This window comes from Frankia sp. AiPa1, assembly GCF_023243075.1.
Classification (GTDB): Bacteria; Actinomycetota; Actinomycetes; order Frankiales; family Frankiaceae; genus Frankia.
In genome coordinates this window covers 1-51242 of the sequence record NZ_JALKFZ020000168.1, presented here as the reverse complement: position 1 = coordinate 51242, position 51242 = coordinate 1, and the positions used below count along the sequence as shown (strand labels likewise).

Annotated in this window: 29 protein-coding genes, 1 pseudogene and 1 riboswitch; of the genes and pseudogenes, 12 read left to right on the top strand and 18 right to left on the bottom strand. The window is 72.9% G+C overall.

All coding sequences use genetic code 11. The features are described 5' to 3' along the window. Nucleotides 1–260: 260 nt before the first annotated feature. The 4 genes from MXD95_RS28635 to MXD95_RS20030 form a co-directional block, all read right to left on the bottom strand. A complete protein-coding gene (locus MXD95_RS28635; protein ID WP_250642206.1) occupies nucleotides 261–1463 on the bottom strand; it encodes an LmeA family phospholipid-binding protein in 1203 nt (400 codons plus the stop codon). Nucleotides 1464–2125: 662 nt separating this feature from the next. After that, nucleotides 2126–3004: an SDR family NAD(P)-dependent oxidoreductase gene (locus MXD95_RS20040; RefSeq protein ID WP_250642205.1), complete on the bottom strand. Its 879-nt coding sequence runs from the start codon at nucleotides 3002–3004 to the stop codon at nucleotides 2126–2128. A 115-nt stretch (nucleotides 3005–3119) separates the two neighbouring features. Continuing rightward, a complete protein-coding gene (locus MXD95_RS20035) occupies nucleotides 3120–3278 on the bottom strand; it encodes a hypothetical protein (protein WP_250642204.1) in 159 nt (52 codons plus the stop codon). Nucleotides 3279–3363: 85 nt separating this feature from the next. After that, nucleotides 3364–5004, bottom strand: coding sequence for an FAD-binding oxidoreductase (locus MXD95_RS20030; protein ID WP_250642210.1), 1641 nt, complete (start codon nucleotides 5002–5004; stop codon nucleotides 3364–3366). A 711-nt stretch (nucleotides 5005–5715) separates the two neighbouring features. Here MXD95_RS20030 and MXD95_RS20025 point away from each other — a divergent pair. Both MXD95_RS20025 and MXD95_RS20020 read left to right on the top strand, forming a co-directional pair. Beyond that, on the top strand, nucleotides 5716–6624 hold the full coding sequence (locus MXD95_RS20025) for a TetR/AcrR family transcriptional regulator (protein WP_250642203.1): 909 nt from the start codon (nucleotides 5716–5718) through the stop codon (nucleotides 6622–6624). Nucleotides 6625–6635: 11 nt separating this feature from the next. Next, the gene (locus MXD95_RS20020) at nucleotides 6636–8423 is read left to right on the top strand and encodes a glycerol-3-phosphate dehydrogenase/oxidase (RefSeq protein ID WP_374122085.1); all 1788 of its coding nucleotides are present in this window, start codon (nucleotides 6636–6638) and stop codon (nucleotides 8421–8423) included. A gap of 5 nt (nucleotides 8424–8428) precedes the next feature. Here the strand turns inward: MXD95_RS20020 and MXD95_RS20015 are convergent, their stop codons facing one another. The 3 genes from MXD95_RS20015 to MXD95_RS20005 all read right to left on the bottom strand — a co-directional run bounded on the left by MXD95_RS20015 (nucleotide 8429) and on the right by MXD95_RS20005 (nucleotide 13796). Continuing rightward, complete coding sequence (locus MXD95_RS20015; RefSeq protein ID WP_250642202.1) at nucleotides 8429–11071, bottom strand: sensor histidine kinase; 2643 nt, start codon at nucleotides 11069–11071, stop codon at nucleotides 8429–8431. A gap of 181 nt (nucleotides 11072–11252) precedes the next feature. Continuing rightward, complete coding sequence (locus MXD95_RS20010; RefSeq protein WP_250642201.1) at nucleotides 11253–12524, bottom strand: acyl-CoA dehydrogenase family protein; 1272 nt, start codon at nucleotides 12522–12524, stop codon at nucleotides 11253–11255. A gap of 93 nt (nucleotides 12525–12617) precedes the next feature. Beyond that, entirely contained in the window at nucleotides 12618–13796 is a 1179-nt protein-coding gene (locus tag MXD95_RS20005; RefSeq protein WP_250642200.1) for an acyl-CoA dehydrogenase family protein, read from the bottom strand. A gap of 395 nt (nucleotides 13797–14191) precedes the next feature. Between MXD95_RS20005 and MXD95_RS20000 the strand changes: the two genes are divergently transcribed. Beyond that, a complete protein-coding gene (locus MXD95_RS20000; RefSeq protein ID WP_250642199.1) occupies nucleotides 14192–15982 on the top strand; it encodes a glycerol-3-phosphate dehydrogenase/oxidase in 1791 nt (596 codons plus the stop codon). A gap of 127 nt (nucleotides 15983–16109) precedes the next feature. Then, nucleotides 16110–16253, top strand: coding sequence for a GPGG-motif small membrane protein (locus tag MXD95_RS19995; RefSeq protein ID WP_250642198.1), 144 nt, complete (start codon nucleotides 16110–16112; stop codon nucleotides 16251–16253). Nucleotides 16254–17347: 1094 nt separating this feature from the next. On the opposite strand, the gene MXD95_RS19990 is transcribed toward MXD95_RS19995, so the two are convergent. Further along, nucleotides 17348–18811, bottom strand: coding sequence for a dihydrolipoyl dehydrogenase family protein (locus tag MXD95_RS19990; RefSeq protein WP_250642197.1), 1464 nt, complete (start codon nucleotides 18809–18811; stop codon nucleotides 17348–17350). A 602-nt stretch (nucleotides 18812–19413) separates the two neighbouring features. Between MXD95_RS19990 and gnd the strand changes: the two genes are divergently transcribed. Further along, nucleotides 19414–20430: a phosphogluconate dehydrogenase (NAD(+)-dependent, decarboxylating) gene (gene gnd / locus MXD95_RS19985; protein WP_250642196.1), complete on the top strand. Its 1017-nt coding sequence runs from the start codon at nucleotides 19414–19416 to the stop codon at nucleotides 20428–20430. Between the two features lie 670 nt (nucleotides 20431–21100). On the opposite strand, the gene MXD95_RS19980 is transcribed toward gnd, so the two are convergent. From MXD95_RS19980 to MXD95_RS19965, 4 genes and pseudogenes are all read right to left on the bottom strand, one after another. Beyond that, on the bottom strand, nucleotides 21101–23512 hold the full coding sequence (locus tag MXD95_RS19980) for an ATP-binding cassette domain-containing protein (RefSeq protein ID WP_250642195.1): 2412 nt from the start codon (nucleotides 23510–23512) through the stop codon (nucleotides 21101–21103). Between the two features lie 139 nt (nucleotides 23513–23651). Next, nucleotides 23652–24065, bottom strand: a complete 414-nt coding sequence (locus MXD95_RS19975) for a VOC family protein (protein WP_250642194.1) — start codon at nucleotides 24063–24065, stop codon at nucleotides 23652–23654. A 223-nt stretch (nucleotides 24066–24288) separates the two neighbouring features. Continuing rightward, nucleotides 24289–24699: pseudogene (locus MXD95_RS19970) on the bottom strand (helix-turn-helix transcriptional regulator); the annotation flags it as partial. A 121-nt stretch (nucleotides 24700–24820) separates the two neighbouring features. Then, nucleotides 24821–25783, bottom strand: a complete 963-nt coding sequence (locus tag MXD95_RS19965; protein WP_250642193.1) for a hypothetical protein — start codon at nucleotides 25781–25783, stop codon at nucleotides 24821–24823. Nucleotides 25784–26219: 436 nt separating this feature from the next. On the opposite strand from MXD95_RS19965, the gene MXD95_RS19960 reads away from it, so the two are divergent. The 7 genes from MXD95_RS19960 to MXD95_RS19930 all read left to right on the top strand — a co-directional run bounded on the left by MXD95_RS19960 (nucleotide 26220) and on the right by MXD95_RS19930 (nucleotide 38620). Continuing rightward, nucleotides 26220–29762, top strand: a complete 3543-nt coding sequence (locus MXD95_RS19960) for an ATP-binding protein (protein WP_250642192.1) — start codon at nucleotides 26220–26222, stop codon at nucleotides 29760–29762. Between the two features lie 202 nt (nucleotides 29763–29964). After that, nucleotides 29965–32835: a hypothetical protein gene (locus MXD95_RS19955; protein WP_250642211.1), complete on the top strand. Its 2871-nt coding sequence runs from the start codon at nucleotides 29965–29967 to the stop codon at nucleotides 32833–32835. Between the two features lie 620 nt (nucleotides 32836–33455). Beyond that, entirely contained in the window at nucleotides 33456–34379 is a 924-nt protein-coding gene (locus tag MXD95_RS19950; protein WP_250642191.1) for a type IV toxin-antitoxin system AbiEi family antitoxin domain-containing protein, read from the top strand. 243 nt (nucleotides 34380–34622) lie between these two features. Then, nucleotides 34623–34745, top strand: a riboswitch (TPP riboswitch). Nucleotides 34746–34900: 155 nt separating this feature from the next. Then, nucleotides 34901–35797 carry an ABC transporter ATP-binding protein gene (locus MXD95_RS19945; protein WP_250642190.1) on the top strand — a complete coding sequence of 299 codons (897 nt, stop codon included), beginning with the start codon at nucleotides 34901–34903 and terminating at the stop codon, nucleotides 35795–35797. Then, a complete protein-coding gene (locus MXD95_RS19940; RefSeq protein WP_250642189.1) occupies nucleotides 35794–36684 on the top strand; it encodes an ABC transporter permease in 891 nt (296 codons plus the stop codon). Before MXD95_RS19945 ends, MXD95_RS19940 begins: the two co-directional genes overlap by 4 nt. Continuing rightward, the gene (locus MXD95_RS19935) at nucleotides 36681–37706 is read left to right on the top strand and encodes an ABC transporter substrate-binding protein (RefSeq protein WP_250642188.1); all 1026 of its coding nucleotides are present in this window, start codon (nucleotides 36681–36683) and stop codon (nucleotides 37704–37706) included. The genes MXD95_RS19940 and MXD95_RS19935 overlap by 4 nt, the downstream gene beginning before the upstream one ends. 5 nt (nucleotides 37707–37711) lie before the next feature. Next, complete coding sequence (locus MXD95_RS19930) at nucleotides 37712–38620, top strand: TenA family protein (RefSeq protein ID WP_250642187.1); 909 nt, start codon at nucleotides 37712–37714, stop codon at nucleotides 38618–38620. A gap of 167 nt (nucleotides 38621–38787) precedes the next feature. On the opposite strand, the gene MXD95_RS19925 is transcribed toward MXD95_RS19930, so the two are convergent. The 6 genes from MXD95_RS19925 to MXD95_RS19900 form a co-directional block, all read right to left on the bottom strand. Further along, nucleotides 38788–40650, bottom strand: a complete 1863-nt coding sequence (locus tag MXD95_RS19925) for a class I SAM-dependent methyltransferase (RefSeq protein ID WP_250642208.1) — start codon at nucleotides 40648–40650, stop codon at nucleotides 38788–38790. Between the two features lie 10 nt (nucleotides 40651–40660). Further along, nucleotides 40661–41866 (bottom strand): glycosyltransferase, encoded by a 1206-nt coding sequence (locus tag MXD95_RS19920; RefSeq protein ID WP_250642186.1) that lies wholly within the window; start codon nucleotides 41864–41866, stop codon nucleotides 40661–40663. Continuing rightward, complete coding sequence (locus MXD95_RS19915) at nucleotides 41863–42774, bottom strand: alpha/beta fold hydrolase (protein ID WP_250642185.1); 912 nt, start codon at nucleotides 42772–42774, stop codon at nucleotides 41863–41865. Before MXD95_RS19915 ends, MXD95_RS19920 begins: the two co-directional genes overlap by 4 nt. 149 nt (nucleotides 42775–42923) lie before the next feature. Beyond that, the gene (locus MXD95_RS19910; RefSeq protein ID WP_250642184.1) at nucleotides 42924–43235 is read right to left on the bottom strand and encodes an acyl carrier protein; all 312 of its coding nucleotides are present in this window, start codon (nucleotides 43233–43235) and stop codon (nucleotides 42924–42926) included. Nucleotides 43236–43315: 80 nt separating this feature from the next. Beyond that, the gene (locus MXD95_RS19905; protein WP_285223692.1) at nucleotides 43316–48859 is read right to left on the bottom strand and encodes a type I polyketide synthase; all 5544 of its coding nucleotides are present in this window, start codon (nucleotides 48857–48859) and stop codon (nucleotides 43316–43318) included. Beyond that, nucleotides 48852–51242 (bottom strand): SDR family NAD(P)-dependent oxidoreductase (locus MXD95_RS19900; protein WP_250642183.1); only part of this gene is annotated, 2391 nt, incomplete at its 5' end. The genes MXD95_RS19905 and MXD95_RS19900, both read right to left, overlap by 8 nt.

The following is a 51242-nucleotide window of genomic DNA, read 5'->3' as shown; positions in this document are numbered from 1 at the left end:
CCCCCCCCCCCCCCCCCCCCCCCCCCCCCCCCCCCCCCCCCCCCCCCCCCCCCCCCCCCCCCCCCCCCCCCCCGGACCAGGCCCTCCGTCCGCGGACGGCCACGCCCCGCCCGCGGCGGCACTCGCGGACGCAGGACGCGGTGGCCTCCGTCGCAGCCCAGGCCACCTCAGCGAGCATCATCACGGAAAGTAATGTGACATACATCATGCCCGTCCGGTGCGGATGGCTCCGTCGACCGGGCCGGACCTCACGTCAGACGTCAGGACGCCGGGAGCACGACATCCTTGGCCGTCGCCGTGAGCGACAGGCCGGTCGCGCTCGTCGAGGCGTCGACGATGTTCAGGTGGAAGGGCAGCCCGGAGATCGGGATCGGGATCGATCCCAGCGCGGACTGCAGCCCGGGCACCGGGATGCTGAAGTTCAGGCCGCTGCCCTGGATCGACAGCTCCGACGGGATCAGCGTGAGCCGGTTGTTCGCAACCCCGAAGGTGACGACGCCGCCGACCTGCTGGGACCCGAATCCCAGGATGTCCACGGTGCTGGTGACCTTGACCTTCTTGCCGCCGTCGACCGGAGTCACCTGCATCGCGGGCTTCTGCGTGGCCAGATAGGCGTTCAGATCGGTGTAGGTGATGCCGACCGTGGCCCGCACGTTGTCGACCGGTACCGTGCCGACGTTGTCGGTCAGAGCGTCCCCAAGCGGCACATGCACGCCCTTGAGGTGCGCCTTCACCGAGGAGATCTTCGGGCCCGGGGTCGGAATGCCGTCGAGCCCCACCCCGATGTCGGTGAACTTGCCGAACAGCACCTGGGTGAGGAACGGGAACCCGCCGATGCTCACACTGGTGACCTTCGGCACCGGGTCGCCCGGCTTGATGTTCTCGGCGACGGCCGCCTTGATCTGCGAGCGCATCTGCCCCTTGGCGATGACCACACCGACCCGGTCGCCCACGACGAACAGAACGATCAGTGCCACGAGAACGATGGGCACGATGCGCCGCCGACGCCGATGCGGCCGCGGCCCGGCCGGCGGCACACCCTGCCCTGCCGCGGCGCCCGGTCCCGCCGGACCGCCCGGTCCCGCCGGACCGGCCGCGGCGTACTCGCCTGGACGGCTCGGTGGGTAGTCGCCAGCATGGCCCGGGGGGTACTCGCCGGCACGGGACGCGGCAAGAGCGTCACCGCGGGAGGCCGCGTCAGTGGTCGGCCTGGTGAGCGGCGCCGCGGGAATGCCCGCGGTCCACGGCCGGTCCGAGTTTGGCCAGTCGGAGTTCGGCCGATCGGAGTTCGACCAGTCGGTGCCCGGACGATCAGGATCAGGGATGAGAGTCCTCCCGCCGTCCCGACTGATGACCAGCGTGCCGTCGGCGGAGTCGCCGGGCTCGGACCAGTCCGGCCGTGGCCCGCCGCCACGGCGGGGCACCTGCGCCGTGCGGTCGGTCGGCGCGGTCCCACCCGCCACGGGCCCCGCCTGCGGCGACCCGGCGATGGGCGGCCCAGCGGGACCCCCTGCCAGCGGGCTCGCGGCGCGCCCGGCAACAGGTCCCACGGGCGAGGCCGCGGCAGGTGGTGGCATCCGGGGGTCGGCGCCTGCGACCGGGCGCCCCGGCTGGAAGGACTCCGCGGGCGGCGGGGGGCCGCTCGGCCGGAAGGACTCCGCGGGCGGCGGTGGCCCGATCGGGGCCCCCCGGCGCGTCGAGGCGCCGCCGCCGGCTCCAGGCCGCCCGGCGGCGTCTGGGCCGGCAGCGCGCGGATCTCCGAGCCGGGTGGCTTCCTCGTCGGCCGATGCCGCGCGGGTGCCATCCCCCGCGGGCGCACCGCCGTCGCGCCTGTCGCCGTCGCGTGCGTCGTTCACCGAACCATCTCCTGCCGTACCCCGTCGGCGCCCGCCGTCACTGCCTGTCCACCGTCACTGCCTGTCCACCGTCATTGTCCGCTGGACGCCGTTTGCCGGGCGATCATCTTGACCGCTGGCAGACGCCGTTTGCTGTCGGAACGTCGTACTGCCGGATCGTCGCATGTTTCGCACATCTCGCGGCCGTTCGGGTGCGATCATTCGTAGCCGGACATGTCGGATCGACGACCCGGGGCACCGGTGCCGTTCGGCCGGCCCCGAACGACAGCTCACACCTCCAGCGGGAGCTGTGCCACCGAGGCGCCCCTTCTGACGGGTGCGAGGCGAAAGATGTCGCCGCGCGGCGCCGCGTAGGCCTGCCAGTAGTGCTCGGCCACGTCCTGCGGACGTAGCGGCCCGCCGGGCGCGACCCGGCCGTCGAGCAGGACCGTACGCAGCCGCACTCCCCGCACCGCCAGCACCGGGCGCAGCGCCTCGGCGAGCGCCGTGAGCCCCGACTTGCCGACCGCGAGCGCGAACCGGCCAGCCACCGGTGCGGTCCGAGGGCTCGTGGAGGTGAGCAGAATGGTCGCGCCGGGTCGGTCCTCGAGCGATCCGATGCCGGCCTGGATCGTCGCGAGCGCCCCGGTGACGTTGACCGCGAAGGTCTCGTTGAGCGTGGCCGGTGGCACCGTGAGTGCGGCACCCCGGATGCTGATCTTGGCGTTGTACACGAGGGCCGTCAACCCGCCGATACCCGCGACGACACGTTCGATCGCGGCGGCCAGCCCTGCGGAGTCGGTCACATCCGCCACCGCCCCAGCAAGGGTGAGACCGTGCCCGGATACCTCACCCCCGGCTGCGCTGTCCCCGGCCGCACCGTTTGTGGCGGTGCCGTCAGTGGTGCCGTCTGTGGCGGTGCCGGCCGCGGCCGGGCTCTCCGCGGCCAGCTCGTCCCGGATGCGGGCCAGGGTGTCAGCGGACCGGGTCACCACGCCCAGGGCGAACCCCTCCCGGCCGAAGCGGCGCAACAGCTCGACCCCGAAGCTCGCCCCGGGGCCGACGACGAGGAGACCACGGCTGGCCAGCCCGTCGCCGTCGGTGAGATCACCGCCCCCGCCGACGCCGGTCCCGACGTCCGCTCCGAGGTGCGCTCCAGCGCTGCTCATGCCTCTTATCCTGGCCGAGTCCACCGTCGGACATGTCGGGGATGGTCGGATCGGCGCGTCGGGCCCGACCACTGGGCCCAGCACACCGGGCCCGACCACATGGCCGATCCGCCGGTCAGCGCGGGCCGTGCCGCTTCTCCCGCTCCGCCTCGGCCTCGGCGGCGACCCGTAGCGGACCGCTGCGCACATAGGCCCAGGCGAGTGGCGGCAGGACGATGAAGGCCGGGATGGCGAGGAGGACCAGTACGACCAGCACGGCACCGAAGGTCTGCATGCACGAGGATGTACCCGGGCACGTCCGCCCACACGTCCGAGCGCACCGTGAGCTGGCGGCGCCCAGCCGGCTGGGCCGGCACGGGTCAGCCGATCAGGACGCCGGGGTTGAGGATGCCGACGGGGTCGAGGGTGCGTTTCACCGCACGCAGCACGTCCAGGCCGAGGCTGCCGATCTCGTCACCGAGCCAGGGTCGATGCTCGGTGCCGACGGCGTGATGGTGGGTGATCGTGCCCCCCGCGGCGACGATCGCCTCGCCGGCCGCCGCCTTCGCCGCCTGCCAGCTCCTGATCGGATCGTCACCCTGGCCACAGACGACCGTGAAGTACAGGGACGCGCCCGTCGCGTACAGATGGGACACGTGGCACATCACCACCGGTGCGAGGCCCGCCTCGCCGAGCGTGTCGACCAGCGCCGCGCGCACCCCGCCATACAGGGCCGGCAACGTCGACCAGAATCCGGCCGTCTCCAGCGTCTCGGCGAACACACCGAGGTCGAGCAGGGCGTCCCGCAGGTAGGGAGCGCGGAAGCGACCGGCCTCCCAGGCTGCGCCGACGTCCGGTCCCAGCGGACGTGACCCGCCGGCCCGCAGCACCACCGCCACCTGCCTCGCATGCTCCGCCACCGCCGCGCCAGAGCCCTCGAACCCGGTGATCAACCGGCACCCACCGGCGACGCCGCCCTCCGTGCCGGCGACGGTGTCGGTCGGCAGCTCGCCGGCGGTCTCCGTCTCGTCGGAGAGCCGGCAGATGGTGGGACGCAGATCGCGCGCCGACAGGTCGCGCACCAGCTGCAAACCAGTGCCGAAATCGGGCACGGACCAGCCCTCATAGATCCGTCGGGCCGGTAGGGGACGCACCCGCACCGTCACCCGAGTGATCACTCCGAAGGTGCCCTCGGAACCGAGCACCAGCTCGCGCAGATCGGGGCCGGCCGCCGAGGCGGGCGCCCGGCCAAGGTCCCAGCCGCCGGCGGGCGTGGCCACCCTCAGCGCCACCACCAGGTCGTCGAACCGGCCATAACCGCCCGATGCCTGTCCGCTGGAGCGGGTCGCGGCGAACCCGCCGACCGTGGCGTACTCCCACGACTGCGGAATATGGCCGAGAGTGAGGCCGTGCGGGGCGAGCAGCTCCTCGACCTGCGGTCCGCGCAGCCCGGCGTCGAGCTCCGCGGTGCCGGATTCGCGGTCGATCCGGCCCAGCCGGTCCAGCCGGCGCAGGTCCAACGCGATCACGGGACGCCCGTCCAGGCCGGAGGGAACCAGGCCGCCAACCACGGACGTCCCGCCGCCGAACGGCACGACGACAACCCGTTCCCGGGTGGCGACCCGCAGCACGGCCAACACCTCGTCGTGGTCGACGGGCAGCACAACCGCGTCGGGGGCGGCGCTCGCATCCCCGGAACGCAGCAACAGCAGGTCGGTGGTGGACCGCCCCCGGCAATGGCGGATGCGCTCCTCGGCACCGGTACGCACGTGCGCCTCGCCGACGACGGCCTCCAGCGCGCGCCGGGCCGCCGCCGGCAGCCGCATCGGGGGCAGGCGCACCTCGCCGGGCCCAACCGGCCGCGTCGCTCGCACCGGAATACCGAGCTGGCCCAGCAGCGCGGAAAAGCTCGCAGGCAGAGGCTGGTGGGCCAACGCCGACCCCCAGCCCCACCAAACCGGCTCGGCGGAGGTGGAGGCGGCCCCGCGGCCCACCTCGGGGCGGATCTCGGCGCTGGTCATCGTTACCTCGGTTCGGCTGGTCACCCGACTCGATAGGCTGCGACTGTGACAGTGTGACAGTGTGACAGATGATGTCACACTGTCACAGGACTGCACCTCACGATGCCACACCCCCCGCCCGGACACACCCCCGGCACGACGGCCCCAGCACACGACCCAGCCCGCACATGGCACAGCCCGCACACGGCACACGGCAACGACACGGGGCACGAGGCATGAGGCACGAGGCGCAGCCCTCTGGCACGTCCACGCGCCCTGACCCGACACAACCGTCTGCCCCGACACCCCTGCCCCGACAGTCCGGCACGCGACTCACCCCGAGGCCAGGCCTGGCCAGGGCGCAGGACGGTCAGGACTGTCGCTCGGCCAGGACGCCCGAAAGAAGGACTGCGGTGACCATCAGCATCAATTCCCCGCCGGCCGCCGACCAGAACACCGCACCTGTGGTGACCGGCCGGCCGAGCCGGCCGCCGTCTGAGCTGGCCGAGCTGGGCGAGTCCGATGACCGGCTGCCAATCACGGTCGGTGATCGGCAGCCGGTCGCTGCGAGGGGACAAGATCCTAACAGGTCGCCGTGGGGGTGTTCGTGTCCGATTTGCCCCCCACAACGACCTACCTAGGTGGATCTTGCCGGTCGGGTGGTCGCCGAGGGTATTGATCACGGGATGCCGGTTCTCCAGGTAATCGAATGGTGATGGAAGGCGAGCGGGAGTGTTGCGACAGAGTGCTGGCCGGCAGAGTCTCGGCGGAGGGAACACCGACGAGTCGAGTGTCGGCGGACAGAACGTCGCCGCGCGGTACGTGGCAGCGCCGGACATGGCAGCGCCGGACATGGCAGCGCCGGACGTTGCCGCCGTCCCCGACTCGGCGGTGCCGGACACGACGTCGCGGGACGCGGCAGTCCCGGACGTTTCAGGGCCGGACGTTTCAGGGCCGGACTCGACGTCTCGGGACGCGGCAGTGCTCGAGGCGGCGAAGGCGTCGCTGCTGGCGGTCGGCGTGCGGCGAACCACGCTGTCCGAGATCGCCCGGCGTGCTGGGGCGAGCCGGATGACGCTCTACCGCCGCTGGCCCGACCTGAGCAGCCTGGTCGGCGACGTGATGACCCGCGAGTGGGGCTCGATCGTCACCACGGCGGCCAGATCGGCCGAGCGCGACCCACACGGCGGCGACCTCGACCACATCGTCGACACCATCGTCGCGACCGTCGACGCGTTCCGGGCAAACCCGGTCTATCGGCGGATCCTCGAGACCGATCCGGAGCTGCTGCTCCCCTACCTGACCGAGCGGCGCGGCACCACCCAGCAGATGATCGTCGAGCTGTTGGCCGGGCAGTTGGGCGCCGCCGCCCGGGCCGGCACCGTGCGCGCCGCCGAGCCTGAGGCCTTGGCCGTGATGGTGCTGCTGGTCGTGCAGTCCTATGTGCTGTCCGCGGACGCGCTGGGCGGCCGGGTGCCGACCGCGACCCGCGACAGTGAGCTACGCCGCCTGCTCCAGGCCTACCTCGCCCCGCCCACCGGCCCTCCCGCCCCGCGCGATGGCCACAGGGGAGGCGGCTACGGCGACGGCGGCCGAAACAGCGGTGGCGGTGGCGGCACGTCATCGCGGAGCATGTCGTGACGAACGGCGACATCCCGGGCAGCGCCGGCAGCACAGGTACTGTCGGCGGGCGGGACGGGACGTCTCTGTACGGCCGCCGGCGTGACCGTGAGCTCGCGGAACTGGCCGACGGTCGGCAGGTCGACCTGCTCGTCATCGGCGGTGGGGTGACGGGCGTGGGCGTCGCACTGGACGCGGCCGCGCGCGGGCTGAGCGTCGCGCTCGCGGAGGCGCAGGATCTCGCTTTCGGCACCAGCCGGTGGAGCTCGAAACTCGTCCACGGCGGCCTGCGTTATCTCAGCCACGGTGATGTTCCGGTGGCGTGGGAAAGCGCCGTGGAACGCGACATCCTGATGCGGCACACCGCGCCGCATCTCGTCCGGGCGCTGCCGATCGTCACCCCGCTGACCCGGGACGTCTCGGGCCCGGCGGCGGCCATGGTGCGCACCGGCCTCGGCGTCGGCGATGTGCTGCGCCGCGCGGCGGGCACCCCGCGTGACGTGCTTCCCGGGCCCCGCCGGCTGACCGCGGTGGAGACGCTCGGGCTTGCCCCGGCGCTGCGTCGCGCCGGGCTGCGTGGCGGGCTGGTGTACTGGGACGGCCAGCTGGTCGATGATGCCCGGCTCGTCGTCGCCCTCGCCCGGACGGCGGCCGGTCGTGGCGCGCGGGTCCTCACCCGGCTACGCGTGCTGCGGGTCGAACCCGCCACGACCAGGTTCGCCACAATCGGGTTCGCGGCGAGCGGATCCGCGACGACTGCCAGGCCCACCAGGACAGCCCGGTCCGCAATGACAGCCGGGCCGGCGACGACCGCCCGGTCCGCAATGACAGCCGGGCCGGCGACGACCGCCCGGTCCGCAACGACAGCCGGGTTCGTGGTGACGGCGCTGGATGTACGCAGCGGCGCGGAGGTCACGCTGCGGGCGCGTGCCGTCGTCAACGCCACGGGCGTGTGGGCGCCGACGCTGGCCCCGCAGATCCGGCTGCGGCCCAGCCGCGGCACCCATCTGGTGGTGCGGGCAGACGCGCTCGCCGGCGGGCGGGCCGCGCTGTCCGTGCCGATCCCGGACGAGTTCGGCCGGTTCGCGCTGGTACTCCCGCAGGATGATGGCCGGGTCTACGTGGGGTTGACCGACGTGCCGGTCGACACGGTCACGGATGTTCCCGAGCCCGACGACCAGGAGGTCAGCGAGCTGCTCGGCGTCGTATCGAGGGTGCTGGCGGCCCCGTTGGACCGGGCCGACCTGCTCGGGGTGTTCGCCGGCCTACGCCCCTTGCTCGACGGCCACCCGGCCGCCCGGCATCCGTCCAGGTGGCACCCGTCCGCCGGGCCCGCGGGCGGACGGACGGCGGATCTGTCGCGGCGGCATCTCGTGCACACCGGCGCCGACGGGATGGTCACGGTGGTCGGTGGGAAGCTCACCACCTACCGTCGGATGGCCGCCGACGCGGTCGATGCGGCGATCGCGGCCGCCGGGCTCGCCGCCGGGCCGTGCCGGACGACGCGGCTCGCGCTGGTCGGCGCGGCACCCCGGGACCAGCTCGCCGAGATCGCCGCCCCCCGTCGGCTCGTGGAACGCTTCGGGACGGAGGCGCCGCGCGTGCTCGCGCTCGCCGCGGGTGCGCCCGAGCTGCTCGAACCGGTGGCGGAAGGGACGCCGGTCACGGGGGCGGAGTGGCTGTTCGCGGTACGTCATGAAGGGGCGCTCGAGCCAGCGGACCTCCTGGACCGCCGATCTCGGATCGGGCTGGTTCCGGCCGAACGCCGCGCGGCGCTCGGCGCCGCCGTCCGTCTGTTCGACCACGCCGCGTCTCGCTGACCCCGTCAGGCCGTCCGTGGCTCCCCGGCAGACCTGTCTTCGGCCCGCACCACGCCCCGCAGCCCGCCCATGGAGGACGGGATGGCCGGCGCGTCAGCGTCCTGGGCGGGGTCGGGCACCGGGGCCTGCGCGGCGGACCAGTGCAGCTCGACGCAGACGACGCCGTCGGCCATCGACCCGCTGGAGCGCACCAGTCCGGCACCCGCGGCACCGAACGCGCCTGCCCGGCCGAAGTCACCCAGCGTCGCCGGGCGCCCGGCGCCGCGGCCAGGTGCCGTCACGGCCCGCGCCGGATACGTCAGGTAGACGTCCGCCCGGTTCGCGTGGAGATAACCGGTGAGCAGCACCGTCCCCCGCCCGACGGAGGCGAGCACCGCCGAGACCCGGGCGAGGAACTCGCCGCTGACCGCCGGCGGGATCACGCTGAACAGCCCGTCCGTCTGCACCGTGACGGCGACCCCGCGGGCTTCGGCCTGCTCGATCGGCCCGGCGAGATCCCGCAGTTCGTCGGTTCCCTCGCCGATCAGCTCCCGGCGCAGCGCCCGCGCCCGCGCGGTGCAGCGGGCGCGGACCTCGGGCGCCGTGGGGTCCAGGCGGCCCGCGGCGATGTCCCGCAGCAGTGGCAGGAACCGGGCGTCGAGCTGGGCCAGGCGCAGCTCGCGGTCACGCCGCAGCGTGCGGTCCAGCATCCGGCGGTCGGCGACGCCCGCCGCCAGCTCCTCGGCCCGGGCCCGCTCCTGGGCGCTGGCCCGCAGCACCGGGCCGAACATGGTGACCAGGACCTGCAGCATGACCAGCGCGTAGACCGCACCGCCGAGACGGGCCAGCGCCAGCTGGTCGTCCCGGCCGCCGAGGGACAGCACGATCACGGTCATCGCCACGGCCGCGACGGACGCGGCGGCGTACCGCTCGCAGCGGCGCCGGGTCAGCATCGCGAAGGCCACCCACAACGGGTTCACCATGGTCGTCGCCCAGCACACGACCACCTCGCCACCCGGTTCGCGGGTGTTGAGCGCACCGGCGACCGCCGAGGCCACGGCGAACAACACCGCGCCGAAGGCCTGCGCGGGCCGCAGAGACCGGCGGGCGGAGATCCGGGCGGTGACAACGATCGCGACGAACGTCACCAACCAGATCCCCAGCGACGCCGGAAAGGAGCGGGCCTGGTCGCGGTGCAGGATCACCGGGACGAACGCGGCGAGCCAGCCCACCACCACCGCGACCGCGAAGCCGCGCCGGGCCGTGACACCCAGCTCCTCCTCGATCCGGTCCACTGCCGCCGCCGCCGCCGGCGCGTCGGCGCGGGTGGGTGCCGGTGCCTCCCAGGACAGCACGATCTCGGTGCCCCAGCCGGGGCGCGAGACGATGCTCGCCTCACCGCCGACGGCCCGCATCCGGGCGGACACGGAGTTACGCAGGCCAAGCCGGGCACCGTCCGCCGCGACGTCGTCAGGACGGAAGCCCCGGCCACGGTCGATGACGCTGACCCGCAGCCGGCCGGGGCCGATGTTCGTCACGACCCGGGCGTCGTCGGTGCCCGCGTGTCGGCGGACGTTTCGCAGTGCCTCCCCCGTGGCGGCCGCGATGGCCGCCGCCACCTCGTCGGGCACGCTCGCCTGTGCCGCATCAGCCGCCTGCGCCGCTTCCTTCGCCGCCGTCGCGACCACCGCGACGGCGGCTACGCCCCTGGCAGGTGCAACCCCCTCCAGGACGACGTGCAGGCCGGTGGCACGCGCCTGGTGGACCGTTCGGATGATGCGGTCGGCCACGCCGGGACCGCTCGGGTCGCCGGACCCGTCCGTACGGTCGGGGCCGCGCCGTCCGCGCAGGTGATCCTCCACCTCGCGGACGCTGCGGGCGCACTGGTCGCGCAGCGGTTCGGCGGGCAGGTCCTCGCTCATGCCGATGCCGGTCAGGGTGTTGAGAATCGTGTCGTGCAGCAGCCGTTCGTTCTCCAGGGCGTCCCGCTCGCGTCCCTCGGCGAGCAGCACACGCCGGCGCCGGGCCGAGGCCTGCTGGTGGCGCGTGTCGGCGCCGCCGGCCACCCGCCACAGCCGGGAGGTCGCGTAGCGCAGCAGCACGGAGATGACCAGAAGGATCATCGTCGCCGCGAAGATCTGCGGCCGCTGGTGCACGCCGGTGGCCAGGTGGACGCCGCACAGCAGGACGACAGCGGCCACGAAGGCCCGCCGAGGCAGGGTGAAGGCCGAGGTCACCGCCGCGGTGAGCGCACCGATGAAGACCAGCGACGACGGGTCGCCGCGCACCGGATCCGGCACGATCCAGGCCGCGAGAGCCGCGGCGCCGACCGCCACGGCAACGTCCATGCCCGCGAGCACCGGGCTGATCCGGACAACGTCGTCGACATCAGGGCGAGCCTCACCGGCCTCACCGACACCGTCAGTGGGAGCATCGTCGACGTCCTCGGGCCAACGGCAGGTTCCGGCCCGGCGGGCGGCGACCAGGCTGCGGTGCAGCAGGAACAGGCACAGCACGCCCCAGGCGAACATCACGGCCGCGCCGACGGCGGCCGCGGGGTTCCAGCGGTACCAGCCTGACCAGACGGCGATGGACGACGCCAGAAACGCCAGGTGCACAATCCGTAGCTGGATGGCGCACCGAACCATCACCATTGACAGTGCCTGCACGGAGCGTCCGTTCATGTCGCATAAGTGTGGACGATCTGGCTACCCGCCCGGATGCCCGGGGCGCGCGGTGGCCACCGCGGCGGCCGTTCAGGCCGAACGAGGATGCGAGAACACCCGAAACATCCATTGATCTAGGTGTGTGACTGCCGTCCGGGCGACGCCCTGCGTGCTCACAGGAGAGTTACGGCATGGGACTCACCGTCACCCGCGCGATGTCCGCGAGATGGTCCTGGCTGTCGCCGTAGGCCGCGGCGAGCCGTTTGGCGCGCTTGAAGTAGAAGTGCGCGTCATGCTCCCAGGTATAACCGATGCCGCCGTGGTACTGGATCATCGTGGCGGTGACCTCCCGGGCCACGTCGCTGGACTTGCTCTTGGCCACGGCGACGGCGAGCACGGGATCCGGTCGCTCGACGTCAGGATCCTCGGCCCCGCCAGGGCCCCCCACCTCGCTGCCCCCGGCTTCGCCGCCCGAGGGTTCACTGCCAGCGGTCCTGGTGGCCGCGGTCTCGGTGTCCGCGGTCTTGGTGTCCGCGGTCTTGGTGTCCGCGGTCTCGGTGTCGAGGGCATGGGCGGCGAACAACACCGCGTGCTCGGCCATCGTCACCGCGACGTGCAGGTCGGCGAGGTGATGCGCGAGCGCCTGGAAGGAGCCGACCGGCCGGCCGAACTGGACGCGGGAGGAGTCATAGGAGATCGTGCGCCGCAGGGACTCGCGGGCGATTCCGACGAGATCGGCGGCGGCGAGCACCGCGCCGCGGCGCAGCAGGTCCGCGTAGGCGCCCGCGTCCGAACCGGGCAGCCGCCGGGCCGCCGCACCGTCGAAGGTCACGGCGGCGAGCCGGGTCGTCGCGTCGAACCCGGGCTGTGGCTCGATGCGCACGCCTGCCGTCGAGGGTTCCACCAGGTACAACCCCACCGCGTCGCCGGAGCCGTCGAAGGCGGACTCGAGGGCGGCGACGACGAGCAGCGCGGCGACGCCGGCGTACTCGACGCCGCTGGCGACACCGTGCAGCCGGCCGTCGGCGTCGGCCCGCACGCGGACGCCCGAGCGTCCGTAACCACCGCCCGGCCCGCGCAGGGCGACGGTGGCGACGAGTTCGCCCGCACCCAGCGCGGCGAGCACCTCGGCGGCCTGGTCCCGCGTGCCGCCGCGACGCACCGCCTCGCCGGCGAGCACGGTCGGTGCCCACGGGCCGGGTACCACGCCGACGCCGAACGCTCGCGCGATGACCTGCGCGTCGACCAGACCGAGGCCGAGGCCGTCGTACTCGGTGGGCACGCACACCGCAAGCCAGCCCTGATCCCCGATCGTCGACCAGAGCTCACGGGGATGGCCGTCGCCGCCCGCGTCCTCGAACACCGCCCGCACGGCCGCCAGGTCGAAACGGTCGGCCAGGACGTCCCGCACGGTCTCGGCAAGAGCGCGCTGTTCGTCGGTCAGGTCGAAGAACACGGGGCGGGCTCCTCGGGACGGGCCTCGGGCGAGGCGAGCGGAGCGGAGCGGGATGCACGGCGGGGAACCGCAGTGGCGGGCAAGGAGCCGCGGCTAGGACCCGCGGGGCAGGCCCAGCACGCGTTCGGCGACGATCGAGCGCTGGATCTGCGACGAGCCTCCCCAGATGGTCACCGAACGGGTCCAGAAACTTTCCCGCCGCAAGGCGGTGAGGTCCAGCCCCTCGACTGGCCGGTTCAGGCCGACGTCCGCGCCCAGCACCTCATCGAACGTCTCGAACAGGCCCTGGTAGGCCTGCGACCACTGCAGCTTGGTCACCGAGGACGCGAAACCGAGGTCACGGCCCTGCTCCACCTCGGTCAGTACATGCAGGGCGTGGTAGCGCAGACACTCGAGGTCCACCAGGCGGCGGGCGAGCGACTGGCGGACCACCGGGTCGCGGTCCCGGCCCAGGGCACGGGCCACCCCGACGATCTCGTCGTAGGCGCGACGGAAGTCGGTGTACTGGCCCATCGCCGACGCCCCGCGTTCAAAGGACAGCAGCAGCATCGCCGTGGCCCAGCCATTGCCAAGCCCGCCAACACAGTCCCCGGCGGGCACCCGGACATCGGTGAAGAAGACCTCGCCGAACTCGCTGATCCCGCTCATCTGGCGGATCGGGCGCACCTCGACCCCAGGCGAACGCAGATCGATGAGCAGCAGCGACAGGCCCCGGTGCCGACTGGAGCCGGGCTCGGTGCGCACCAGGGCGAACATCCGATCCGCCCGGCGGGCCGACGTCGTCCACACCTTCTGGCCATTGACGACGAACAGGTCGCCCTCGCGCACCCCATGGGTGCGCACGGAACCGAGATCGGAACCGGATTCCGGCTCGGAGAATCCCTGGCACCAGATCACGTCGTTGCGCAGCATCGGGCCGAGGATCTCGGCCTTCTGCGCGGGCGTGCCGACGGCCATCACGGTCGGGGCGAGGAAGGTCAGACCCAGCGGGTTCACCGAGCGGGGGGCACGGGCCCGCATCAGCTCGGCGTCTCCGACCGCGGCCATCGCGCGGGTGCCGCCACGCCCGCCGTACTCGGCCGGCCAGTCGATCCCCCCGAAACCGGCCAGCGTCTTGCTCCGCTCCCAGTCCCGGCGCAGGTCAAAGGAGGCGTCCTCGTCCAGGGTGGCCCAGAATGCCGGCGTCGCCCAGGCCTCGGGAAGGTTCCCGGCCAGCCAGGATCGCAGCGCGCGGCGGAAATCTGCCACTTCGGGTGGATAGGTCAGGTCCACGTGTCCAACCCCATCTGTCGGCTTCGTCGCTTCCCCCGGTTAGCGCGCAGACAGTGAGACCGTAGTACTCAGGAGCCCTCGGGTGTGTCGGCCAGCGGTCTCGGCGGTCTCGGCGGCCCGCCAGTCCGTGCTCGCGCCGGGACCGTTCCCTGCGTCTCACCGTGCCCCTGGATGTGTCCACACGCGGTCCGTCCGTGTGTCCACGGCGGTCCCTGTGTTCGCGGCGGCCCTCGGTGTGTCCAAGAACTGCCCCCGGTGTGTCCATAGGCGCAACCGTGTACACAGGCGCACGTCACCTCCAGCCGGCACCATGGAACCGGCTGCCGGGAGCGCCGACCTGACCGCGAGATGTACCTGTGCCGTCACCACGCTCCGCACGAAGGAGGATCACCGCCATGACGCCGACCAGGCCCGCAGCGCCGAGAGGGGTCCTCGACCCCTCGGTGCGCACCGCGGCACTGCGCCGGATGCGCACCGAGGTGATGGACATCGCCGTGATCGGCGGGGGCGTGACCGGGTCGGGGGTGGCACTCGACGCCGCCACCCGTGGCCTGTCCGTCGCCCTCGTCGAGGCCCGGGACCTCGCCGCCGGAACGTCCAGCCGGTCCAGCAAGCTCATCCACGGCGGCCTGCGCTACCTCGAGCAGCTCAACGCCCCCCTGGTCCGCGAGGCCCTGCGGGAACGCTCGCTGATGCTCGACACGCTCGCGCCGCATCTCGTCCACGCCATCCCGTTCCTGCTGCCGCTGACCCGCCACGGCTGGGAACGGGCCTACCTCGGCAGCGGGGTACTGCTCTACGACACCCTCGGCCAGGGTCTGGCCCGCATCGGCCCGGGCGGGGACGGCACCGTCCCGCACCACCGGCACCTGACCCGCAAGGCGGCGCTGCGGGTGTTTCCCTCACTGCGCCCGGACGCGCTCGTCGGCGCCATCCAGTACTGGGACGGCCAGGTCGACGACGCCCGGCACACCATGTTCGTCGCCCGCACCGCCGCTCGCTACGGGGCGGCCATCGCGACCAGCGCCCGCGTCACCGGCCTGCTGCGGGAGGGCGAGCGGGTCGCCGGTGTCCAGGTCGAGGACCTGGAGTCCGGCGAGCAGATCAGCCTGCGGGCCCGCGAGACGATCAACGCCACCGGGGTGTGGACGGACGAGATCCAGGCGATGGTCGGCGGGCGGGGGCGGCTGTCGGTGCGGGCGTCCAAGGGCGTGCACATCGTCGTCCCGCGCGACCGCGTCCATGGCGAGACCGGGCTGATCCTGCGCACCGAGCGCAGCGTGCTGTTCGTCATCCCCTGGGGCGGAAACTGGATCATCGGGACGACCGACACCGACTGGGAGCTCGACCTCGCCCATCCGGCCGCGTCCAGCGCCGACATCGACTACCTGCTCGCCACCGTCAACCGGGTGCTGCGCACACCGCTGACCACCGAGGACATCACCGGCGTGTACGCGGGGCTGCGGCCGCTGCTGGCCGCCGGAGAATCCGAGGACACCACCGCGCTGTCCCGCGAGCACGCCGTCGTCTCCCCGGCGCCGGGCCTGACCATGGTGGCCGGCGGGAAGTACACGACCTACCGGGTGATGGCGACCGACGCGGTCGACGCCGCCGTGCGCGGGCTGAACCGGGCGGTGCCCGAGTCCTGCACGGAGAAGATCCCGCTGCTGGGCGCGGATGGCTTCCCCGCCCTCTGGAACTCCCGGGAGGCGCTCGCCCGGCGCTCCGGGCTGCACATCGGCTGGATCGAACATCTGCTGCACCGCTACGGCACGCTCACCGAGGAGGTCCTGGAGCTCGCCGCCAGCAGCCCGGAGCTCGCCCGCCCGCTGACCGGCGCGCCGACCTACCTCGCCGCGGAGGCCGTCTACGCCGTCACCCACGAGGGAGCGCTGCACCTGGAGGACGTCCTGATCCGCCGTACCCGGATCTCGATCGAGACCCGCGACCGCGGGATCGACGCGGCCCCCGGCATCGCCGACCTCGTCGCCCCCCTGCTGGGTTGGAACCCGGCCGACCGGGACCGCGAGGTGGAGCACTACCTGGCCCGCGTCGAGGCCGAACGTGCCTCCCAGCGAGAGGCCGACGACACCGCCGCGGACGCCACCCGGCTCGGCGTGCCCGACGTGCGCCGCCTCGCCCCCACCACCGCGCACCGCACCCCCGCCGCCGCCCCCGCCGGCTGAGCCTGATGTCCGCCGCTCCCACCGGCTGAACCCGGTGCCCGCCGCTCCCACCGGGCGGCGGCGGGCACCGGAGGGCACCCATGTGGACCGGGGGTTTTACGGGGCCGGAAGGCGGAACGATGTTGGCATGGCATTCATACTCTGGCTGATCGCGGTGATTCTCGTCGTTACCGGTATCGTCACGATCCTGCGCGGCGGTCTGCTCTACGGCATTGGGCTCATCGTGGTGGGGCTGCTCATCGGCCCCGGCGGCGTCTCCGTGTTCACCTGATCGGTGGGCCTGCACGCATCGGCCGGCCGGGCCCTTCCAGGCCGGTCCGGTCGCAGGCCGTCCCGCGCACGACCGCCGCTCAGTCCGGCGCTCTGCCCGACTCCCCCGGAGACGGTGTCATCATGAGCCGTCTACGGGAGGCGTACATCGCTCCCTGTCCAGGCAGGCTACATCTCCTGAGCTGAACGGCACCGCAATCGGGCGTGATCTCCGCCGCCAAACCTGAAAGCCGCTCCATGAAAGAACTGTCGCGACTCCGTCCGACACTACCACTATCTCGGTGCAGGTCTTGAAGCCGTCAATCTCGATACGCGTCGACATAGTCTACGCAAACGTTCCCGGAGCACCGAAAGAAGGTGGACTCTGCCCGGGCGTCGACAGCAGGATGGTCTCGATTGCGTGGTCTACCCCTGCCCTGTTGGGTCACATCCTCACGTGAATCCTCACGTGGGCGGTGCCTCACGACCCCTCCCGCCTCCTGGTGCGCTGACCGCGAACGTTCCCGGGTGGTAGGAAAACGGCGGGCGGGGTGCTGGGGATCGTGGGGTTTCGGGTGCGGCGTCGGGATCGGTAGCTGATGCAGACGCCGGGAGGGTGGTCAGCACACGGGTGCATGGTCCACGATCCGCAACGGTCGCCGCACTTACCCAGAGCGACCGGCCTTGATGTCTGGTTTGTCGGATGTCCGCGCGACAGAAGGACCACGTGGTCCGAGTTACCGGTTTCGTGTCCGATTTGCCCTACCAGAACGACCCATCAGCGACCCGCGATGTGATCAAGGGGGTCGAGGGCGAGCACCGGCGGTAACGATGGTTGTTTCACCACCGCCAACGTTCGTGGTCGGCGCACCAGCCAAGGATATCGGTCGATCTCAGACCGTGACCACCGCCGATCGCCGATCGCCGATCGCGGCCTCGCGGCGTCGCGGCCTCGCACCGCCGCTCCCGCACGGTCCGCATCGGGCACATATCGATCAGGATCCGGTCGTGTTCCATGAAGATCCGGGTCAGGCACCTGACGACTCAGGACGCCTGAGAATCCCGCCGTCGGCCCGGCGATGAAGGCGGATACTCTCCTGGGTCCGGCGGTCGGTGTCAGAGGCCGTATTCCTCCAGAAGGCGCAGCCAGACCTCGCTGACCGTCGGGAAGGACGGCACAGCGTGCCACAGTCGTTCCACTGGGACCTCACCGATGATGGCGACGGTCGCCGCGTGCACGAGTTCCTGGGTGTCGGCGCCGGTGAAGGTCGCCCCGACCAGCACGCGGCGGGTCTCGTCCACCACGATCTTCGAGGTTCCGACCGCCTCAACGCCGCGCACCGATGCGCCCGCCACCCCGCCGGTGTCGACGCTGACCGCCCGCACCGACAGGCCCGCTTCACGGGCGGCCCGCTCGGTCAACCCGACCGCGCTGACCTGGGGATCGGTGAAGGTGACGCGCGGGATCGCCCGATCGTCCGCCAGGTCGCGCGCCGGGGTACCCGCCGGGTCGCAGCGGCCGGTGATGACATCGGCGGCGATCCGGGCCTGGTACTTGCCCATATGGGTCAGCAGCGCCCGGCCGCAGACGTCGCCGACGGCATACAGCCAACCCGCCGGTACCGCCCGGGCCCGCAGGTACTCGTCGACCTCGACGAATCCGCCCGGTCGCAGCCCGACCGCCTCAAGCCCGAGATCACTCGTCGCCGGTGTCCGTCCCGCCGCCACCAGGATCTCGTCGGCCACCAGCACGGCCGCCTGCGCCGAATCCGCTGCGGGGCCGGTGAGGCGGACGGTCACCTCACCGCGCCGGCCGCCGGGCTGTGCCGGCGCCCGCTCCACGGCCACCACCCGGGTGCCGACCCGCACCGCGATGTCCTCGGCCTCGAACGCCGTCCGCACCTGGTCGCCGGCGAACTCCTCCTCGCGGGCGAGCAGCCGGGGCGCACCCTCGACTACGGTCACCGTCTCACCGCCGAGCCGCCGGAACGCCTGCGCGAGCTCGGCGCCGACCGCACCCCCGCCGAGCACGACCAGCCGTCGCGGCACCTCCCGGGCACCCGTCGCCGACCGGTTGTCCCAGGGCTCGGCGTCCACGAGACCCGGCACCGGCGGCATCGTCGCCCGCGTCCCGGTGGCCAGCACCACCGCCCGCGAGGCCAGCAGCGGCCGCTGCCCACCGTCCGCCAGGGTCACCCGCACCTCGCGCGGCTGGCCGGTCAGGCGTCCGACGCCCCGCACCAGTTCGACCCCCCGATCGGTCAGCCACGGTACCTGACCACCATCGGCGTATCCGGCGACCATCTCGTCCCGCCGGGCGAACACGGCCGGCACGTCGAGCCGCCCGGTGATCGCGGCGGCGGCTCCCGGCACCCGGCGGGCGGCGGCGAGCACCTCCCCCGGCCGCAGCAGGGTCTTGCTCGGGATGCAGCCCCAGTAGCTGCATTCCCCACCGACGAGCTCCCGTTCGACGACGGCCACCGCGAGCCCCGCCTGCGCACACCGACCCGCGACGTTCTCCCCGGCCGGCCCCGCCCCGATCACGATGACGTCGAACCGCTCGCCCCGCGTGCCATTCATCCGCGCCTCCCTGACCGTCCGTCAGCCGACCGCCACCCTGGCGACGTCCGGCCGTTACCTCATCCCGGCACCATGACGTCCGGCACAAGGGCGTCCCGGACCGATGACCGGGATCACTCGGCCCGTACCGTACGCGGACCTGGGGTGGCCCTCGCCTGCACGGCCGCGCCACGCCGTCCGGGGCAGGTCGTTCGCGGCAGATCGTTCGCGGCAGGTCATCCGCGGCAGGGCGGTGACGAGAAGCACTCCGCCCGATCGGACGCCACGCCGACCTCGGCGGGGAGACGCGCGTAGTCAAGGGAACAATGGCAAGGCAAGGCGAAGCATGACCGGTCCAGGCGCGCCACGTCCGCCGTCGCCCAAGGCCAAGGGCGCCGTGTCGACGTGTGCCATGTCGACGTGTACGTGGCGATGTGTGCCATGTCGACGTGTACGTGGCGATGTGTGCCATGTCGACGTGTACGTGGCGATGTGTGCCGTGTGTTGATGTGTACGTGTCGACCGACCCGGCGTCGATGCGCACGGCGTCGACCTGGCATAGGTGGACGGCCTGGCGCGCCGCGTGACCGGATCACCGAGAACGAGACGAGCGGGGAGACGAGATGCAGCTCGGGATGGTCGGACTCGGCCGGATGGGCGCCAACCTGGTGCGCCGACTGATCCGCGGCGGCCACGAGTGCGTGGTCTATGACGTCAACGCGGACGCCGTCAAGGCCTTGGAGGCCGAGGGTGCCACCGGGGCGCTCACGCTCGCCGAGTTCGCGGCGGCCCTGCGTCCACCGCGCGCCGCGTGGATCATGGTGCCGGCCGGACTGACCGGGGAGACCGTGACCAAGGTGGCCGAGCTGTTCGAGCCCGGTGACGTCATCATCGACGGCGGCAACTCGTACTACCGTGACGACATCCACCGGGCGAAGGAGCTCTCCGGTCGCGGCCTGCACTACGTGGATGTCGGTACCTCCGGGGGCGTGTTCGGTCTGGAGCGCGGCTTCTGCCTCATGATCGGTGGGGAGAACGAGGTCATCGAGCGGCTGGAGCCACTGTTCGAGACGATCGCGCCGGGCCTCGGCGAGGTCCCGCGCACGCCCGGCCGATCCGGCGAGCCGACGCAGGCGGAAAAGGGCTATCTGCACTGCGGTCCGAACGGCGCCGGCCACTTCGTCAAGATGGTCCACAACGGCATCGAGTACGGCATGATGGCCGCGTTCGCCGAGGGCCTCGCCATCCTGGACAAGGCCAACATCGGCCGCGAGCTCGCCGAGCACAACGCCGAGACGGCGCCGCTGGCGAACCCGGAGTACTACCAGTACGACCTCGACACCGCCGCGATCTCCGAGGTCTGGCGACGCGGCAGCGTCGTCGCGTCCTGGCTGCTTGACCTCACTGCCGCCGCCCTGGTCGAGGACCCGCAGCTCGCCGAGTTCTCGGGGCGGGTCTCCGATTCCGGTGAGGGCCGTTGGACGGTGCTCGCCGCCGTCGACGAGGGCGTCCCCGCCCATGTGCTGACCGCGTCCCTGTACGAGCGGTTCAGCTCCCGCGGCGAGGGCCTGTTCGCCGACAAACTCCTGTCCGCGATGCGCAAGCAGTTCGGCGGCCACGCCGAGCAGCACAAGAGCTGACCCCGGCACGGCACGCGGCCCGGCACGGCACGGCACGCGGCCCGGCACGCGGCCCGGCCGGGCGTGGCACGCGGGACGGTCTGACGCGGCACGCGGCGAAGCCCGGCTCGGCACGCGGCGAAGCCCGGCTCGGCACGCGGCGAAGCCCGACACGGCACGCGGGGCGGTCTGACGGCACACCTCGGTCACACCCGCGGCGTCAGGCCTGCCCCGCGACCACTCCCCCATTGTGGTCACGCACCGCAATCGACGCTTTGCCGCGTTTGTCGACGGCCGCACGTTCAGAGGGACCCATGTGGTTCTAGTTAACGGTTTCGTGCCCGATTTGCCCCACCAAAAGGACCCATCGGCCGCTTGCCTGCCCCGATCTACCCGATCCGACCATGGCGGAGAGCACATGATGACACCTCCCGTGCTCGATGCGCCACGTGAAGCCACGACATGTGTCCAGGTGGGCCCTGCCTCGTCCGCCTCGCGTCGATCCCCTCATCCGCCGCACGGGCACGCGGTTGAGCCGCGCCTCCGGGCCGGGTCCACGGGCGTCCATGGACAACGATCAGATCGCGCCCAGATGATTCGCGCAGTCCCCAGGCGCGGCTCGGCGGCACCGACGGGCCGGCAGCACCGACGGGCCGGCAGCACCGACGGGCCGGCGGCGCATAGGCGATCGTCAAACTCCGCCGACAGCCGCGCCGATGTAGTCGGCGAGGTGCTGGGCGGTGCGGGTGGAGCGGGCGGCGACCAGGTCGGCGGGGGTGCCCTCGAAGACGATGCGTCCACCGTCGTGGCCGGCGCCGGGGCCGAGGTCGATGATCCAGTCGGCGTGGGCCATGACGGCCTGGTGATGCTCGACGACGATCACCGACTTGCCGGCGTCGACGAGCCGGTCGAGCAGGGCGAGCAGCTGCTCGACGTCGGCCAGGTGCAGGCCGGTGGTCGGCTCGTCGAGGACGTAGATCCCGCCGCGGTCGCCCAGGTGGGTGGCCAGGCGCAGCCGCTGACGCTCGCCGCCGGACAGCGTGGTCAGCGGCTGGCCGATCCGCAGATAGCCGAGCCCGACGTCGACGAGCCGGCCGAGGATGACGCGGGCGGCGGGCGTGCGGGCGCCTTCAGGGCCGGCCGGGCCGAAGAACTGCGCGGCCTCGGTGACCGACATCGCGAGCACCTCGCTGATGTCCAGCCCGCCCAGACGGTACTCGAGCACGGACGCGTCGAACCGCCGGCCCTCGCAGTCCTCACAGGTGGACGCGACGCCGGCCATCATCGCGAGATCGGTGTAGATGACGCCGGCGCCGTTGCAGGTCGGGCAGGCGCCGTCGGAGTTGGCGCTGAACAGCGCGGGCTTCACCCCGTTCGCCTTCGCGAAGACCTTGCGGATCGGGTCGAGCAGGCCGGTGTAGGTGGCGGGGTTGCTGCGCCGCGACCCACGGATCGCGCCCTGGTCCACCGATACCACCCCGGCGTCTGCCGGGATCGACCCGTGCACGAGCGAGCTCTTCCCCGAGCCCGCGACCCCGGTGACGACGACCAGAACGCCGAGCGGGATGTCGACGTCCACGTCGCGCAGGTTGTGCGTGGCCGCGCCACGGATCTTCAGGTGGCCCGTCGGCGGGCGCGGCGCCGGCCGCAGGGCGGCCCGGTCGTCAAGGTGACGCCCGGTGACCGTGCCCGAGGCTCGTAGGCCCTCCAGGGAGCCCTCGAAGCAGACGGTGCCGCCGTCGGTGCCGGCACCGGGGCCGAGGTCGACGACGTGGTCGGCGATCGCGATCGCCTCCGGCTTGTGCTCGACGACGAGCACCGTGTTCCCCTTGTCCCGCAGCCGCAGCAACAGGTCGTTCATCCGGGCGATGTCGTGCGGGTGCAGCCCGGTGGTGGGCTCGTCGAAGACGTAGGTGACGTCGGTGAGGGACGAGCCGAGATGACGGACCATCTTCACCCGCTGCGCCTCGCCGCCGGAGAGGGTCCCCGACGGCCGATCGAGGCTCAGATAGCCCAGGCCGATCTCCACGAACGAGCCGAGGCCGTCCCGAAGCGCGTCGACCAGCGGCGCCACCGACGGGTCGTCGACACCGTCCAGCCAGCCGGCGAGGTCGCTGATCTGCATCGCGCAGGCGTCCGCGATCGAGATCCCACGGATCTTCGACGAGCGCGCCCCCTCGGCCAGCCGGGTGCCGTCACACTCGGGGCAGGTGGCGAAGGCGACCGCCCGGTCGACGAACGCCCGGATGTGCGGCTGCATCGCCTCGGGATCCTTGGCGAGCATCGACTTGCGGATCTTGGGGATCAGGCCCTCGTAGGTCAGGTTGATCCCGTCAACCTTGATCTTGGTGGGTTCCTTGTGGAGGAAATCCTGTAGTTCCCGCTTGGTGAACCTGCGGATCGGCTTGTCCGGGTCGAAGAAACCGCAGCCGGTGAAGATGCGCCCGTACCAGCCGTCCATGCTGTAGCCGGGGACGGTGATCGCACCCTCGGCCAGCGACTTCGTCTCGTCGTACAGCGCGGTAAGGTCAAGATCGGACACGCTGCCCCGGCCCTCGCAGCGCGGGCACATGCCGCCGGTGCGGCTGAACGTCTTGCGCACGGTCTTCGGCCCGCCGCCGCTGCCGCCGCGCTCGACCGTCATGGCGCCCGCGGCCCGCACGGACGGGACGTTGAACGAGAACGCGCCCGGCGGGCCGATGTGCGGCTGCCCGAGCCGACTGAACAGGATGCGCAGCAGCGCGTTCGCATCGGTGACAGTACCGACGGTGGACCGTGGATCAGCACCCAGCCGCTGCTGGTCGACGGTGATCACGGTGGTCAGGCCATCGAGGATGTCGACGTCCGGACGGGACAGCGTCGGCATGAACCCCTGCACGAACGCGCTGTACGTCTCATTGATCAGGCGCTGCGACTCGGCGGCGATCGTGGCGAACACCAATGAGCTCTTGCCGGATCCGGACACGCCGGTGAACACCGTCAGCCGCCGCTTGGGAATCTCGACGCTGATGTCACGCAGGTTGTTCTCCCGCGCGCCATGCACCCGGATCAGGTCATGGCGGTCAGCGGCAGGTGGCGCGGCGGCGTGCGGTGCGGCGGTCATCAGGTCCTCATCTGGTCGGCATCCGGTCAGGCACGTCGTCTGGTCGGCTCGGTCCAGCGACGACCCGTCGGGCTCTGTGGGCGCGTCGGCCGCCGGCCCCAGCGGCGCGACGCGTCACCTCGGGTCTCGTCGTCCCAGCTCAGCGCGCCTCCTGCAGGCGGACAAGGTTCCCGGCAGGGTCTCGCACCGCGCAGTCCCGAACGCCGTACGGCTGCTCGATGGGTTCCTGGACGATCTCCGCCTCGCTGGCCTGCAGGCGGTCGAAGGCGCCGTCCAGGTCGGATGTGGCCAGCAGAATCATGGCGTAGGTGCCCTTGGCCATCATCTCGGTGACGGTGCGCCGCTCATCGTCGGTGACACCCGGGTCGACAGCCGGCGGGGCCAGGACAATGGACGTCCCGGGCTGGTCGGCGGGGCCGACCGTGATCCAGCGCATCGGGCCCTGCCCGACGTCGGCGCGGACCTCGAAGCCGAGAACGTCGCGGTAGAAGGTCAGGGACGCCTCCGGATCGTCATGCGGGAGGAAGCTGCCGTGAATCGTGATGCTGCTCATGGCGGCCAGGCTAGCTGCGGCTTTGCGAGCCGCGCTTCTCGATTCCTGACCGGATCGCGGTCCGGCGGACGGGCGCGGCCAGCGGTGGGAGGGGCGATGCGGGCCCTGCCGATGGCGGGGTGGCCGGACGCGGGGTGGCCGACGCCGGGGTGGCCGACGCCGGGAACGGCGCTGCGGGCGATGTCGGGCGCGCGGTACCGGGGGGCGCGCTGCCACCCGGTACCCGGACCGGTCTGGTGACCTGTTTCGACACGCAGGACGGCAGGCCCGCCGCCGAGCGGACGGCCTCGCGCCGGTAGGCGCTCGGCGTCATCCCGACGAGCCCCGTGAACCGGCTGCTGAAGGTCCCGAGCGAGGAGCACCCGACCGAGAAGCAGACGTCGGTGACGCTCAGATCACCGCGGCGCAGCAGCGCCATCGCCCGCTCGATCCGGCGCGTCATCAGATAGGAGTAAGGCGGCTCGCCGTAGGCGAGTCGGAACTGACGGCTCAGATGGCCCGCGGACATGTGCACGCCACGGGCCAGCGCCTCCACGTCGAGCGGGCGGGCGTACTCCCGGTCGATCCGGTCGCGGACCCGGCGCAGCAGCACGAGCTCGCGCAGCCGCCGCCCATCCGTGGTGCGACCACTCATCCGCGCCTCACCGGTCGTCCACGCCTCAACGGTCGTCCGACCTCACCAGCGTGGTGCTCCTGCGCCGGCTCCCTCACCAGCATGGTGCCGCCAGCACCGGCGCACCCCCCGGAGACGCCCATCAGAGTTCGGCGCCCAAGTCGGCGACGTCCCCCATCACGAGCACCGGATGGGAGCTGGGCGACAGCCAGCGCAGGATCGAGACCAGCTCGCCCTGCGGCAGGGCGACGCAGGCCCGGGTGGCCGACTGGTGGTCGACATGCAGCCAGATGTCACCGCCGACCTGATCGCCAAGCGGACGGGCCGGGTCCGAGGGCGGGCGGCCGGCGACCCGGTTGTAGTCGATCGCGACGACGTAGTTGAACGCGTCGGCCATCGGTTCGCCCTGCGGCGCGGCGGTCTGGTAAAAGGACGGCCGGTACTCGTAGGGCATCGCGGTTCCGGGGTCAGGCAGCCGGCCGCCGGCCGCCGTCAGACCGAACACGCCGATCGGGCTGCGCAGATCGCCTTCGCGGTGGGTCTCGGTCCACCCGTTGGCACCATTACGCCCGGTCATGGGGACGCCATAGGGCACCCAGGGCGCCTTCTCGTCCGCCCGCTGCCACAGCGTGACGTTGTTGATGCTCGCGTCGTGGCCGGCACCACTGACGACGATGACCTGGCGCGCGTCCCGGGGCACCCGGCTCATCATCACCGAGCCGATTCCCGGTACCGCCGCGCCGCCACCGACGGCGAACCCGCCGACGCCACCAGATCCCGCCGCCGTTGCCGTGGCACCCGATCCGCCGGCGACGGGGCCCGCGGCCCAGTTCGGCCGAACCGAGCGCGCCGACCCGCGGGTGGCGGCAGCGGTGGCAGCGGCGACGGTGCTCCCGGCGGTCGTGGCCGGAGCCGATGACGGCGCGGACGCCACCCGGGCCGAGGTGCCGTCACGGTGAGCGGGCGAGCTGCCGAGATTCAGGGCGCCCGCGGCGCCGACCACAAGAGTCGTTCCGGCGGCCGCCGCGATGATCACGGATGGCCGGGCACGGACGGCGTCCGCGCCGGACCGCGTCGCGCGCCGTCTCCTGCGGTGATCAGCCATGGGCTCCGGTTCCCGGGCAATGTCGCGGGCTGGGCGACGTCCCTGTCTGGACGGTACTGCGCGGGGCCGGTCCTGCGCGCCAGGCGGCCCGCGGCCCGGCCGGTCATGCCGATCCCGACAATACGTTTCGCGAATCCGCAGGTGCGGGGTGGTCCCAGGCTCCGCCCCCGTCCAGGCCGGCGGCGTCCACGAGATGTGCACCCTCATCCCGGAACCACCAATGGTGCCCGCGACGGAACAGCCCTGGCGCCTGACGGCACCAAGCCACGCCGACGGCGCCCGACGGCGCCCGGCGGCGCCCGGACATCCGGTCACCTCCCAGCGGCCACGGACAGACAACATAGGACCACGCGGGGAGACCAGGCATGCACGTCGAGGCATCCTGAACGAAACAACAACTACGGCTATCCGCCCCGATCTCGCGATCAATTCGTGGATGTCCCCGCCGGCTCTCGACGAAGCAGGCCCGACGACCGTGTTCAACGGCTTTCAGTTTCATCGCATCCTCAGCGCCCCGCGCCGGCCCGACGCCGGAGCCGGGCCCGACCCCGTCCCGTCAGCGCTGTTCGCGGCGCTGGTCGGCGCGCATGCCGAGCTGATCTCCCTGGACAACGACGGCCAGGCCGGCGCGGGCCTCGCCGTGGCCTGGCTGCGCGGCCCGGGTGACGCCCACATCCAGATCCTCGTGGGCGGCCAGCCGTACTTTCCCCCCAGCCCGTCCGTCCCGGCAAAGCCTCCCTCGCGCGGCGCCGCCCAGCTCACCGGCCCCGCCCAGCTCACCGGCCCCGGCCAGCCACACGGCGGCCCGCTCCGCGGCGCTGATCTCGATGGACCGACGCACGGCGCGGCGGAACTCGACGGCTCGCTGCTCGGCGACTCGGGTCTCGGAACCGGACTTCCGGAGCTGCCGCCGTTCCCGGAGCCTCCCCCGGCCGGCGTACACCGGCCGGGGGCGCCGCAGCCGGCCGGCTGGCGTTCCCGCCGTCCCGCGGCGACTCTCGCACACCCGGGCCGACCCGACCGGCCCGTGCCCATCCTCTATCCGCCGGGAGCAACCTCAAGGCCGCTACCCGCCGGGGCGGTCGCCGCGGATCTCACCCGGATTCCTCACTGGCTGCGCTGCGCGGGCGCGCCCGACGCGCTCTGGGCATCCGGGCCGTCCGGCCAGCCGGGCGGCGGCAGCGGCGGCGGCCAGGGAGCCGGCTCCGGGCCGCGCCGCGGCTCGTTCGACGACTACGCCGCTCATCTCGCCGGGCCGTTCGCCTGGCTGGTGGTGGCCTGGCCGGTGCCATCCCATCGGCTCGAGGCCGAGCGGGACGCACTGGCCCGGACCATCCCGGCGCTGCGGATGCGCGAACATGACCAGGACGCCCGGCTCGAGCTCGAACGGGCCGAACAGCGTCATCGGGAGCTCGGGCGGGCCGCGGCCAGCGGGATGTGGGACGTGGAGATCCTGGTCGGGGCGGGCAGCCAGGCCAGCGCGTTCTCGGTGGCCGCCCTGCTGTGCAGCGCCAGCGATCTTGACGAGCTGCCCTACACGTTGCGCCCGCTCGGCCCGGTCAGTTCGCTCGCCGGCGCACTGGCGGCGCGGACACCGACCGAGGCCCGGACGGCCGCCCGTAGCCCCTTCCGGGCCGGCGCCGAGCTGCTCGCCGCCGTGGCCCGTCCGCCGGCCCGGGAGCTGCCGGGCATCACTCTGGTCGCCCCGCACTCGTTCGACGTCACCCCGGAGGGCCCGGACCTGACCGGCCCGGCGGACCCGGCCGGAACGCCCGGAGCGGTGCCGCTTGGCGACGTCCTCGACGCGGCCTGGATGCCCGCCGGCGCGTTCAGCGTGCCCCGAGCGACGCTCAACCGGCATGCCTTCGTCTGTGGTGCCACCGGCTCGGGCAAGTCACAGACCGTGCGCGGCCTGCTCGAGTCACTGACCCGTATGCCCGATCCCGTGCCCTGGCTGGTGCTGGAGCCGGCAAAGGCGGAGTACGCCCGGATGGCCGGACGCCTCGCCGACCTCGCGGATCCCCCGGCGCCCGCGGCGCCCGCGGGCCTGGCCGGCGGCGGGCTCGGGGAGGTTCTGGTCATCCGACCGGGTCGGTTGGACGCGCCACCCGCCTCGCTCAACCCGCTGGAACCCGAGGCGGGGTTCCCGCTGCAGAGCCACGTCGACCTGGTCCGCGCGCTGTTCCTGGCCGCCTTCGAGGCACACGAACCGTTTCCGCAGGTGCTCTCGCGAGCACTCACGGCCTGCTATCAGGACCTGGGCTGGAACCTGGTTCTGGACCGGCCCGAACCGGCGCACCGACCGCGCCTGCACGTGCGCGGTCCGAACGCCGACCCACTCGTCGACGCGCGCCGACGCTACCCGAGCCTGAGCGATCTGCAGCGCAGCGCGACCCGGGTGGTGGAGAACATCGGGTATGGCGCGGAGGTCACCGCGGACGTCCGCGGCTTCGTCGACGTACGCATCGGCAGCCTGCGCCAGGGCAGTCCAGGCCGGTTCTTCGAGGGCGGCCATCCGCTCGACATCGGCGCACTGCTGACCCGCAACGTGGTCTTCGAGCTGGAGGACATCACCAGCGACCAGGACAAGGCGTTCCTGCTCGGGGCGGTGCTCATCCGCATCGTCGAGCACCTGCGAGTTCGGTACGGATCAGCCGGCGCGGGCGGGCTACGCCACGTGCTTGTCGTCGAGGAGGCCCACCGACTGCTGAAAAACGTCACTGACGGGCCGGCCGCGGCCGCCGTCGAGCTGTTCGCCTCGCTGCTCGCGGAGATCCGCGCGTACGGCGAGGGGCTCGTCGTCGTCGAGCAGATCCCGGCGAAGATCCTGCCCGACGTGATCAAGAACACGGCACTGAAGGTGATGCACCGCCTCCCGGCCGCCGACGACCGGGAGGCGGTCGGCGCCACGATGAACCTGCGTCCCGAACAGTCCGAGGTCGTCGTCGCGCTGCCCGCCGGGGTGGCGGCCGTCAGCGTCGACGGCATGGACCGCCCCGTCCTCGCCCGGATGCCCCCCGGTGACGCCCGGGAATCGCCCGACGGCGCCCGCCACGACACGGTGCCGCTGGCCGCCCGGCGAAGTCCCCGCTGCGGGGCGGCATGCCTGCGCACGAGTGCCTGCGACCTGGAGCAGACGGAGACCGCGGCTCTCGCCGCCCGGGAACCGTTGGTGGTGCTGTGGGTGGAGGCGCTGGCCGCACACCAGGTCATGGGGTTCGCGGATCTGCTGCGGGCGGCACCGTCGCGCCCATCCGAGGCGCTACGGGCGGTGCTGGCGGCGGCCCCGCCCCGCCACCTCGACTGCCTGCTCGCGCACGCCGTGGACAGCGCCACCGCCGCCCGCGCCACGCTGCTGGCCCCCTTTGTCGATCCCGACGAGTTCGCCGACGCCCTGTACACCACCGTGCGCGGCCTGCTCGCCGAGGCCGGCATCGCATCCGCCGGCATCGCATCCGCCGAGGACGGCGGCAGCACGACGGGTGCCGGCAGCCCGCCCGCAATCCCCGCCGAGAGCCCCGGCAGCCCCGGCAGCCCCGGCGGGATCCCAGGTGACGCGGGCGACTTCGCCGCGAGCCCGGACGGGACGCGCGGTGCGCCCGAGTCGCGCCGGCTCACCGCAGGGGTGTACCGGTGGCAGGACGTTCGGGTCGCTCTCGGTGCGGCGGTGCGTCGCCAGGGCACGGCCGCGCCACCACACCCGCTCACCGACTCCTGGCGGGACCGGGGTCTCGACCTCCCCGGCGGCTCGCTCGGGGAACAGATCGCCTGGCTGCAGGCAAGCCCGGTCTACGCCGTCGGCGCGGACCAGGTCGTCATCGGCGATCCAGCCGGCAGCGGCCTGGCTGACGCGGTGCGCACGCTCGGTGGCGGGACGGACCGTGCGGCCATCCTCGTCGCGTTCCGCCGCGCCTGCGACGGACCACACCTCACCGACCTCGTTGACCAGATCGCGGGCCTTGTCCACCCGCAGGAGTAGCGCCACCACCACCACCGGCGGCGGCGGCGGCGGCGATCCGACTACAGCAGGTCCGACGACGGCACCCACCACCGCATAAAGCGACAGAACGGATACTACACGCCATATACTGCACCAGGAGAGACCGGCCTGCCACGACGCGTGGAAATCCAGGCTGATCAAGACCATCCAGACGGGTCGGGGGACGAGGATGGACGGTGCGATGCTGGCGGCGGAAGCCCAGCTCGCGCGCGGTCTGAACGTGCCGGGCGAGCGCTGGGGCTGGGAGTTCGTCGATGGCGGGCCGCCCGCCCCGAGCCCGCTGGTCGACCAGGAACCGGTGTTCACGCCACCCCAGCTCCCCGATCTGCCGGCACTCACCGAGCGGCGTCGGCACGCGGTGCGCTCCCTGTGGGTCAGGATGCTGCTGCCGGTGCTCTTCGTCGGGTTCGGTGTGCTGCTCGCCCGGGACGGCGGGCTGGTGTTCGTGCCGGCGGGACTCGGCCTCGCACTGCTGGCGGGGCTGCCGGTGCTGGTCGGGCAGGTGCGGCTCACTCGCGCGCGACGCCAGTCGACGGCCGTCAGCGCGAAGGCCCGCGCCCGCCACGAGGTGGCGATGTCCACCTGGCAAGCACAGATCGCGGCGCATGACCAGGCCGAACAGCGGCGGCGGGAGGCCAGCAGCGCCTTCCACCCGATCACCGCGCCGGCCACGACTGCCCGCATCGACGTGTTCGGCGGGGACGGCGACGGCTGGGCCAGCCTGCTGGCCACGGCGGGAACGTCGCAGCTCGCCGCCGGGGCCGGCATCCTGCTGGTCGATCTGAGCGAGCGGACGGTGGGCGGCGGCCTGGCCCGGTTCGCCGGACAGGTGGGACGACCCGTCGAGTCCTGGGATCTGCCCGGCCAGCTGGACGAGGTCGAACTGCTCGTGGGCCTGGGGCCACGCGAGGCCGGCGAGCTCGTCGCGGACGCCTTCGAACCGACCGGCGCGCGGGAACCCGACCCGCATCGCCGGGCGCTGCACGCCGACCTGATCAGCTCGGTCAGCGAGGTGCTCGGCGAACGGCTGACCTTCCGGCGCCTCGCCGAAGGCCTGCGAGTCCTCGAGGGCCTCGACGACAGCACCCGCACGGTGGCGATCTCCACGCCGGAGGCCATGGAACTGGTCGGCCGGATGAACGCCTTCGGCCGTGGTGAACGCATCCCCGACGAGCTGCGCTACCTTCGCTCCTCGCTGCAGGCGCTGTGCCCGCCGCCGGCCGGCGTCCCGGCGGGGGGCGGGGGCATCCAGGCCGGCGGCGCGGGATTTCCTCCAGGCTTCCCGGGGAGTCCCGCGACGGGCGCCGGCCGGTGGGGCGCCGAACTGGCCGGCACCGCGATGATGCCGGGGGCACAACCGGAACCTCAACCCCCGGACCTCCTCAGCACCGGCGGCCGTCGCCTCGGCGCCTGGTGGCCGGTGCACGGCCTACGGGTGATCGCGACATCCAGCCGCATGGCCGCCACCCATCACAAGGAGCTGGCGGACCGGCTCGTGGTCCAGGCCCTGCTCCACCAGCTGCGCAGACGAGTCCTGGGGCCGGCGACCAGCCGGGATCTGGTGGTGGTCGCGGGAGCGGACCAGCTCGGCCGCCCGGTATTGACGAGTCTCGCGCGACAGGCCGAGATCGCCGGGACGCGCCTCGTGCTGTTGTTCGAGCGGCTGGCCGACGACGCCGAACGCGTCCTCGGCAGCCAGGGCGCGTCCACGATCATCATGCGGCTGGGCAACGGCAAGGACGCGACCACCGCCGCGGAGTTCATCGGCCGTGGCCACCGCTTCGTCCTCTCGCAGGTCACCGCGCAGATCGGTCGCAGCTTCACGGTCGGCGACAGCGACAGCGTCGGCACCCAGGACGGCACCTCCGACACAGCCGGCACCAGTGGCGGCTCCGCCCGCACCTACGACGGCACCCGCCTGTTGCCCTGGCTGCAGAACACTTCGACCAACACCGGCTGGCAGGAGTCGGTGACGACATCACGGTCACAGACGTGGCAACGCACCGTGAACTCGTCGCTCAGCGATTCGACCACCGACGGCGAGACCTCCGCCCGGGTCTACGAGTTCCTGGTCGAGCCGACCACGGTTCAGACCCTGCCAGCCACCGCCTTCCTGCTGGTCAACGCGGTGAACGGACCGCAGCGGGTGGTGCTGGGCGACTGCAACCCGGGCACCGTTCTGCTCCCCCGCGTCTCCCCGGTCGACCGCGCGACCGCGGCCCGCTTCCCCGGCGCGGCCCACCGCCCCACGGCGCCCAGTGCGCTGCCCCAACCCCACTTCCCCGCGTCGCAGGCTGTCCCGCCACCCCCGGCCGCGCCACCCCCGGTGGCGCCGCCGCAGGCCGGCCCCGCGTCGATCGCGCCGCAGTGGGCCTTCCCGCAATGGACCTCCCTGCCACAGGTCGCGCCGTCGTCGGTCGCCCCCCAGGAGGCCGTCCCGTCACCGATCACGCCACCGCGGTTCGCGCCGCCCATGAGCCCGCCACCGCGGACCGCGCCGACGAACGTCACGCCGCCGGTCGGCACTGACCGCCCCCACTCGCCGCCCGCGCCACCGGCACCGCCACCGCCACCGTCGGCGGCGCCGCAGATCAGCCCCTTGAGCTACCCGGCGCCGTCGGCACCGTCCGCCGCCTGGCCGTCCACGGCAGCACAGCCGTCGGCCGGATGGCCCCGGGCAGCACGGCCGGATCAGAGGGGATGGGATCTCAGCCGACCGGAGACACAGCGTTCGGGCGCCGACGGACCAGCCGCGACGGGCTGGGTGCCGGACACCTCGCAGCTGACGGCCAGACCGCACTCCGCCGACAGGACTTCCCCGGCCGACAGGACTCCCCCGACCCACGGGAATCTCCCGGCCGAACGGGCTCGCCGGCCGAACGGGCCACCCCCGCGGGGCACGAACACGCCGCCCGCCAGCTCCGCGCCGGCACCGGCCAAGGGCCAGGACTCCCCCGCCGCGCCGACCCCGGAAGAGGGCCACGGCGTCCCGCCGCGTCGCGGTCGCCTGCGGGCCGGCACGCGCCACGCGAACCGACCTGAGTCGACCTGATTCCCCGCACGCCGTCGTCCGGCGCTGGTCACGCAAACACGCCGCAAGGCAGGCGCGGATCAGGACCCTGCCGGCCAGGCGGGAGAGGGCGCATGGCGCGGCCCCTGACCGCACGGCCCCTGACGACACGGCCCCTGACCGCACGGCCCCTGCGCGCTCCCGCCCCCAAGGCACCCGCCCCCACCCCACCTACCCCCACCCCGGCAGCAGCCCCCGGCCAAACGTTACGTTCCGCGGTGGGCGACGGAGCAAGATCCTGCTACACAGGTCGTCGTGGGGGGCAAACCGGACACGAACACCCCCACAAGGACCTCTTTGGATCTTGAGCCCGCCCAGCGCCGGCCATTCCGCTACAGACGGTGACGCCGGCCGTCCAGCGGGAGCGTGTCGCCCCCCAGGGGACCAGCGGAGTCAGGTCAAGGGACCACATCCCATGCCGGGCTTCGACCGGATGCGGATCATGCGACGAGGGCCTCGCGATGGTCGTCGCCGGCCGGGACATCGGTCGCCCGATGCGCGCGCCGACCGGCGACTCGCCACCCACGGCTGTCCACCGGCAAGTTTTCCACAACCAAAGAAATGCAGGACATCAACACAGGAACAACCATCATTGTTGATGCATGGCCCATACCCCTGGCCGACTCCCCTGGCAGGAGATCGCCACCCACCAGGCCGGCGTCATCACGATCCGCGATGCGGTCGCCGCCGGCGTCCCTCCTACCGAGATCCGGCAGCATCTCGCCGACGGGCGCTGGCAACAGCCCTACCGTGGCGTTCTGCTCACCGAGTTCTCCCCGTCCGACGGCCCTGCGCACCTGTGGGCGGCGGTGCAGGCCGTTGGCGCCGATGCGGTGCTCGCCGGGGCGAGCGCGGCCCGTCTCGCCGGCCTGGTCGGATACGCCGACGCGCCGGTGACCCTCCTGCTCCCGACCTCCCGGCGCAGCGCGGCGCCACCGGGGGTCGTCCTGCGGCACAGTGCCCGCCTCACGGCCGCCGACCTGGACCGACGGCACGATCCACGCCGAACGACGCCCGGCCGCTCTGTGATCGACATGGCCGAGTGGGCTCCGTCGCGATCGCAGGCGGTCACGATTCTCACCGACGCCGTGTCGCAGGGAATCGTGCCGCTACGCGGCCTGCGGGACGCGCTGGCCCGGCGCGGGCCAATCACCCGCCGCACCCTGATCGCCGAGACCCTCGACGTCCTGGAGACCGACGCTCCACTGCTGACCGAAGCCCTGTTCCGCCAGCTCGAGCAGCGTTATCTCCTGCCCGCCGCCCGGTATCTGATGGACGGCCCGCCCGACGAGCCGACCTCCAGGCTGCGGATCTGCTTCGACCCATGGCCGGTCCGCACCGAGGTGGCGACCAGCGCCGGCGCGCCGTCCGCCACTTCCGACGCCGCCGGCCACCTCGTCGTCCGCCTGCCGACGCGGATGGTACGGGAGTCACCGGAGCAGGCGGTCCGGGTCGTCACCGGTGCGTTGCGCCAGCGGGGCTGGCAACCAGCCGTGCCCCGTTCCCGTCCGGCGCTGGCCTCGTGATCACACGGGCCCCGCGCCGGCCCCGACGGTCTGGCGCGCAATCGGCATCCTGGCCCGGAGCCGGGCCGGAGCCGGGCCGGAGCCGGGCCGGAGCCGGAGCCGGAGCCGGGGCAGAAGCCGGAGCCGGGGCAGAAGCCGGGGCGCACATCGGTCGGCCGGGCGACCGCCTGGTCCGTGGATGAATGTCACGGTGCGCGAACAGGGTCGTGGGGTTGGCGAAAGGCTGAGCGTGCCGTACTTTTGGGCGATCGACGCGGGAGCTTCCACCCGAGGAGGCTGAGAGGGCGGCTGGGCATCAGCCCGGCGCCGCCGACCGCCTGAACCTGTCCGGGTAATGCCGGCGTAGGGAGTTCATCGTGGTCACGCGCCGCCGCACAGCCGCCGGATCGACATCGGATGGCACACCGGCCCGACTCGCACCATCCGATCTCCCACCGTCGGAACGCACCCCATCGGAACACATACCAGCGGCCTGCGCGCCGGCAGGCACCACGTCGACGGGGCACACGGCAGCGGATCCAGTGCTGCCGCTCGGTCCTGGCATCGAGCTGGTCAATGTCCGTCGCGGCTTCGGCGACACGATCGCGCTCGCCGGCGTCGATCTGCTGGTCGAGCCCGGACGCCGGGTCGGGATCGTCGGTCCGAGCGGATGCGGCAAGTCGACGCTGCTGTCGATCGTCTGTGGGCTGGACGAGCCGGACATCGGCCACGTGGACGTGCACGGCCGCGTCGACGCGGCTGGTCGTCTCGCGCACTGCGCCTGGATGCCGCAGCAGGACCTCCTCCTGCCGTGGCGCAGTGTGCTGGCCAACGCCCGCATCCCCCTGGAGAACCAGGGCCTGTCCCGGCCGGAGGCGTCCCGGCAGGTGTGGCCGCTGCTGGCGCGGTTCGGTCTGGCCGAGTTCGCGGACCACCGACCAGCCGCGCTGTCCGGGGGGATGCGCCAACGGGTGTCGTTCCTGCGCACACTCGCTGCCGGCAAACCGGTGCTGCTGCTCGACGAGCCGTTCGGCGCGCTCGACTCGATCACTCGCGCCGACCTGCAGGACTGGCTGCGTTCCACCCTCACCGACGAGCCGCGCACCGTGCTGCTCGTCACCCATGACGTCGAGGAGGCACTGCTGCTGTGCGACCGGGTGGCGGTGATGTCAGCCCGTCCCGGCCGAATCCTCGAAACCTTCGACGTGGCGCCCGCGGCGAACATCACCAGCGGCGCCACGCGGCGGGCACGCCTCGCCGATCCGAATTTCGTCGCCCTGCGTGATGCCGTCCTGGCCAGCTTGGAACGAGCCCGCGATCCGGCCCTGGCCGCGGCCACCCACGACGAACCAGCCTGGAGCAACTCAGCCTGGAGCAACTCAGCCTCGGACGGCTCGGGCGCACGGGATGGCGCCGCCGCGCCGGAGCCCACCCGATGACCAGAGCTCCGAGAGCGTCGTGGCCGAGAGCACTGTGGCCGAGAGCACTGTGGCAGAAGGTGCCGTGGCAGAGCGCCCTGGTCGGCCTGGTCGTGCTCGGTGGCTGGGAGTTCGTCACCCGGGTGCTGCACGTCGAGGAGTACATTCTGCCCGCGCCGGACCAGGTGGCCTCGACGCTGGTGCGGCGCTGGCACGACACTCTGGCGAGCGCCACCTGGGTGACGTTCAAGGAGATCGTCCTCGGCTTCGCCCTGTCCCTCGTCGGTGGGCTTGGCCTCGGCTGCGCGCTGCACTTCTCGGCCGCGGCTCGCCGGGCCCTGTACCCGTGGCTGATCGGCTCGCAGACGATCCCGATCGTCGTGATCGCGCCGATTCTCGCCATCGTCTTCGGGTACGGGATCACGCCTAAGCTGATCCTGGTCGGGCTGATCTGCTTCTTCCCGGTCGTCGTCGGCACACTCGACGGCCTCGCCTCGGTCGACCCGCGCCTGATCGCGATGATGCGCACCCTGCACGGTGGACGGCTGGCCATCTTCGCCCGGGTCGAGTTCCCGGCGGCGCTGCCGTCGATGTTCACGGGGCTTCGACTCGCGGCCGCCTACGCGGCGACCGGCGCGGTGTTCGGCGAGTACTCCGGTGCCGCCGACGGGCTCGGCCATGTGATGCGCCAAGGCGTGCCGCAGCTGCAGTCCGCCCTGGTGTTCGCCGCGATCGTGCTCCTCACCGCCATGTCCGTGGCGGTGTTCGCACTGGTGGGCGCCGCCGAGCGGCTGCTCGTCCCCTGGCATCGGCCCTCCGCCCCCCGAACCGCCGACGCCGGCCGTACCCACGTCGGCCGTTCGGAGCCCGCCACCGTGTACTCCTCCCAGGAAGGGACCTCCCGATGATCTCGCCGCGCCTGCGCCGGCTGTCCACGCGCACAGCCGCCCTGCTCGCGCTCGTGCTGGCCGCCACGGCGGCCTGCGGCTCCGGCGGCTCCGGCGGCTCCTCGGGCGCGGCACGGCGGTCCACGACGGTGTTGCTCGACTGGGAGCCCAACCCTGACCATCTCGCCCTGTACTCGGCACTGGACAACGGGGACTACCGGGATGCCGGGCTGAACGTCACCCTGCGCTCACCCTCCGACCCATCCGACCCGCTGAAGCTGGTCAGCACCGGCACCGTCGACCTGGGCATCTCCTACGAACCCGAAGTGATCATCGGGGCGACCCAGAAACTTGACGTCGTGGCGGTGGGCGCCCTCGTCCCGACGGCGCTCAACTCGATCATGGCGATCGGATCGGCCGGCATCACGAAGCCCGCGGACCTCGCCGGCAAATCCATCGGGACCTCGGGGCTCAGCACCGACGAGGCGTTCCTCGACGCCATCGCCCGGGCCAATCACTTCGACCCCGCCTCGATGCACCGGATCGACGTCGGCGCCGACCTGCTGCCCGCGATGATCTCGAAGAAGGTGGACGCGACGCTCGGCGCCTACCGCAACGTCGAAGGCGTCACTCTCACCGCCCGCAACCTCGCGCCGAAGATCATTCCGGTGACCGAGGCCGGCGTGCCACAGTACGACGAGCTGGTGATCATCGCCAGGCGCAGCCGTCTCGCGAAGGACCCGGCCTATGCCGCCCTGGTCCGCGACTTCCTCAAGGCGACCGCCGCAGGCAACGACCGGGTGCTCGCCGATCCCACGAAGGCCGGCGCGGCACTGGACGGCGTCACCGACGGCTACGACCCCAAACTCCTCCCCACCATGATCAAGGCGACCGCACCGCTCCTGCGCAACCCGGACGGCTTCGGCCGGATGGACACCAGCGACTGGACCTCGTTCATCGCCTGGATGCGCCAGGAGAACCTGATCAAGACGACCGTGGCGACCGCGGACGTCGTCACCGACCAGTACCTGCCGGCCAGGTGACCGCCATGCCCATCGGCACCGAGCCCATCGACACCGAGCCCCTCCCCAGCGAACCCCTCGGCGGCGGGCCGGCCGGCAGACCGGTCAGCGGCGGATCGGTCAGCGGCGGATCGGTCAGCGGCGGGTCCGCCAACAGCGCGTCGGCCGAGCGCGAGTCCGCCAACGACCAGCCTGTCAGCGGGCAGCCCGCCGCACGGCAGTCGTTCACCGCACGGCAGTCGTTCACCGCACGGCTCTGGGCGTCGACAGAGGGGATCTACCAGGCGATCCTGCGCCATCCCTTCCTCACCGGCCTCACCGATGCAAGCCTGCCCCGGTCGGCGTTCGGCCACTTCATCGTGCAGGACACGTACTACCTGCGGGACTACGCGCGGGCCCTGGCGGTCTGCGCGGCCAGGGCACCGACCGAGGCCGATGTGCGGGCGCTGGCGACCGATGCCGCCGAGGCCGTCGCCGCCGAACAGGCCATGCACGCCGACCTGCGCCAGGCCCTCGCCGAGTCCGGCCTGGACGCCGACCTGCTCGCGGTCGCGGACGCGCGGGCCGTAGCGGCGGGCGACCCGGTCGGGCCGACCACCCGGGCCTACACCAGCTATCTGCTGGCAACCGCGTACGGCGGCTCGTTCCTCGAGGGGCTGGCCGCCGTCCTGCCCTGCTACTGGATCTACGCGCGGGTCGGCGCGGAACTGCTCGCCGCGTCCTCCCCCGACCCGCTGTACGCCCGCTGGATCGCCGCCTACGGCGACCCGGCGTTCCAGGCGGTGGCGGACCGCGTCATCGCCCTCACCGACCGGGTCGGCGCGGCGGCATCACCTGGCGAGCGGGAACGGGCCAGCGCGCACTTCCTCGCGACCGCCCGCTACGAGTGGATGTTCTGGGACGCCGCCTGGCGCCACGAGACCTGGCCGGTGTAGCCAGAACCGCTGGAAAGGCACGGACCACATCGTCAGTGCAGGGCACCATCGATCAGGCTCGCCCGGTGACGAGCCGCGGAGTGTCAAGCCGTTTCGAGAGCGTCTCGAACGCGGCCACCGGCAGATGTTCCTTGAGAACCGACCAGCTCCCCAGCACACCGGCCGGGCTAGAGCTCCTTGCGGGCGATGATCAGGCAGGTGCTGGCCAGCCGGGGGTTGTGGACGTAGCGCCGAGAGAGCCGGTCGACGACCCGGGCCAGCGCCAGCAGGGGGCTGACGACCGTCATCATCAGCGCCCAGGACGCCGTGGCGACGGGACCGGCGGCCCCGCGCAGCCATGGCATTGGCCGCGGCGCGATGGCGTTGACGGCGAAACGCAGCGCCAGGGTGAGCTCCCCGGGCCCACGCGGAGCGGCGAAGCGGACGAGTACCGGCCGCAACCCCCGGTCGGCCAGGGCGGCGAGCAGGTTGTCCACCGGGATGAAGTGAGCCCGTTCCGGGATCGCCCAGCCAGACCAGAACCGGCCGAGCAGCCGGGCCTGCACGCACTCGGCGTTGACCAACTCGCACAGCAGGTGCCCACCGGTCGGCAGCGCCTTGGTGACGGCATCGAGTTCGGCCGAAGGGTCCTCGCACCCTTCCAGGTAGCCGAACATACTGATCACGTCGTAGTAGCCGGCGACCACATCGGCGATCTCGGACAGCCAGCCGCGGTAGGCGTGGTCGATCCAGCCCCGGCGCAGTCCCTCGGCCAGGCGGGACGAGGTGTCGGCAGCGTCGAACACCGTCCCCGGCCACATTTCGCGGGCCGCGTTCGGGACATGCCCGTGCCGGGAACCGACATCCAGCCAGGTATGGGGCAGCACGAACGGCCGGACGGCTGCGACCTGGCCGCGCCGGTCGCGGGCGATCGACGCGAGGACGTGCTCGCCGACGTCGGCACGCAGCCCGTCATAGCGGTCCCGTTCGTAGAACTCCCGTCCGGCGGCGTTCAGCGGTGGGTTGAGAAACACGTGCCCGCAGTGCTCGCAGTGGTCCAGCTGGAACTCGCCGGGCTTGCGCAGCAGCATGTCCGGGGCGACGAGCCGGACGGACAGCTCGGTCGACCCGCACCACGGGCAGTCGTCGCGCTCGTAGCGCTGGAAACGGTCAAGGCCGGCGCGGACCTCACGGTGGTAGGTGTCGCGGCTGGCGGCGGTGCGCGCCCGGGCGGCGTGTTTGGCCGGATCGGCGGGCAGTCCCGCGGCCTTGGCCGCCGCGGCCCGCGCGGACTGGGTGCGCGCGGCCCGCACCGAGTCGATGACGAACAGCACCCCGCCGAGGACTCGCACCAGCGGCGAGCGGATCAGGTCGCGAGGACTGAGCGGCACCCGCCCGGCGCAGACGACGAACGGCTGGAACCAGAACAGGGCGAGAGCGGCCAGCCCCGCCGCCTGGTTGTAGTGCAGGCCGATGCCGGTGGCCACCTGAGGGACGAACGGGAACAGCTGGTAACGCCGGGTGAAGCGGTAGACCCGCTGCTGCACGCGCGCCCGCATCGCCGCGTCGTCGCGGGCGGCTCGCAGTCCGGGCAGCACGGCGAGATCGGTCGAGTCGGAGGCGAACAGCTTCAGCCGTTCGGTGAGGTCGACGAGCTCGACCGGGTCGAAGTCCTCACGGGGGGTGATCCTGGCCAGGTCGAGGATCTCCGAACGCACCAGCAGCGCCTGGAACGCGCCGCGGCCCGGCACACAGCGGTCGGTTCGGTAGGTGCGGGTGTCGACCATCCGGGCGACGTCGAGGGCGCGTTCGACCGTCAGGTCGGCCGGGATCAGGTCGAGGACGTCCAGCTGGTCCCGGCTGGCGTGATAGCTGGCCGCCCGCCGGGCGCCGTCGGTCAGCCGCACCCCGGCGGCGACGAGGAACTCGTGGTGGGGGTCGACCGGCCGGCCGGAGGCGGGAATGGTCTCCAGCCGCCGCAGGCGACCACGCAGCCGCATGGCGTTGGCGATCAGCCCGACGCACACGACGATGGCCAGCCAGCCGAGCAGCCCCCTCACCTCATATGACCAGCTTCTCGATGTAGTCGGCGGCGGTGGCGACCCCACCGGCGGCGCGGAAGGCGTCCCGCAGCTGTTCCGCGGCACGCCGGTGGGCGGGGTCATCGAGGACCGAACTCACCGCGGAACGCACGATCGGCGCGCCCGCCCGGCCGAACTTGATCCGTACTCCGGCGCCGCTGCGGACCACCTGTTCGGCGATGACCGGCTGGTCATCACGGACGGGGGCGACCACCAGGGGTAGGCCATGGCTGAGCGCCTCGCACACCGTGTTGTTCCCGGCATGGCAGACCACCGCCGACAGCCTCCCCATCAGCTCGACCTGCGGCACTGACGCGGTGACCAGCAGATCATCGGATGCCCGCAGGTCGTCGATCAGCCCGGGCGGGGCGACCACGATCGCCTGCACCCGGTCGGAGAGAGTCAGCAGCCCCTCCGCCGCGGCCCGCAGGAACCGCCCGCCGGCCTCCCGCGTGACGGTACCAAGCGAGACAAGCACGGCGGCCCGTTTCGGGTCGAGCCACTCCCACGGAAACGGGGCCCCCGTCACGCGCAGTCCACCGGCGGCGCTGCCGACGAAGATGGAGTTGCGTGGCAGCGTCGGCCCGTCGGGTGCCTCCGGCCGGCGCAGCAGTTCCGGGACGGAGAAGACGATCACGAGCTCGTCGGAGAATCGCAGGTCACCACGGTCCGCTTCGGCCTCGGACAAGCCGTGGGTGACCTGGAAGTCACGCAGCAGGCTGGTGACCCACTGGCCGAGGCCGGCGAGCACCCCGTACGGGTCGTCGAACTCGGCGGAGGTGGTCGCGAGGGTGGCCCAGTGCAGGCCGCGGCGCCGGGCGATCAGCGCCGCACCGATCATCTGCTGGTCGACGACGAGCACGTCCGGACGGAACTCGTCGACGGTCCGCTCGATCGCCGGGATCATCGCGGTGTTCAGCGGGAGCAGGAACTCCTCCCACAGGAACTTCAGCGACGCCGGCCCCCGCAGCGAGTGCGACCGGGCGAGGATGGCCGCCCGGGCGGACTCGTCGGCAAGCTCCGGCAGCGCGTACAGGCGCATGCCCGGCGGGATCAGGTGGCCGATGACCGCGGCATGCCCGGCGAGGGCGACCTCATGTCCCCGTCCGGCAAGCGCACCGGCAACGCCCACCGCCGGATTCACGTGCCCGGTCAGCGGAGGGACGACAAACAGCACCCGGCTCATCTATGACTGCTCTCCGCGGTGGTCACCGTGCGGGGGGTGTTCAGGTTGGGCGGCGGAACCATGTCGGTGATCCACTGCGGCGTCTCGAACCGCTTCGTCGCCGAGGGCACGTACACCGGCCGCGGCGTGGTCCGGTCGCCAAGCAGCCACCAGCGCAGCAGCTCGCGCAGATAGCCGGTGGCCTCCCGCAGCACCATATGGGTGTGGTGCTCCAGGACGACCAGGGTGGTGTCCGGCACGACGGACGTGAGGGTCTCGGCCTGGCCGATGATGTCCGAGTTCTCGCCGTAGATCGCGAGCACCGGCATGCTCAGCCGCCCCAGCGCCTCGACGGAGAACGGCGTCATCGACAGCATGTCGGTGGCGATCGTCGTCTCCTGCAGCAGCCGGCGGGCGGACCGGGTGGCCCGGCCGATGACCCGCCCAGCCGCCTGATGCAGCCAGAGCTCCACCTCGTCGTCGGACATCGCCGCGAGGATCTGGGTCAGCGAGCGCGCCATCTCCTCGCCGAGCCCCTCGAGCAGGAACGGCGGCTCGATCAGGGTCAGACTCGCCGTCCGCTCGCCGAACTCGCAGCCGTAGGCGATCGCCATCGTCGCGCCGTAGCTGTTGCCGATGATGTGCACGGGATGGTCCACGCCGAGCGCGTCGAGCAGACCGTTGAGATCGGCGAGCGAGTCCGCGAGCGCGTAGCCCTCCGGGGTGCGTTCGCTGCGCCCGTGCCCGCGCAGGTCGTAGCAGATGACGTCACAGCCGATGTCGGAAAGATACGTGCCCAGCGACAGGTAGAAGCTGGACATGTTGTCCATGACCATGCCATGCAGCATCACGACGGTCGGGATGGCGGGGCCCCGCGGGCCGATCCGTTGGACGTGCAGCCGGACGTCGTTCGCGCGGATCTCACTCATTGGCACCACTCTCCCGGTCGGTCACCGTGTCCTCGGGCGCCCGACATACCCGGCTCGCGCGTCGCCCCGTGGTCACCTGGTTTACGGCGTTCGCCCAATTTCCCCTGGGACATCCCCGAGGCATCCCCTGTGGCTCCGTACGGCGTCGGTCAGGCCGAACCGGTCGTCGCAGGCACGGGCTGACTGTCGACGACGAATTCGACGACCTCGCCGACCCGCATGTTGATGACCTGGTCGACGTCCCGGGTGGCAAGAAAACCGACGAAGTCGACGGCATCGCCATAACGTTCCCGCAGCCGGTCGGCGAGCGCGACGAACTCGATGCTTTCCAGCTCCAGGTCGTCACCGAACGACGTTTCCATGGTGATTTCCATGTCGAACGCGTACTCCTCACCGATGACGTCCCGGACGTCCTCGATGATTTCCCCGAGCACCCGCGTCTCGACGGCTGAGCGGTCCATCTGTGCCACCTTTCTCCCGGTCGCCGCTGTCGCGCCGGTCATGATCGTCCCTGGCCCTACTGCTGCTGCTCCGTGCACTGTCACTCGATAGGTCTCGACGCGCCGACGCGGACGTCGGCCTCGATCTCGGGGGAGGTCCAGGCCACCACGTACCGGGCGGGAACGCCGGCCCGGTCCGCGGGCGCCGCGGCGGCCGGTTGGTCGGCGCCGATCCGCGCGTCCCCGGGCACAATCCGGCCAGCGCCATCCACAGTACGCAACGCCACCCAGCGCACCCGGGCCTGGTGATGCCCGTATCCGGCGCCGCCCACCCCGGTGTTCCCCACCCCGGCGTCCACCAGGCCGGCATCGACCAGACCGGCATCGACCAGACCGGCATCGCCGTGCACGGTGACCCGGAGCAGGCCAGGCGGGCCGGCCAGGGCGCTGGCCGGTGATGACGCCCAGGCCGCCGGTGCCGGGTACGGGCCGTCGACGACGAACTGGCGGGGACGGCCGGCAAGCCCTGTTCCCCACGCCTTCGCCGCGGCCTCCTTCGCCGCCCACAGCCGCGTGAACCACACCGCCCGCGCATCCGGATCCACCCCGGCGAGCCGGTCGAGCAGCTCCGCCTCGGCCGCGGCGAGCGCGGCCTTCTCGACGCCGGGGGCGCGGGCCACGATCTGTTCGATGTCGATCCCGACCGAGCCCGCGACCGACACCAGAGCGACCGCGATCTCCGGCTTGTGCGCCAGCGACACCCAGGGCGGTTCGGCCAGCGCGATGCCCGCGCGGCGCGGCAGCGACCGCACCCGGGGCGCGCCGAGCGGGCCGTGCTCGATCCCGACCTCGATCCCCCAGACCGGCCCGGCGCCGCGGTCCCACAGCAGGCGGCGCACCGCGTCCTGGGCGGCGATCCGGCCGAGCAGCCGCCCGCGGGCCGCCCGCGGATTGAGCGCGGCGAGTTGCGCCCGGGCCTGCGCGTCCAGGTAGTGGCGCACGACCAGTTCCCGCGACGCCGACTCGCTCCACCGGTCGATCGCGACCAGCCAGCCCTCGCCGGAGGGCTGCGCGACGCTGTGGATCTCGGGGGCGCGCACCATCGTCCACAGCACCGGGTCGTTGGCGAACCTGCGGTCCGTCCAGGCGGTGATGACCGCCCAGCACGGCCCACCCACCCGGCGCAGCTCCAGATCGGCGACCACGGTGCGCTCGGCGACCGCGCGGATGCGCACCACGCAGTCCACCTCCTCGCCCTCGGCCGGCGGTGGTCCGTAGAAGCGCAGATCCGCGATGGACTGGGGCAGCAGCAGAGAGTCCTCGGCCAGGTGCTCCATCGCCCAGTAGCCGAAGAGCTGCCCGGCGTTGTCCAGCAGAGCGCCGGAGGCGGACGGCACCCGCAGCCGGCCCCGGATTCCGGCCTCCGAGATCCCCCCGATGTGCTCGACGCCCTGGTAGCCAGGACCGTGGAACAGGAAACGTCCGCGGTAGAGGTCCGGACCCTGATTGCGCGAGGCGCGTTCGGCGGGCAGGACCGGCGTGGCCGGCTGCCCGGGCAGGTCGGCGGTGACGACCGTCGTGGCCGGCGCGGCCGGATAGTCGGCGGCGAACAGCACGGTGCCGCGCGCGTACCCCTCCACGGTCACCCGCACGGCCTCGACGGGCCGCGCACCGGCCGTGTTCGGGCCGGCGGCCTCGTCCGAGCCGACCGGGCCGAGCGGGTTCACGGTGATCGGGACCTCGACGGCCGGCTCGATCGCGAGCCAGCGCAGCGCCCGCACGTCCTTCAGGCCGATCGGTACCAGCCCGGGCATGACCGCCGCCGCCTCGGCGATCATGAGTTCGAGAACCTCGGTCATCGGCACGACCGGGAAGCGGTCGGACATGGTGGTCCAGCCGGGCGGCTGCCGGTAGAAGCAGTGATCGATGACATGCGGCATCGTGGCGAGCGAGAGGTGGCGCAGGACGGTGCGCGGTCCCGTCCGGCCCTCGGCCGGGCCGCGGGGTGCGGACGGTGCGGACGAACCCGGGCGTGTGGGCCCCGCCGGCGACAGCAGCGGCGTACCCGTCCCGCCGGGCGTTCCTGTCCCGTCAGGGACTGCCGTCCCACCGGGCCCGACCGGGATCCGGGAGGCGGTCGTGCCGGCAGGGCCGCTGCCGGGCGTAGCCGCGTCGAGGGTGTGACCGGCGGCCACCGACCGGCCGGCCGGGGACCTGCGGGCGACGAGGGGTGGGACCGGCCGGCCAGGCCGCGCCCCCTGGCCGAGGGAGGAGAGGGATCCCACCGGGTCGCGGGACCACTGGTCGACGACCTCGGCCATCGTCGCGTCGGCGTCCACCAGCGCGGCCCGCAACGCGGCCAGCACCGGATGTCCCGGCGCGGTCCCGACAGCCGCCGCTTCGACCTGCGCGGCCATGGCCGGCGCGGCGGGAACGGCGGGAACGGCGGGAACGGCGGGAACGGCGGATCCGACCTGCGCCGCGGTGGCGGGGCGAGCCGCGGCCACCGAGGTCGCCACGGGCACCGCCGCCACCGCGGGCACGGAGGGGGCGCAGGGGGCGGCGGCGGGCGACGGGGCCGCCGTGGCATCCCGCCGGCCCAACAGATCCCCGGCGGCGGGGCCGAGCCGGACGAGTGGAGTCCCCAGGCGCAGCCGAACGGCTCTTCCCTGCCGGTGCGGCACCTGGACGCGCCGGCCAGAGTCCGTCGCCCCGGTGCCAGGCGCGGCGGCGTGGCACGAGGCGGCGTCGCTCAGGCGGACGGCCGCCGGCTGCTCGGGACGGGTGCGACAGGGCAGCAGGTCCAGGCGCGGCGAGGCACCCTCGACCCACAGGGACGCGGCGACACGGCGCAGCTGGTCGAGCCCGGAGCGCTTCGGCGTGTTCGTGGCCAGGGAGAGGTGTTCGCGTCCACGCAGTGTGTCGTCCACGAAACCGGCGATGCTTCCCACGCCGACCTGCACGAACGCCCGCACGCCGGACGCGTGCAGCTGGTCGACGAGCTCCCGGAAACGGACGGGCTCGACCAGGTGGCGCAGCGCCAGCTCGCGCACGGCGGCGGGTTCGGCCGGGTAGGGCGACGCCGTCGTGGCCGACCAGATCGGCACCTGGGCCTCGACGAGGGCGGTGGACTCCAGGCTGGCGCGGGCCAGATCCAGGTATGGCTCGAAGAACGGCGAGTGGAAGCCGGACTCGAAGGGCAGGAGCTGGCCGAGGACGCCGGCCCGGCGCAGCCGGTCCAGCGCGGTGCGTACGCTCGCCTCCCGCCCGCAGATGATCGACTGATGTGGGCAGTTGTCGTGCGAGACGACCACCTCGTCAAGGTCGGCGATCACCTCGCCGGCCTGCTGGGCGCCGCAACCCAGGGCGCCAAAGACCACGCCCGGGACCTGCACGGCGTCCGCGTCGAACCCGGAGATGAACGAGTCGGCGAACGCGTCGGGAACCAGCCCGCAGGAGATCATCGCGTTCCACTCGCCGATGCTGTGCCCGCCGACGAGGTCCGGGGCGATGCCGAGCCGGCGCAGCGCGACGTCCAGGACGCGTCCGACCTCGACGCTGGCCACCCCGTGCTGCCCGAGCACAGCGGTGTCCGCCGTGCCCGGGTCGGTCAGGCCGAAGTGCGCGCAGACATCGTCGATGCGCGGGGTGAAGTTGTCCTCGAGCCCGCAGAACAGAAAGGCGGTGCGTCCACCGCCGTCGGGGTTGGCCGGATCCAGCAGGCCGGTTGGGGTGAACCACAGGTCGTTGCGGCCTCGCCAGGGCGTCCCGCGTCCGACGACGGTGCGCGCCAGTGCGAGGCGCCGCGGGTTCGGCGCGACCAGGGCGAGTCGCCAGGGACCGCCACTCGGCGGGCAGGCCGCGTCGTCGCGGGCGAGCAGCTCGGCGTCGGGCCGGTCGAGCTGGGCGAGCAGGTCCTGCGGCCCAGTGCCGGCGAGCAGCAGCACCGCCTCGGCGTTCGGATCCGCCACGAGCTCCACGGCGGCAGGGCCGGCGGCCACAGCGGCAGAACCGGAGGCCACGGCGGCGGGTGCGGGTGCGGGTGCGGGGAAGGTGTGGACGGCGGTGATCGGGGCGCCGGTCGGCGCCTCCTCGACGACGAGGTGGGCGTTGATGCCGCCGAAGCCGAACGCGTTGACCCCGGCGCGGCGGGGGCCGCCGCCGGTTGGCTCGTCCCAGGCGGTCGCGGTGCGCACGGGCGCGAAGCGGCTGCCGGCGAAGGCGGCGTGCGGCTCGTCGCAGTGCAGGGTGGGTGGCAGGGTCCGGTGGTGCAGGGCGAGCGCCGTCTTGATCAGACCGGCCGCGCCCGACGCCGGCATGGCATGGCCGATCATGGACTTGACGGACCCGATCCCGATGTCCGCCGCGCCGGCCGGGCGACCCGGGCCCGGGGCCCCGGCGGTGCCGAAGACCTCGGCCAGGGTGGCCAGCTCCACCGCGTCTCCGGTGGGGGTCGCGGTGCCGTGCGCCTCGATCAGTCCGATCGCGCCAGGGGCACTCGGGTCGAGGCCCGCATCCGCCCAGGCCCGGCGCACGGCCAGAACCTGGCCGCCCGCGTCCGGCGCCATCAGCGAGGCGCCGCGCCCGTCGCTGGACGTTCCGGCGCCGCGCAGCACCGCGTAGACGCGATCGCCGTCACGCAGGGCATCGTCGAGGCGGCGCAGCACAAGCATGCCCACACCCTCGCCGATGACGATGCCGTCGGCGCGCCGGTCGAACGGGCGGATAGCCTCGCTCGGCGAGAGCGCCCGCAACAGCGTGAACACGCTCCAGAACGACGCCTCATGGACGAGATGCGCACCGCCGACCAGCATCGTGTCGGTGCGGTGGGCGCCGAGGTCACGCATGGCCGCCTCGACGGCGATCAGCGACGACGCGCAGGCCGCGTCCACCGTGTAGGCGGGTCCGCGCAGGTCAAGTCGGTTGGCGATGCGGGAGGCGGCGAGGTTCGGCACCAGCCCGATCGAGGCCTCGGCCCGGATCGGGCCGAGCTGGTCGAGAAACGCGGTGCGGACCCGCTCGACCGCGTCGGCCGGCAGCTCCGGCAGAACCTCACGCAGCGTGGTGGCGAGCTGGCGGGAGGTACGGACGCGCTGCTCGAGGCGGGCCACGCCGGAGCCGACGTAACCGCCACGGCCGAGCACCACCCCGACCCGGTCCGCGTCGCCGAGCCGGTCGGCGCCGCCGGCGTCGGTGATCGCCTCGGCGGCCAGTCGCAACGCGAGCAGCTGGTCCGGTTCAGCCCAGTCCAGCGCGTTCGGCACGATCCCGAACGCCGTCGGGTCGAAGGCGGCCAGATCGTCGACGAACCCGCCGCGCCGGCAGTAGAACGCCCCTCCGTCCGCGGCCGCGTCCCCGGCCAGACCGGTGGAACCGCCGGGTGTCACGGGGACGCCGGGCGCGGCGGTGAAGAAGTCGTCGACATCGAACCGGCCGGGTGGCACGGCGCCGACCGCGTCCACCCCACCGGCGATATTGCGCCAGAACGTGTCGAGGTCGCCCGCCCCGGGAAACAGGGCCGACATCCCGACGATCGCGATCGGCGTAGCGACCGCCACGGCGCTCGGCGTCGCCCCGCCCCGTCCCCCGGCCGTGCCGCCGGCCTCGGGGCTGACAGCACGGCCGGGGGCGACGGGATCAGGCATCGAACGCCTCCGCGTCCGCGCACATGTAGACCACCTGCGCGGGGCCGTCCGCCGGGCCGGCGAGCTCGGCGAGCAGTGCGGCGACACCCTCGTCCGGGTCGATGAGGCCGATGCCGCGCCGAGCGTACTCGCGGGCGAGCTCCGGCGAGACCATCCCGGCGCCGGCGCGGGAGCCCCAGGGGCCCCAGTCGACGCTGACGACCCGGCCGGCGAAGCGACCGGACGCAGCCCGCGCCAGGGTGTCCAGCGCGTCGTTGCCAGCCGAGTAGTCGACCTGGCCGCGGTTACCGAACACGCCGGCGACGCTGCCGAAGAACGCGATGAAGCCGATGTCGTCGCGCACCGCCGCGAGCAGCGCCCGTGCGCCGTCGACCTTCGTCCGGTAGACCCGCTCGAACGACTCGGGCGTCTTGTCCCGCAGCAGCCGGTCGGCCAGCACGCCCGCGCCGTGGACCAGACCATCGAGGCGTCCATGCCGGGCGTACACGTCGGCGACGACCCCGGCGACGGCCAGCGGGTCACGCACGTCCACCGCGTGGTAACGGACCGAGGAGCCGAACTGGCCGAGTGCGGCCAGTGTCGCGCGAACCTCCCGCTCGGCGAGCAGCCGGGAGATCCGGGACTCGATCTCCGCCGGGCGGCGTACTCCGGCCGCGATGAGGGCCCTGCGCAGCGCCGGGGCGTCCGGTGCGCCTGCCGTCGCCGGGTCCTCCGGACCGCTCGGCAGCGGGGTGCGTCCGACCAGCTCGATCGCGCAGCCGGTGCGGCGGGCGAGTTCCACCGCGAGGCCCGCGGTGATTCCCCGCGCGCCGCCGGTCAGCAGCACGACCGAGGCCGGGCCAAGGTTCGACGGCAGCGCGTCCCCGCCGACCGCCGGGGCGCGACGGACCCGCGCAACCGCGCGCACCCGGTCACGGTAGCCAACGACCACCGGCCCGCCGGGCGCGAGCAGCTCGGCGAACAGACTGTCGGCGATGCCGCGCGGCTCCTGCTTCGGCTCCACGTCGACCAGGCGCAGCGCGAGCCCCGGCGCCTCCTTGGAGATCGTGCGGATCAGACCCGCCAGCCCCGCACCGCGCGTCGGGCGCATCGCGGACTGCTCGGCCTCGGCCGCCCCGAGCCCGGTGCCGCTGCCCGCCCCGGACCGGCTGGCCGCGGCCGCGGGAGACGTGGGATAGCCGAAGCGGCCACCGTCGCCAGTGACGACGAGGACCCGCCGGCAGCCGCCGAGCGCCGCCGCCCGCAGCGCCGGGAAGGCCGCGGGCAGCACCGCGTCCTCCTGGGCATCCGGGTCGGCCGAGGCGATCCAGGCCAGGCCGTCGGTGCCCGCGCCAGCCTGGATCTGGTCCACGAGACCAGGATCGTGGGCGGCGAGGATGCGCACCTCGCCACCCGCCTTCTCCAGCCGGGTGGCCAGCGCAAGGCCCACCCCCAGACCGCCCTCGACCAGCAGGAACCGGGCGCCGCGCAGGTCAGCGGGCAGGTCCGCCGGCGGCGGGACGTCCTCGACCTCGACGACGAAGCGCCGCAACGGGAACGCGCTGGGCACACCGGCACCCGCGGCCCCGGCTGCCGCCACGGACGCGCCGGCCAGGGCGGGCGCGCGGTGGGCAGGAGCGGGAATCGTCGGTTCGGCAGCGGCTGCGGGCATGGCGACGTCGGCGAACGCCGGTCCGGCGAACGCGGGCGTGGCCGATGCCGCAGGCGCGCTGCCGCCGATCCCGGCACCACCGTGGCCACCGCCATGGGGCCCGGTGCTGCCCGGCGCGGCGCCGTTGGTCGTGCTGCTCACGGTGCCAGCGGTCAGGGGGCCAGCGCTCAGGGGGCCGGCGTTGGCGGGCCCGGCCCCGTCGATGACCGGCGCCTGGCCGGGCGTGGCCGGGCCGGACGCTCCTGAGCCGGAGCGGGCCAGGATCCAGTCGACGATGCCCCGCACCGTCTTGATCGCGGCCAGCTCCTCCACCACCGACTCGTCCAACTCACCGGAACCCGGCGCCGTCAGACCCAACCGACCCGCCAGCTCCCCCAACACCTCCGTCCGCTTGATCGAGTCAATCGACAGATCAGCCTCAAGATCCAGATCGGGCTCGAGCATCTCCACCGGATAACCGGTCTGCTCCGCGATCACCCCGACCACCACCTCCGAAACCGACACCCGATCCAATCCCGCAGGCGCCTGCGCGCCCACGGACGGGGCGGCACCCGCGGATGGGACGGCACCCACCACGCCGTTCTGGTCCACACCGATGCCAGCGTGGATGGCCGGAACCGCTGCGCCAGCAGCAGTGCCGCCGGTCCCCGCGGACCGGGCCAGGATCCAGTCGACGATGCCCCGCACCGTCTTGATCGCGGCCAGCTCCTCCACCACCGACTCGTCCAACTC

Excerpts from the sequence above, each read along its gene's own strand:
- MXD95_RS20040 (WP_250642205.1), bottom strand. The coding sequence starts at position 3,004 with ATGAGCAGCGCTGGAGCGCACCTCGGAGCGGACGTCGGGACCGGCGTC.
- MXD95_RS20035 (WP_250642204.1), bottom strand. The coding sequence starts at position 3,278 with ATGCAGACCTTCGGTGCCGTGCTGGTCGTACTGGTCCTCCTCGCCATC.
- MXD95_RS20030 (WP_250642210.1), bottom strand. The coding sequence starts at position 5,004 with ATGACCAGCGCCGAGATCCGCCCCGAGGTGGGCCGCGGGGCCGCCTCC.
- MXD95_RS20000 (WP_250642199.1), top strand. The coding sequence starts at position 14,192 with ATGACGCCGACCAGGCCCGCAGCGCCGAGAGGGGTCCTCGACCCCTCG.
- MXD95_RS19995 (WP_250642198.1), top strand. The coding sequence starts at position 16,110 with ATGGCATTCATACTCTGGCTGATCGCGGTGATTCTCGTCGTTACCGGT.
- MXD95_RS19990 (WP_250642197.1), bottom strand. The coding sequence starts at position 18,811 with ATGAATGGCACGCGGGGCGAGCGGTTCGACGTCATCGTGATCGGGGCG.
- gnd (WP_250642196.1), top strand. The coding sequence starts at position 19,414 with ATGCAGCTCGGGATGGTCGGACTCGGCCGGATGGGCGCCAACCTGGTG.
- MXD95_RS19980 (WP_250642195.1), bottom strand. The coding sequence starts at position 23,512 with ATGACCGCCGCACCGCACGCCGCCGCGCCACCTGCCGCTGACCGCCAT.
- MXD95_RS19975 (WP_250642194.1), bottom strand. The coding sequence starts at position 24,065 with ATGAGCAGCATCACGATTCACGGCAGCTTCCTCCCGCATGACGATCCG.
- MXD95_RS19965 (WP_250642193.1), bottom strand. The coding sequence starts at position 25,783 with ATGGCTGATCACCGCAGGAGACGGCGCGCGACGCGGTCCGGCGCGGAC.
- MXD95_RS19960 (WP_250642192.1), top strand. The coding sequence starts at position 26,220 with ATGTCCCCGCCGGCTCTCGACGAAGCAGGCCCGACGACCGTGTTCAAC.
- MXD95_RS19955 (WP_250642211.1), top strand. The coding sequence starts at position 29,965 with ATGCTGGCGGCGGAAGCCCAGCTCGCGCGCGGTCTGAACGTGCCGGGC.
- MXD95_RS19950 (WP_250642191.1), top strand. The coding sequence starts at position 33,456 with ATGGCCCATACCCCTGGCCGACTCCCCTGGCAGGAGATCGCCACCCAC.
- MXD95_RS19940 (WP_250642189.1), top strand. The coding sequence starts at position 35,794 with ATGACCAGAGCTCCGAGAGCGTCGTGGCCGAGAGCACTGTGGCCGAGA.
- MXD95_RS19935 (WP_250642188.1), top strand. The coding sequence starts at position 36,681 with ATGATCTCGCCGCGCCTGCGCCGGCTGTCCACGCGCACAGCCGCCCTG.
- MXD95_RS19930 (WP_250642187.1), top strand. The coding sequence starts at position 37,712 with ATGCCCATCGGCACCGAGCCCATCGACACCGAGCCCCTCCCCAGCGAA.
- MXD95_RS19920 (WP_250642186.1), bottom strand. The coding sequence starts at position 41,866 with ATGAGCCGGGTGCTGTTTGTCGTCCCTCCGCTGACCGGGCACGTGAAT.
- MXD95_RS19915 (WP_250642185.1), bottom strand. The coding sequence starts at position 42,774 with ATGAGTGAGATCCGCGCGAACGACGTCCGGCTGCACGTCCAACGGATC.
- MXD95_RS19910 (WP_250642184.1), bottom strand. The coding sequence starts at position 43,235 with ATGGACCGCTCAGCCGTCGAGACGCGGGTGCTCGGGGAAATCATCGAG.
- MXD95_RS19905 (WP_285223692.1), bottom strand. The coding sequence starts at position 48,859 with ATGCCTGATCCCGTCGCCCCCGGCCGTGCTGTCAGCCCCGAGGCCGGC.